Below are 53,432 nucleotides of genomic sequence, written 5' to 3'. Positions count from 1 at the left end.
TCAGCGATGATGTTAAACCAGAAGAAATCCGCCAGGTATGGGAAAGGGTTGCCGCAGAGGCGATGCGCCTTGAGGTCATCCCGCCTGCCTTTGAGCAGTTACGCCGCAAAAAGCGCCGCCGCAAGCCGGTGCCTTATGAACTGATCCCACCATCGCTGGCGCGTATGCTGTGCGCGGACTGGTGGTATCGCAAACTGTGGCAGATGCGCTGCGAGTGGCGGGAGGAACAGCTGCGCGCCGTCTGTCTGGTCAACAAAAAAGCGTCCCCGTATGTCAGCTATGAAGCCGTGATCCACAAACGCGAGCAGCGTCGCAAATCGCTGGAGTTCTTCCGCTCGCATGAGCTGGTCAACGAAGACGGCGACACGCTGGACATGGAAGACGTGGTGAACGCCAGCAACAGCAACCCCGCACACCGCCGCAATGAAATGATGGCCTGTGTTAAGGGGCTGGAGCTGATCGCGGAAATGCGCGGAGACTGCGCGGTGTTTTATACCATCACCTGCCCGTCACGTTTCCACGCAACCCTCAACAACGGCAGACCTAATCCGAAGTGGACCAGTGCCACTGTCCGGCAGAGCAGTGACTATCTGGTTGATACGTTCGCCGCTTTCCGCAAGGCAATGCACAAGGCCGGGATGCGCTGGTATGGCGTCCGCGTTGCAGAGCCGCACCATGACGGCACCGTGCACTGGCATCTTCTGTGCTTCATGCGCAAAAAAGACCGCCGTTCCATCACCGCGCTGCTGCGCAAGTTTGCCATCCGTGAAGACCGCGAGGAGCTGGGCACCAATACAGGGCCGCGCTTCAAGTCTGAGCTTATCAACCCGCGCAAGGGCACGCCGACCAGCTATATCGCTAAATACATCAGCAAAAACATCGACGGACGCGGGCTGGCTAAAGAAATCAGCAAAGAAACAGGCAGATCACTGCGTGACAGCGCCGAACATGTCAGCGCCTGGGCGTCACTGCACCGTGTCCAGCAATTTCGCTTCTTTGGTATTCCGGGGCGTCAGGCATACCGCGAGCTGCGCTTGCTTGCTGGTCAGGCGGCGAGAGTGCAGGGCGAACGCAAAGCGGGTGCGCCGGTACTGGATAATCCGCGTCTGGATGCGGTACTGGCGGCGGCTGATGCGGGCTGCTTTGCCACCTACATCATGAAGCAGGGCGGCGTGCTGGTTCCCCGCAAACATCACCTTGTCCGCACGGCTTATGAGCTTAACGACGAACCGAGCGCCTACGGCGATCACGGTATCCGTATCTATGGCATCTGGTCCCCGATTGCAGAGGGCAAGATTTGCACGCACGCGGTGAAGTGGAAAAAGGTTCGTAAGGCCGTTGACGTTCAGGAGGCGGCAGCCGACCAGGGCGCTTGCGCCCCTTGGACTCGTGGCAATAACTGTCCCCCTGTTGAAAATCTGAACAAATCAGGGGGGGATTTACCCGATATTAAAACCATGGATGAGAAGGAGCTGCAGGAATATCTCCACAACATGGGCCAGAAGGAACGGCGGGAGCTGACAGCCAGGTTAAGGCTGGTAAAACCGAAGCGGAAAAAAGCATATAAAAAGAATATTTCGGATCAGCAGCGCCTGCAGCTTGTGGCAGAACTGAGTTCCAGAGGGTTCGATGGTAGCGAGTCAGAGATTGACCTGCTTCTGCGCGGCGGCAGTATTCCGTCAGGTGCCGGGCTGCGTATTTTTTACCGCAACAATCGTCTGCAGGAAGATGACAAATGGCGTCAGTGGTACTGATGCCGCAGCTTTAACAATTCTTGCTCTTATTGATCCGCATCAGAGCGATCTAATTGACAGATAAAAAACGGTTTACATTCGCAAACTCCTACTATACTGTAATTATAAACAGTGGATATATATACAGTTGTTGTGTATCCGAGGTAGTGATAGGAGGGAAAATGCAGGATTATCTTTTGGAGTCATTGAAGCTCCAGCGCATTGATTTTTTTATCAAGCTTGTAGCGGCTAGTGAGTGCAGCGACGAAGAAAAGCGGCTGGCTATCCAGTGGGTGTCCGAACTGACCGATGAGCTGATGGAAAAAATCAGAAATCATGAGTACAGCCGAGCTATGGGCGTTTCAAGTTAGAGGGGAATCTGTATGCGCATTGAAATAATGATCGATAAAGAGCAGAAGATTAGCCAGGCTACACTGGACGCCCTTGAATCCGAGCTTTACCGTAATTTGCGCCATCTGTATCCCAAAACAGCAATTCGTATCCGTAAGGGCAGCGCCAACGGCGTTGAGCTGAGCGGGTTAAAACTGGATGAAGATAAAAAGCGAGTGATGGAAATAATGCAGCAGGTCTGGGAGGACGACAGCTGGTTACATTAGCGAACGTTGCGGACGATAAAACTGGTTTTTACCGTCCGCAAGGTTGAACAACGAGCCACGCGAGGCGTTAGTGCTGTTGTGCATGACTATGCCGCATGAAATCGCATGATCGTTTGAGGATCGTTTTTGCTGAGGCCCGCCAGAACTGGCGGGCTTTTGCTTATGTCATGCAGGTGCATGAAAACCACTACACAAAGCGGGCAGGCGTGGCGGGGATACGAGCGCGCGCCGAAGCGATTATGTAAGAGTTTTGGCTATTGATGTCATAGTGAACTTAATGATGGAGAAAGTGTCAACCTATGTGTAAACTACAGTTAGTGAGATAGAGAGATATGAGATGAAACAACTTCAAGGAGGGCGGCATGAGTACTAACAGCGAACGTATGTCCAATGCGCCCGTTTACTACGCATTGGTGCAAGTAAAGTTTACTCCAGTAGCTGCAATGAGTAAGTATGTTCCAGACATACAAGATGCGCTAAGAGTTGAAGGATTTCCTTTATTTGAAGTTTCCAATACAACTCAGCTGAAATTTGAAATGAAAAACCCCAATGAGCCACCGGTACATTCATTTGAGCCTGTGACAAGTTGGTTGATGATTGATGCAGATAGAAGGTCTGGTTTTGTTTTAGGCAACGATTTCATTACGTTCCATACAACAGATTATGATAATCATGTACCTTTCATCTCGTCATTAATACTTGGTCTGAGCAAAGTTCTTGAATTTGCTAAGCCATCGTTGGTAAGCCGGATTGGGCTTCGATATTTGGATGCTGTGTTTCCTGAGAAAAGCGAAACAATTGAGCAGTATCTTGTAAAGGAACTTCATGGTGTTGATTTTGGATGGACGCCAATACAGTCCATACAAGAGTCTGTATATCAGACATGTGTTGAGCCATTGATCTCTAATGGATTTATGGTTTCACGCATACATAAGATGAATGGTCAACTAGGTTTTCCGCCAGATATGATTCCTAATGGTTTACTGCCGCTGCCGAGATTTAGTAACACAGAGCATCGTATGCACGCAATAATTGATACAGATCATTATGTTGAAGGCAACATGTCAACTGATTTGCAGTTAATTGAAAAACAGATTCTTTCGTTGCATAGTAAAGTTAAAGAAGCATTTGAAGGCATGGTTTCAGATTTTGCCCGTGCTAAATGGCACTGAAACAACGGAGGTGACTAAAATGTATGCAATTCCTACTGGAAGCATAGGCTCTGTAGATCGGTATACTCCAGATTCGCAGTCAAGCTCATGTGTATCAGGTGTTGTTGCTGTCGCCGCATCTTTACTATTAGTTGGTACGGGGGCTTCATACCCTGTAAATGCTTATAAGCAATGGCGTCAGTATGTTCAGCCAAGGGTTCAGTTTGCATTTGATTCCATAGAGTCAACGTACACGCCTGCAATTTCTCCTGAGGTTGATGTCAGGAATGTTGCCCAACATTTGGCTAATATTCGAGAAGTGCTGTCTCCATCAATGTCAGAACTGGCTAAGGATTTGGGGATAACTCGGCAGGCTCTCTATAAATGGTTGTCAGGGGAGAACCAGCCTGATGATGCTTCAAAAGTTCAATTCATTACCAACCTCAGTAATGTTGCTGACTCTTTTTCCAAAGCTGGACTCAATGATGCGAAGCTATTGGTGAAAATGAAAGCATTCAATGGTAGGTCATTGATGGACTTAGTAAAAGAAGGTGAGGATTGGAACAAGCCAGTTCAGGTACTGATTGATGAAGCTAAAGCGATGAATGCAGCTGCTGAATCGGCCAATTACTTAGCAAGCAAGGCGAAACCGACAGATGATTGGAAGTCATCTATTTCAATTCCTGGAACAGTAGAGGAATAAATCACATTTATGTTGGTACGAGGAACATCATGGCGTCAGGGGCATGTTCTTAAACATGATGATGCCGTTTCACTTGGACTTCTGAAGCCTGATGAAACGAACCATAAAGTTGTAGTTATAACGCATGATTGTGATTTACAGAGTAATTCTGAAAAAAACGTGGAACTGATGTTTGGCCCCTTGAAAAAGGGGTCAAGCAAGATGAAAAGAGCTAAGCATCCGAGAATCCTCGATCTATGCTTTGAAAACCCAGAAAGTGCTAAGAAGAACGCAGTAGAGCTTCGGCATGAAAGAAAAGTCATCATTTCTAAAGAAGCTTTCCGTTGTGAGGAAAACGATCCGGCATTCTCCATTAGCACAGAAGAGAAACAAGCTCTTAAGCAATGGTTAGCAGCTAAGTATGGTCGTCCAGCGTTTCCTAACTCGTTTGAAGAGCGCTTGCGGGCTTACGACGAGGATAAAAAGTTTATTTTCGAAAAAGAAGTTGCGGACATTATCGCCACAAACGCAGAGCATTTGATCGGAGTTTTTTTCGATTTGGGCGAAGAAAGATTTAACGATCTTGAGGAAGGCATACCATATGAGCTTTCTATCAATGTTGTTTATGATGCAACTGAAGGTGGCCCCGAGGCCAGAGGGGCGGCTGAACAAACCTGTTCTGATCTAAAGGCATTGTTTTATAAGTTTTATGGTGATCCAATCTTGGGACATTCAGAGCTTATAGAATTGAATACGTGCATTCCTGTTGCCGATACTCATTTCTCCCTGTATGCATTGAGGCGGATGGATCAATGGAGGGTGGAATACATCAGCCTTGAAGAAGATTCATATGGCGATTTCATTGGTGCCGGTGTTTAAACTGGCTGTTTCGACAGCCAGTTTAAACAGGCTTTAATCAAGCATCGCCTAATTTATATTCGTCAAAACGAATAATTTCGTCATTAAGCCATTCATTTAATTCCATTAATCTTTTTTGAAGTGGAATCAATTCATTACGAACGAATACTCGACTAGCTTTTTCCACGTCTCCAAACCCACCAACGTTGCTCGGCATAATTCCCATCATCTGCGGTGGCACGCGGTGCGCTGCCATCATGTCATCGCGGCTAACGTTCTTGATGTTAAGAAACTCATCCTTTGCCGCAACTTCCGACAACGGGATGATCTGGATGCCGTCTTTTTTACCATTGGGCGAGTACATAAACAGGTTGCGGAAGTTGCCTGGCCCTTTGGCGCTTTTCATTGCCTGGCGGATATTGTTAACGTCCTCCTGATTCTGTGCTGCATCGGTCATATACATGATGAAACCCGCATGGCTGCCGTTGATGTAATACTTCCGGCGGAACAGTGTTGCGGACTCGTTGAGCAGGGTTGACGGGATGGCGGAGAGATATCCGGGCAGCCCGTAAATCTCTTGATTAATATCCGGCTCCAGCAGATGAAAGATGTTGCCCTGCGTAAATTCATAGGGCTGCGTGGTCATGCCATACTGCACAAACCAGTAGGTGTCGAGGTCCACGCCGCGCCGTGTATACTTCGCCAGTGCTGGCTCCAGCGAGAGAACGCCTCCGAGCCGGTTGGTGCGCTTTTCCAGATAGGCGTTACCGAACACCAGATAGTCCTGGACGAAACGGGCAAAAGCCTGCTGGCTGAGCAGGCGGTGAGGAATGTAGGTACTGCTGAGAATGTCACGCTTAACGGCAATCGGTGAGCTGTGATGCACGGCGGCGCGATAGGTCCGCGCCAGTCCGTCAAAGCTCACCGGCGGCTCATACCAGCGGTCCATCTGCACGCATTCCACATAGTCCAGCAATTCCCGGCGGTCCAGCACGGGTATCGGGTCGCCAAAGCTGAAAGCTTCTGCAGACATGCCGCTGCTCTGTTGAACGCTCTGATTAGCTGCAGCGCGGTTCTTCTTACTCTTTCCCATCAGAAAATCTCCACAATATTGCTGGTATTGGCGGCTTCGCCCTGCAGCGGTTCGTTAAACAGTGCGTGCATCGTTGCCCAGGCCAAATCCGCGTGGCTGGCTTCTTCGCTGCGGCTGGCTTCATAGGTTGGGCGATTGCCGCTGGCGGTGGTGGTCCGGCGGATAGCCATAAAGGACTGCGCAATGTCGATATGCCCGGCGTCGAATTCCAGACGCCGGTGGCTGATAATGTCGTATGCCTTGAGCACCAGGGCGTTTTTGACGTTGGGGTTGTAGACAAACTCCCGCACGGCAGGAAAGAACGCTTTCACGTTCTCGTAGACACCGTGACCAACGCCGGTCGAGTCGATACCGATATAGGTCACGTTGTACTGCTGCGTCAGCTTTTTGATAGCGTCAGCCTGGGCGCGGAAATCCATCCCGCGCCACTGGTGCCGCTCAAGAATGCGGAACTTGCCTCCCGGCACGGTTGGCGGTGCCACCACCACGCACCCGGCGCTGTCACCGTTCTGCGTGCCTTTCGCCGGGTCGTATCCGATCCAGACTTCGCGCCAGCCAAACGGGCGCAGCGCCAGCGCCTGAAAATCTGCCCACACTTCCCAGCTGTCCACCATGCACGCCTGCAGCTCGCTGAGCGGGAATACTGACGCCAGATCGTCAATAAATTCGCACATCAGCAGGTTCTGGTATTCGTCCGGGCTGTACTCCATGCGCAGCTGGTCCAGGTCGAACAGGTTACAGCCGCCGCGCACCGCATCCTCCACGGTGACGATCTGGCGGTACTGCCCGTCAGGGCAGAGCAGGCCGCGCGCAAGGTTGTTGTGGGTCAGGTCAATATCCACCTTGTCCGCTTTGGCACGGCCCCGGTTAAACAGCGCGCCGGACCAGAACGGATAGGCGCTGTGGGTCAGGCTGGACGGCGTGGAGAAGTAGGTTTGTCGCCATTTCTTGTGAATGGCCATGCCGGAGGCAACCTTGCGCAGCTCCTGGAATTTCGGTATCCAGAAATATTCATCAAGATACAGGTTGCCGTGGTAGCTCTGCGCAGTGCGGGCGTTGGTGCCGAGGAAGTACAGGCACGCGCCGTTGCTGAGCGTCATAGGGTCGCCTTTCAGCTCAACATCCACCTCTTTTGCAAAGTCGATGATGTACTGCTTAAAGACGTGCGCCTGCGCCTTACTGGCTGAGAGGAAAATCTGGTTACGCCCGGTGGTGATGGCGTCAATCAGCGCCTCACGGGCAAAAAAGTATGTTGCCCCGATCTGGCGTGATTTAAGCAGGTTGCGAATGCGGTGTTTTACGCCCGCCTGCCACCAGTGGCGCTGATATTCAAACATGCCGTTGCGGAAAATTTCTTCCAGTTTTTCAGTCTGTTCATCAGTGAAAACATTCTTTTCGGGCTGGCGGCGTGGCCCTTTGTTACGGTTGGCAACTTTCGGGTTTAAGTCTGCTTCGTTGCCGCCATCGTTAAATTTACCGATCCGGGCGTGGCGCTCTGACTGGCGCGCCAGCAGGTCAATTTCCTTGAAGTCTTTCCCTTCTTTCTGCTCCTTCATGATGAGCTGGCAGTAACGTGCGGCGGTGGTGAGCTGCATCTGATCCAGCGGCCCATAGTCGCCCCATTTGTCGCGCTTCTTCCAGCTGTGAACGGTTGCAACTTTCTCGCCCAGCATTTCAGCAATGCGGGCTACGCGGTATCCCTGAAAGTACAGCAGCATGGCCTGCCGACGGGGATCGAGGTCTGCGGGGGTCAGTGTGGTGTTCATGGCACAAACATACGGCCTTGACAGGCGGCTTTCCCCGGCTGCGGTTTGTGTGGTTTACCGTACAAGTGCCGCGCGTTGTTTCACTCCCCCCATCACCGCAAACATAAGGCTCCAGTAAGTTTTTTCTAACGGAGCACGGCTCATGACAGTGAAAGCAAAGCGTTTCCGTATCGGGGTGGAAGGTGCCACCACTGACGGGCGCGAAATCCAGCGTGAATGGCTGGTACAGATGGCTGCCAGCTACAACCCGACGGTCTATACCGCGCTGATTAACCTTGAGCACATCAAGTCTTATCTGCCGGACAGCACATTTAACCGCTACGGCAGGGTGACGGGGCTGGTTGCAGAAGAAATCAAGGACGGGCCGCTGGCGGGCAAGATGGCGCTTTATGCCGATATCGAACCCACGGACGCCCTGGTGGAACTGGTGAAGAAAGGCCAGAAGCTTTTCACCTCCATGGAGGTCAGCACAAAGTTTGCCGACACCGGCAAAGCCTACCTTGTGGGGCTGGGTGCGACGGACGATCCGGCGAGCCTTGGCACCGAAATGCTGGCATTCAGCGCCAGCGCCACGCATAACCCGCTGGCGAACCGTAAGCAGAACCCTGAAAACCTGTTTTCGGAAGCGGTTGAAACGCTGATCGAACTGGAAGAAGCCCAGGACGAAAAGCCGTCCCTCTTTGCCCGCGTCACCGCGCTGTTCACCAAAAAAGAGCAGACCGATGAGGCGCGTTTCTCCGACGTGCATAAAGCCGTGGAACTGGTCGCCACCGAGCAGCAGAACCTGAGCGAGCGCACGGATAAATCCCTGTCCGAACAGGACAAGCGCCTTTCTGAGCTGGAGTCCTCCCTGCAGGAGCAGCTGGCCGCCTTTGCCGAGCTTGAGCAAAAGCTGAGCAGCGAAGACAGCCGTAAAGACTACCGCCAGCGCGCGCCGGGCGGTGACGCACCGGCAGGCACCCTGACCAATTGCTGATGGAGCATAAAACCCGATGAAAAAGAAAACCCGCTTTGCCTTTAACGCTTACCTGCAGCAGCTGGCGCGCCTGAACGGTGTGGAGATTGAAGAACTCTCCAGCAAGTTCACCGTGGAGCCGTCCGTGCAGCAGACGCTGGAAGACCAGATCCAGCAGTCCGCAGCTTTCCTGACGCTGATTAACATCACGCCGGTCACTGAGCAGTCCGGGCAGTTGCTGGGGCTGGGCGTTGGCAGCACCATTGCCGGAACCACCGATACCACCACCAAAGAGCGCGAGCCTACCGATCCGACGCTGATGGAAGACGTGGAATACAAATGCGAACAGACCAACTTTGACACGGTGCTGACCTACGCAAAACTGGACCTGTGGGCGAAGTTCCAGGACTTCCAGGTGCGTATCCGCAACGCCATCGTCAAGCGTCAGGCGCTGGACCGCATCATGATCGGCTTTAACGGCGTGAAGCGTGCCAAAACCTCCAACCGTGCTGAAAACCCGCTGCTGCAGGACGTCAATAAAGGCTGGCTGCAGAAAATCCGCGAAGACGCGCCGGATCACGTCATGGGCAGCACCACAAAAGACGGTGCAACGACTGCAGGCGCGGTCAAAGTGGGCAAGGGCGGCGACTATGCCAACCTGGACGCTGTGGTGATGGATGCCGTCAACGAGCTGATCGACGCGGTTTATCAGGATGATGACGATCTGGTTGTCGTCTGCGGACGTGAACTGCTGTCTGACAAGTATTTCCCGCTGGTCAACAAAGAGCAGGACAACAGCGAGAAAATTGCCGCTGATCTGATCATCAGCCAGAAACGTATGGGCGGCCTGCAGGCCGTGCGTGCGCCTTACTTCCCGGCAAATGCCCTGCTGATCACCCGTCTGGATAACCTGTCCATCTACTGGCAGGAAGATACCCGCCGCCGTTCTGTTATCGACAACCCGAAACGTGACCGGATCGAAAACTTTGAGTCCGTCAACGAGGCGTATGTGGTCGAGGACTACCGCTGCGCGGCGCTGGTTGAAAACATCGAAATCGGTGATTTCAGCGCGCCTGCGGCACCGGAAGGTGGGGAATAACGCATGAGCCTGAGTCCCGCACGGCAGCACCGCCTGCGCATTCAGGCCGAACAGGCCGCCCGTGAGGGCGGCAGTGTTCGCCATGCGTCGGGCTATGACCTGATGCTGCTGCAGCTGGCAGAAGACCGTCGCCGCCTCAAGGGCGTCCAGTCCACGGTGAAAAAGGCGGAAATCAAGGTGGAGCTGCTGCCGAAATATTCCGCATGGGCGGAGGGCGTGCTGGCTGCCGGAGGTGCGCAGCAGGATGACGTGCTGATGTACGTGATGCTGTGGCGTATCGACGCCGGTGATTATGCCGGTGCGCTGGAAATCGGGCGTCATGCACTGCGCCATGGCTGGGTGATGCCGCTGGGCAACCGTAACGTGCAAACCGTGCTGGCAGAAGAAATGGCAGACGCGGCGCAAAGCGCTCTGCTAGCCGCGGCCGGTTTTGATGCCGATCTGCTCTTGCAGACGCTGGACCTGACAACCGATCTGGATATGCCGGACCAGTCGCGGGCGCGCCTGCATAAAGCCATCGGCGCTGTACTGAGCGAAAGCAACCCGGCATCTGCCCTGAATCACCTTACCCATGCGCTGCAGCTCGATCCCCGCTGTGGCGTGAAAAAAGAAAAGCAGCAGCTGGAGCGCAGACTGCGCAATGACAGCCGCTAAAGAACGTGCCCCGCGCACGGGCGGCACGGGGTGGCGAAAGGCACTGCCACATCAAAACCCCGTCCACCGCCCACTTATTCAGGAGAAAGCCGCATGAAGTTTGTTGCGCCCGAACAGGCACCGGAACAGGCGGAGGTCATAAAAAATACGCCGTTCTGGCCTGATGTGGACCTGTCGGAATTTCGCAGTGTGATGCGCACTGATGGCACGGTGACGCAGCCGCGTTTAAAGCAGGTCGTGCTGACGGCGATCTCTGAGGTTAACGCTGAGCTGTACGACTTCCGCAACCGTCAGCAGATGCTGGGCTGGCGGACACTTGCTGAGGTTCCCGCAGAAATGCTGGACGGCAAAAGCGAGCGTATCCAGCACTACCACAACGCCGTTTTTTGCTGGGCGCGCGCCGTGCTCAATGAGCGTTATCAGGACTATGACGCCACGGCGTCAGGTGTGAAGCGAGGGGAGGAGCTGGCGGAGGCCAGCGGCGATCTGTGGCGTGATGCCCGCTGGGCTATCAGCCGGGTGCAGGATGCACCGCACTGTACGGTGGAGCTTATCTGATGAAAGTGCGTGCGCATCAGTATGACACGGTGGACGCGCTTTGCTGGCGTCATTACGGGCGCACGCAGGGTGTCATTGAGCAGGTTCTGCAGGCAAATCCGGGGCTGGCTGAGTACGGCCCATTTTTACCGCACGGGCTGCAGGTGGAGCTGCCGGACATTACGGCGTCAACCACGGCGCAGACCGTCCAGCTATGGGACTGAATTATGACGCTTGAACGAATCAGCGCCTTTATCACTTACTGCATCGCCGTGCTGCTGGCATGGCTGGGCGATCTGTCGCTCAAGGATGCGTCAACGGTTGGCGGCGTACTGATTGGTGTGCTGATGCTGGCTATCAACTGGTACTACAAACACCAGTCTTTCAAATTGTTACGTGGCGGCAAAATTTCGCGGGGGGAATATGAATCCTTCAATCGTTAAGCGCTGCCTTGTCGGGGCGGTGCTGGCTATCGCCGCCACGCTGCCCGGTTTCCAGTCGCTTCATACCTCCGTCGAGGGGCTGAAACTGATTGCCGATTACGAGGGATGCCGCCTGCAGCCTTATCAGTGCAGTGCGGGCGTATGGACTGACGGGATCGGCAATACGTCCGATGTGGTGCCGGGGAAAACCATCACGGAGCGGCAGGCGGCGCAGGGACTTATCACCAACGTGCTGCGCGTGGAGCGGGCGCTGGATAAATGTGTGGTGCAGCCGATGCCGCAAAAGGTCTATGACGCGGTGGTGTCGTTTGCTTTCAACGTGGGCACTGGCAACGCCTGCAGCTCCACGCTGGTTAAGTTGCTGAACCAGCGGCGCTGGGCGGATGCCTGCCATCAACTGCCGCGCTGGGTATATGTCAAAGGTGTGTTTAATCAGGGGCTGGACAACCGCCGCGCGCGGGAAATGGCCTGGTGCTTAAAAGGAGCATAACGGAATGAAAAAGAAAGTCATGAGCGTTTTTTTCCAGCTGGCATGGGCTGCGCTGTTGGTTATCAGCCTGCTGTATCCGCGCAGCGGTGCGCCGGTTCTGGTTGGTGCGTCTGTCTGGGTGTCATGCTTCCTCGCCTGGCTGCTTGCTGCGCTGTGCGCTGTCGGGTGGTTCGCCGGAGATCGGGCGCGCGATGAGGTCAGGGCGGCATTGCTGAAATTCAGGGCGCACGCCGTAAAACCCGTGCGTACATGGGTAATCAGGCTGCTTATTGTTCTGTGCCTGGCGTTTTCGGGATGGGTGATCACCCTGGTGTTTTACCTGCTGACGCTGGTTTTGTATCAGATTGCCCGCGCGCAGCTTCATGAGCCGATGGCGGCCTGATGCGTGCGCTGGCGGTAGTGCTGGCGCTGGCACTTGCGGCGCTGGGCTGGCAGTCATGGCGGCTTAACAATGCCAGCCACACCATCGAAACGCAGGGTGCGGCGCTGAAAAGCAAAACGCAGGAGCTGACGAAGAAAAACAGCCAACTGATCGGCCTGTCCATTCTGACCGAAACCAACAGCCGGGAGCAGACGCGGCTTTATGCGGCAGCGGAACAGACCACCGCACTGCTGCGCAGCCGCCAGCACCGGATCGAGGAACTGAAACGTGAAAACGAGGAATTGCGCCGCTGGGCTGACACTCCTTTGCCTGCTGACATTATCCGGCTGCGGGAGCGTCCGGCCCTCGCCGGAGGTGCAGCTTACCGTGAGTGGATGTCCCAGAGTGACGCAGTGCCGCCTGGAAAGGTCAGCACCGCGCAGTAACGGCGATCTGAATGCGGTGCTGGATGAAACCGAGGCCGCCTGGGCGGTCTGTGCTGACAAAGTGGACACGATTATTGCGTGTCAGGAGCGAGACAGTGAACAAACCGCAGTCCTTACGCAGCGCCATGAATAAAGCGGTTGCTTATGTCCGCGACAACCCGGACAAGCTGCACCTTTTCGTTGATAACGGCTCACTGGTGGCAACCGGTGCCAGCTCCATGTCATGGGAATACCGCTACACCCTGAACGTGGTGATCGAGGATTTCAGCGGCGACCAGAATCTGCTGATGGCTCCTGTGCTGCTGTGGCTAAGTGACAACCAGCCGGATGCTGTCAATAACCCGGAGCTGCGCGAAAAACTGTTCACCTTTGAAGTGGATATTCTGCGCAACGATGTGTGCGATATCAGCCTGAACCTGCAACTGACGGAGCGCGTGCTGGTCAGCACTAACGGCAGCGTGTCAAGCGTTGAAGCGGTGCCGGAGCCGGACGAACCCGAAGAAATGTGGACGGTGAAACGTGGATGAACTGCAGAGGGTGGATGACTGGCTGACGGCGCTACTGGCGAATCTGGAGCCTGCCGCGCGCAGCCGTATGATGCGGCAACTGGCGCAACAGTTGCGCCGGACGCAGCAGCAGAACATCAGGCTGCAGCGTAATCCTGACGGCAGCGGCTATGAGCCGCGCCGGGTGACAGCCCGCAGCAAGAAGGGACGCATCAAACGCCAGATGTTTGCAAAGCTTCGCACCACAAAATACCTGAAAACCACCGCCAGTGCGGACTCCGCCAGCGTGCAGTTTGATGGCAAGGTGCAGCGCATTGCCCGTGTTCACCATTACGGCCTGCGGGATCGCGTCAGTCGAAAAGGCCCGGAGGTCCGCTACGCAGAGCGCCGCCTGCTGGGCGTGAATGAAGAAGTGGAAACCGTCACCCGTGACACCATGCTGCGCTGGCTGGCGGGGTGATCTTTGTGCCACCGCTGGTACAAGCGCCCGAACTGCCTCCCTTTTCCCTCTGATGGCAACCTTTCGTTATGAATGCACAACTGACCGAAATTATGCGCCTTATCACCAATCTGATCCGCACCGGCACCGTGACCGAAGTGGACCGGGAAAACTGGCTGTGTCGGGTGAGAGTGGGCGAGCTTGAAACCAACTGGATTAACTGGCTGACGCTGCGTGCCGGTGGGGCCCGTACATGGTGGTGCCCGTCGCCGGATGAGCAGGTGGTTGTTCTGAGCATGGGCGGCAATCTGGAAACTGCTTTTGCGTTGCCTGCCATCTACTCCAATCAGTTTGCGCCGCCGTCGGATTCCGTGGACGGCTGCGTGACGGAGTACCCGGACGGGGGCTGGTTTGAGTATGAACCCGCCACCGGGCGGTGGCATGTCCGGGGTATCAAATCCATGGTGATCGAGGCGGCGGAAAATATCACCCTAAAAACCGGTGAGTTTGTGGTGGAGGCTGACTCCACGCGCATTAACAGCGAGGTGGTGATCAATGGCGGCGTCACCCAGGGCGGTGGTGCGATGAGTTCAAACGGGATCGTGGTGGATAAACACGGTCACACCGGCGTGAAGTCAGGCGGCGATACGTCAGGAGGTCCGGTATGACGCTGTATATCGGCATGAGCCAGGGCAACGGCAAGGCCATTACTGATACGGACCATCTCCGCCAGTCAGTGCGGGATATTCTACTGACTCCTCAGGGCAGCCGGATCGCCCGCCGGGAATATGGTTCCCTGCTGTCTGCCCTGATTGACCAGCCGCAGAACCCGGCGCTACGCCTGCAGGTCATGTCTGCGGTCTATGTGGCCCTGAGTCGCTGGGAGCCACGGCTTACGCTGGATTCCATCACCATCAGCAGCAGCTTTGACGGCTCCATGGTGGTAGAGCTTACCGGGCAGCGCAACAACGGCGCGCCGGTTTCCCTTTCGGTATCAACAGGAGCAGACAATGGCAGTGATTGACCTTTCCCAGTTGCCCGCGCCGCAGATAGTGGACGTGCCGGATTTTGAGACGCTGCTGGCTGAGCGCAAGGCCGCATTTGTGGCCCTTTATCCGGCGGTTGAGCAGGACGCGGTACGGCGCACGCTGGCACTGGAATCTGAACCCGTCACCAAGCTGCTGCAGGAAAGCACCTACCGCGAAATCCTGCTGCGCCAGCGTATTAACGAGGCCGCGCAGGCGGTTATGGTGGCGTATGCCATCGGCGGCGATCTCGATCAGCTGGCAGCCAGCTACAACGTGAAACGCCTGACGGTAACGCCTGCCGATAACGACGCGGTGCCGCCGGTTGCTGACGTCATGGAAAGCGATGAGGCGTTGCGCCTGCGTGTTCCGGCTGCGTTTGAGGGATTGTCCGTTGCGGGACCGACGGCGGCCTACGAGTTTCACGCTAAAAGCGCGGACGGGCGCGTGGCAGATGCCAGCGCAACCAGTCCGGCACCGGCAGAGGTGGTGCTTACCGTGCTGAGCCGCGAGGGTGACGGGACGGCAGGGGCTGACCTGCTGGCGGTGGTTGAGCAGGCGCTTAACAGTGAAAAGGTTCGCCCGGTGGCAGACCGCCTGACGGTGCGCAGCGCAGAAATTATTCCGTACAGCGTGGATGCAACGATCTTCCTTTATCCGGGGCCGGAGGCTGAGCCGGTGATGGCAGAAGCAAAAGCCAGTCTGCAGAAGTACATCGCCAGTCAGACGCGGCTGGGCCGTGATATCCGTCGCAGCGCGATTTATGCCGCGTTGCATGTAGAGGGCGTCCAGCGTGTGGAGCTGGCCTCCCCGCTGGATGATGTGGTGCTGGATAAGACGCAGGCGGCATCCTGTACGGAATGGAGCGTAACCAACGGGGGCACGGATGAATAGCCTGCTGCCGCCCGGTTCATCGCCGCTTGAACGCCGACTGGCGCAGACCTGCAGCGGGATTTCCGATCTGCAGGTGCCGCTGCGCGACTTGTGGAATCCGGCAACGTGTCCGGTCAGCTTTCTGCCATATCTTGCGTGGGCGTTTTCCGTTGATCGCTGGGACGAAAGTTGGGTGGAAAACGTCAAGCGCCGGGTGGTGCAGGATGCTTTCTACATCCATCAGCACAAGGGGACAACCAGCGCTGTGCGGCGCGTGGTGGAGCCGTTCGGCTTCCTGATCCGCATCATTGAGTGGTGGCAGACTGGCGAAACACCAGGGACGTTCCGTCTGGATATTGGCGTGCAGGACCAGGGCATAACAGAAGAAACCTATCTGGAGCTGGAGCGTCTGATCGGTGATGCCAAACCGTGCAGCCGTCATCTGGTTGGCATGTCCATCAACCTGCAGACAGGCGGCCCGTATTTTGTGGGTGCAGCCACTTATACCGGCGAAGAAATCACGATCTACCCGTATATAAACGAAACCATTATTTCCGGCGGCACCGCTTATGAGGGCGGCGCGGTCCATGTTATTGACACGATGAGAGTGAACCCATGAGCGCAAAATTTTATACCCTGCTGACGGATATCGGCGCGGCGAAACTGGCAAGCGCCGCCGCGCTCGGTGTCCCACTAAAAATTACCCATATGGCGGTGGGCAGTGGTGGCGGTGTGCTGCCCACACCCAACGCGCAACAGACCGCGTTAGTTGCTGAGGAACGCCGCGCAGCGCTGAATATGCTGTATATCGACCCACGGAACAGCAGCCAGATTATTGCTGAGCAGGTGATCCCGGAAAATGAGGGCGGGTGGTGGATCCGTGAAGTCGGCCTGTTTGATGAAACAGGTGCGCTGATTGCTGTGGGAAACTGCCCGGAGAGCTACAAGCCGAAACTGGCGGAGGGCAGCGGACGCACGCAGACCGTGCGTATGGTACTGATTACCAGCAGCACCGATAACATCACCCTGAAAATTGACCCAGCTGTGGTTCTGGCAACCCGTAAATATGTGGATGATAAGGTGCTGGAGCTTAAGGTGTATGTGGATGACCTGATGGCAAAGCATCTTGCTGCTGTTGATCCCCATTCGCAGTATGCACCAAAAGACAGTCCGACACTCACCGGCACGCCAAAAGCGCCGACGGCGGCGGCAGGCAATAATTCCGTGCAGATTGCAAACACGGCCTTTGTGCAGGCTGCTATTCTTGCCCTGATTGGTGGCGCACCGGCAACGCTGGATACGCTGAAAGAAATTGCAGCAGCTATCAATAATGATCCGAATTTTAGTACCACCATTAATAATGCGCTGGCACTGAAAGCACCGCTGGCAAGCCCGGCCCTGACCGGAACGCCAACGGCTCCGACTGCGGCGCAGACTGTGAACAATACGCAGATTGCCACTACCGCGTTTGTGAAATCTGCTGTTGCGGGGCTGGTTGGTTCGTCGCCGGAGGCGCTGGACACACTGAATGAACTGGCGGCTGCGTTGGGGAATGATCCTAACTTTGCGACAACAGTGATGAACGCGCTGGCGGGAAAACAGCCACTTGATGCCACGCTGACGAATCTCAGCGGGAAAAGCATTTCGGGGCTTCTCGAATACCTTGGTTTTTCAGAATATATAAAAGGCTTGATTGGTAAGGGGGATCAGTGGTCTGCCTGGCAATACCTCGGCTTAGTTGATGCGCTTAATGGTAAACAACAGGCGGATGCCACATTGACGGCACTTGCCGGGTTAGTTAATGGCGCAGATAAGCTCCCGTATTTTTCGGGAGTTGACCAGATGGCGGCTACTGACCTGACAGCTTTCGCACGAGGACTTTTGGGGAAAGCAGATGCTGCGACAGCCAAGGGGCACCTTGGCGTGGGGAGTGCAGGTGGCAGAAATGTCGGGGTTGGTTTTAGCGCCGGTGGAAGTGAAATTCCTGACATGACGTTTTTTGCGGGGTTGAAAGGCTCTGCGGGATATCAGTATTTTCCAAACGGCATGCTTCTGCAGTGGGGAACCGTCGTTCTGAAGTCTGCACCGTCAGGAGTCTCGATCGGGACATTCCCTGTCGCATTTCCTGGGGCCGGGCAGCAGATATTTGTTACCCATGATAATCCTCTCGCCAACGTGATGGCATTTGGTGCAGCCAGTATTGTCGATCCGACACAATTTAGAGTTAATGCCATTGCAATCAATGCTGACACATTCACTATGGCACCGGGATACAGCCTCACCCTGCGCTGGTTCGCTATTGGGAGTTAATAATGACAATTAAATTTAGTGTGAATAAACAGGCATTCTATGATGAAAATACAGATGTTATACCCGATGATGCAGTAGTTATTACCAATGAGCAGCATCTATCGCTGATTAGTGGTATGAACGATGGTGAGAGACGTGTTTACATCGGCAAAAATGGTGAGCTAACACTGTCAGACAGCAAGCCATCTCAATGGCATACCTGGGATAGTGATACCGGTGAGTGGAGCATTTCGGCGGATGCGCAAATTAAATTAGCCAACGTCGAGAAATCCCGCTTAATCCAGGAGGCAAACGACTACATAAGCAGTAAACAGTGGCCGGGAAAAGCAGTTATGGGGCGGCTGAAGGATTCTGAAAAGGTGCAATACAATGCATGGCTTGATCATCTTGAGGCATTGGCGGTTGTAGATACCTCCTGTCCGGATGACATTCACTGGCCTGAAGCTCCCGAAGATTAACCCCGTCCCCGCAGTTGCGGGGATTTTTTTTACTCCTTCCATTGTGCCATTACCCATACATAGCCCGGCGCGTGCGCCGCGCGCATATCAACCAGAACATAGGCACACCCCCTGTAAACCGGAGAGACTGCCTTATGGCTCAGGATTACCACCACGGGGTGCGCGTTGTTGAAGTCAACGAGGGCACCCGACCTATCACCACGGTGAGCACCGCCATCGTGGGCATGGTCTGCACCGGCGATGATGCTGATGCGTCCATGTTTCCCCTTAATAAGCCGGTATTGCTGACCGACGTGCTGACCGCCAGCGGTAAAGCGGGCGAGTCCGGCACGCTGGCCCGTTCACTGGATGCGATTGCAGACCAGGCGAAACCCGTGACTGTCGTTGTACGTGTGGCGCAGGGCGAAACCGAAGCGGAAACCACCTCCAACATTATCGGCGGCGTGACTGCTGACGGTAAAAAAACGGGCATGAAAGCGCTGCTTTCAGCTCAGTCGCAGCTGGGTGTCAAGCCGCGCATCCTTGGCGTGCCGGGGCACGACACGCAGGCGGTTGCCACTGAGCTGCTGAGCGTGGCGCAGAGTCTGCGCGGGTTCGCCTACCTGTCCGCCTACGGCTGCAAAACGGTGGAAGAAGCGATTGCCTACCGTGACAATTTCAGCCAGCGCGAGGGGATGCTGATCTGGCCTGACTTCATCAACTTTGACACCGTGCTGAATGCAGATGCGACGGCTTACGCCTCCGCCCGCGCGCTAGGCCTGCGCGCCAAAATTGACGAGCAGACCGGCTGGCACAAAACCCTGTCCAACGTGGGCGTGAACGGCGTCACCGGCATTTCCGCTGATGTGTTCTGGGATCTGCAGGACCCGGCAACCGATGCGGGACTGCTGAACCAGAACGATGTCACCACGCTTATCCGCAAAGATGGCTTCCGCTTCTGGGGTTCACGCTGCCTCAGTGACGATCCGCTGTTTGCCTTTGAGAACTACACCCGCACGGCGCAGGTGCTGGCTGACACCATCGCAGAAGCGCACATGTGGGCGGTGGATGGCGTGCTTAACCCGTCGCTGGCCCGTGACATTATCGAAGGTATCCGCGCCAAGCTGCGCAGCCTGAAAACGCAGGGCTACATTATCGGCGCAGACTGCTGGCTGGATGAATCGGTGAACGATAAAGACTCCCTGAAAGCCGGGAAACTCACTATCGACTACGACTACACGCCGGTGCCGCCGCTTGAAAACCTGATGCTGCGCCAGCGCATCACCGATCAGTACCTGCTGGATTTCTCCAGCAAGGTCAGAGCGTAAGGGGACACCATGGCTTTACCACGCAAGTTAAAACACCTGAACCTGTTCAACGACGGGAACAACTGGCAGGGGATCGTTGAGTCTCTGACCCTGCCGAAATTCACCCGCAAGTTTGAGAAGTATCGCGGCGGCGGTATGCCGGGCGCGGTGGACGTGGATATGGGGCTGGATGACGGCGCACTGGACACGGAATTTTCAATCGGCGGCACCGAACTGCTGTTATTCAAGCAGATGGGCAAGGCAACCGTTGACGGCATCCAGCTGCGTTTCACCGGCTCCATTCAGCGTGACGATACCGGCGAAGTGCAGGCCGTTGAGCTGGTTGTGCGCGGGCGTCATAAAGAAGTGGATTCCGGCGAGTGGAAAACCGGCGAGAGCAGCACCACCAAGGTCAGCAGCACCAACAGCTACGCGAAGCTGACCATTAACGGTGAGGTGCTCTATGAGGTCGATCTGGTCAACATGGTTGAAATCGTTGACGGCGTGGACCTGATGGAAGAACACCGTAATGCCCTCGGCCTCTGATTAACCCTAAAGGCGCGGGCAGCCGCGCCAGTATTTCATTAACAGGAAACGAACATGAGCGATAAGCTGACTGAAAAGACCGTAAAACTGGATACTCCCATCATGCGCGGTAAAGCTGAAATTACCGAAATTGTGCTGCGTAAGCCGCAGTCCGGCGCACTGCGTGGCACCCGTCTGCAGGCCATTATGGATATGGATGTGGGTGCGATGATGACCGTGATCCCGCGAATCTCCACCCCGACGCTGACCGCGCAGGAAATGGCAGAGCTGGACCCCGCCGATCTGACAGCAATGGCTGTAGAGGTGGTTACTTTTTTGTTGCCGAAGTCGGTGCTTGCCGATTTGCCGACAACCTGACGGTTGATGATCTGGTGGCAGACATTGCCACCATCTTTCACTGGTCGCCGTCCATCACTGACGTTATGCCGCTGACTGATGTGCTGGAGTGGCGGCATAAGGCAATTCAGCGAAGCGGGGCCAGCGATGAGTGATAATAACCTGCGACTGCAGGTAGTTCTGGGGGCGGTGGATAAGTTAACCCGCCCATTTAAAAATGCACAGGCTGGCTCTAAGGAGCTGGCATCAGCTATTCGACAAACCCGCGATCAGATTAAAAAGCTGAGTGATGCTGGAGGTCAGCTTAAATCTTTCGATCAGCTAACTCAAAGTGTTAGCCGTACTGGTGCCGAACTGGATCAGGCGAGGCTACGCGCTCAAATGATGACGCGCGAAATGTCTTCTTTGGAATCCCCGACAAAAAAACAAACGCAGGCGCTTGAAGCTCAGTGGCGTGCTGTTTCACGTCTTGAACAAAAACAGCAACAGGAAACTCGCCAGATGGCGGCAGCCAGGGCTGAGCTTTATCGGCTGGGGTTATCTGCTGGGGGCGGAGCGCGTGAGACGGCACGGATTGCACGAGAAACTGAGCGGTATAACCGACAGTTGGCTGAGCAGGAGCGCAGGCTGCGTGAAGTTGGCGAGCGTCAGCGAAAGCTCAACGCCATCAAAGCCAGGGCTGAAAAGACCCGCGAGTTAAGGAACTCTCTGGCAGGTAATGGTGCAGGGGCGATGGCGGCTGGGGTGACTACTGGCATGACGTTGCTGGCTCCAGTAAAAGCCTATTCAGAATCAGAAAATGCAGCGAATCAGCTCGCCGGTACAATGATGGGGCCGGGCGGAAAGGTAGCGCCTGAATTTGAAAAAATTAACCGGCTTGCAGTTGCTTTGGGCGATAAGCTGCCGGGAACAACAGCCGACTTTCAGAACATGATGACTATGCTACGCCGTCAGGGTATGTCGGCGCAGGTCATCCTGGGCGGCTTGGGAGAGTCAGCAGCTTATCTTGGCGTGCAGTTACAGATGGCTCCCACTGCAGCAGCTGAGTTTGCGGCTAAGTTACAAGATGCTACTCAGACCTCCGAAAAAGACATGATGAATCTGATGGACGTGATCCAGAAAGGATTCTACGCAGGGGTAGATTCAGGAAATATGCTGCAGGGGTTCTCAAAAATCAGCAGCGCGATGGATATTATTCATAAAAAGGGATTGGACGCGGCTAAGACATTTGCTCCTCTATTAGTTATGGCTGATCAGGCTGGTATGGCTGGAGAGTCAGCTGGTAATGCCTACCGAAAAGTATTTCAGTCCGTCATGAATACGGAAAAAGTGAAGGATGCTAATGATGAACTAAAAGGCACTGGCGTTAAGTTCGATTTTACGGATGGCAAGGGGGAGTTTGGCGGGCTGGAGAAAATGTACACGCAGTTAGCTCAACTCCAAAAGCTTAATACTGAGAAAAGGTTAGCTACTCTAAAAGGTATTTTTGGGGATGATGCGGAAACGCTGCAGGTGCTAAATATTATGATTACCAAAGGCATCTCAGGCTATCGTGAAACGGCTTCAAAGTTACAAAATCAGGCTTCTCTACGCGAGCGTGTTGATGCCTCCTTGAATACTCTTGGTAATAAATGGGAAGCCGCTACAGGTTCCTTTACCAATGCTATGGCTAGTATCGGTGAAACAGTTGCCCCAGCATTAAAGAAGCTGGCTGACTGGTTGGGTGAACTGGCTTCGCGTCTGGATGGTTTTGTTAAACGACACCCACAATTGACCTCTGCGCTGTTTAAGCTGGCAGCTGGCTTTGCCATTGTTGCAACCGCCGCTGGGGTTGTTTCACTGGCGCTGGCGTCCGTGTTAGGGCCGATGGCAGTAGTGCGAATGAGCGCAGGGGTGATGGGGCTAAAATTTTCATCTGCATTTGGTCTTATTGGGAAAGCAATCAGTTCTGTTGGTAAGTCAGTTATATGGCTGGGCCGATTGATGTTTGCAAATCCTATACTGGCCGTCATTGGGCTGATCGCCGCTGGTGCAATTTATATCTGGCAGAACTGGGACACGCTTGGGCCAAAATTCAAGGCAATGTGGGATGCCGTATGTAATGCCACAAGTACGGCATGGGATTGGATTAAAGAGAAGGCCAGCGACGCATGGGAGGGGATTAAGTCACTGTTCTTTAATTATACCTTGCCGGGATTAATAGCTAAAAATTGGGATTCAATAAAATCTGGCGTTTCTGAAGCGTGGGCCAATATCAGACAATCTATTAGTGATAAATGGAATTCGATCCTGGCTGATGTTGCCGCGCTTCCTGCGAAGTTTCAGGACATGGGCAGCGCCATTATTGACAGCATTCTCGATGGAATTAATGCCAAATGGGAGGCACTCAAAAGCAAGCTTTCCTCAGTCACCGATTATCTGCCTGACTGGATGACCGGAAATAATAAAATACAAGACAAAGCACAGGTGCAGGTGGTTGGTGGAGCTGCAGCTGCTGCCGTTCCGTTTGCCGGGATGTATGACAGTGGTGGGATTATTCCGCGCGGTCAGTTCGGTATTGTTGGGGAGAACGGCCCTGAAATTGTGAACGGACCCGCAAATGTGACCAGCAGGCGGCGCACTGCCGCGCTGGCTTCCGTCGTTGCAGGTGTCATGGGCGTAGCGGCAGCGCCTGCAGAGGCTGCTCCACTACATCCTTACAGTCTGCCTACTGTAGCATATAAACAAAGCGAGCCTGCGAAATCTGCCAGCGCGCCGCCAGTGATGCACTTTGAAACTCACGCGCCGATCACTATCTATGCTCAGCCAGGGCAGAATGCGCAAGATATTGCCCGTGAAGTTGCCCGACAGCTTGACGAACGCGAGCGCAAGACCAGGGCTAAAGCACGCAGTAGTTTCAGTGATCAAGGGGGATATGAATCATGATGATGGTGCTGGGGTTATATGTCTTTATGCTGCGTACAGTGCCATATCAGGAGCTGCAATATCAGCGAAGCTGGCGACACGCCGCCAACAGTCGGGTGAACCGACGACCATCAACGCAGTTCATTGGCCCGGATAATGACTCGCTGACGTTATCTGGCGTACTGCTGCCGGAGGTCACCGGGGGCAGGCTGTCATTGCTCGCGCTGGAGCAAATGGCAGAGCTGGGCAAAGCATGGCCCCTGATTGAGGGAAGCGGGACCATTTACGGCATGTTTGTAATCGAGAGCCTGAGTCAGACAAAAACGGAATTTTTTGAAAGCGGAATGCCTCGCCGTATTGAGTTTACGCTGACCCTGAAAAGGGTTGATGAGTCGCTGTCTGATATGTTCGGCAGTCTCAGCGATCAGCTCAGTAACCTGCAGGACTCTGCAATGTCTGCGATAGGTAATATTAAAAATACTGTTGGAGGGTTGCTGCAGTGAATTTTAGCTCTGATCTTTTTGACCTGAACAGCAAAAGCCCGGCTTTCAGTATCACTATTGAAGGTAAGGACGTGACAACCGCGCTGGATGCGCGCCTGATGAGTCTGACGCTGACCGATAACCGGGGTTTTGAGGCTGACCAGCTTGATCTGGAGCTGGACGACGCCGACGGGCAGATCGTTCTGCCGCGACGTGGTGCTGTTATTCAGCTGGCGCTGGGGTGGAAAGGACAGCCGCTTTTCCCGAAAGGGGCGTTTACTGTCGATGAGATTGAGCACAGCGGTGCTCCTGATCGTCTGACTATCCGTGCCCGTAGCGCTGATTTCCGTGAAACCCTCAATACCCGGCGCGAAAAGTCATGGCACCAGACAACCGTTGGCGATGTGGTAAAGGAAATCGCAGCGCGGCATAACCTCAAAATGGCGCTGGGTAAAGACCTGACGGACAAGGCGCTGGATCACATGGACCAGACCAATGAAAGCGATGCCAGTTTCCTGATGAAGCTGGCGCGCCAGTATGGGGCGATTGCTTCCGTTAAGGATGGAAACCTGTTGTTTATCCGGCAGGGGCAGGGAAAAACGGCGAGCGGTAAGCCGCTGCCGGTTATCACCATTGAGCGTAAAGTCGGTGACGGTCATCGTTTTACCCTGGCTGATCGTGGTGCCTATACCGGCGTAATTGCCAGCTGGCTGCATACCCGCGAACCCAAGAAAAAAGAAACAATCAAGGTTAAGCGCCGTCGGAAGAAAACCACCGCGCCAAAAGAGCCAGAAGCAAAACAGGGTGATTATCTGGTGGGAACGGATGAAAACGTACTGGTTCTAAATCGTACTTACGCAAACCGCAGCAATGCTGAGCGTGCGGCAAAAATGCAATGGGAGCGCCTGCAGCGTGGGGTTGCGTCATTCTCGCTGCAGCTCGCAGAGGGCCGGGCAGATCTCTACACCGAAATGCCAGTAAAGGTGAGCGGCTTTAAACAGCCTATCGACGATGCCGAATGGACCATTACAACGTTGACCCATACGGTCAGCCCGGATAATGGTTTTACTACCAGTCTGGAGCTAGAAGTAAAGATTGATGATATAGAAATAGAATAAATGAGTTCTCAATACTGATTCTTTGTGTATCATTATTGAGAACTTAATGGCAGCGGAGAAACTCAAGATGATGAATTGTCCAAAGTGTGGACACTCAGCGCACACTAGGAGCAGCTTTCAGGTCACTGATAGCACAAAAGAACGTTACTGCCAGTGTCAGAATATCAATTGCGGTAGCACCTTTGTCACTCATGAAACAGTAGTGCGGTTTATCGTTACGCCAGCCCTAGTAAATAACGCTCATCCTCATCCAGCAGCAGGCGGACAAGGCCACATGAATTTTTGAAGAGTCTTTATCACCATTTGGCTTACAAATGGAGTGTCGTTAGAACTGAGTAGCGTTTTCGATGATATTGGCTTTATAGGCTTTCTCTTGTTCAAAAGTCATAGAGCCACTTTTCTTACACTCATTCCCGCCAGCATCAATTTTGTAACCTTGATCGCGTGTGACGTTCAGAAGCGTGACCCTTTTTATTGTCTCCGGCTTCCATTTATTCATGAAATAGTCATTACATATCCAGTCAAACATGGCGGTAGCCATATCCTGCGTCACTTTTGAACGGTCATATCTGACAGTGAGTTCACCATTTTTAAGACTGTGCTCACGAGCATTTGTGCCAGCAATGACATTCTCAATCGAAACCGGAATCTTGTCTGCATAGGAGCTGGCGCTGGTAATAAGTAATAAGGCAATTAGAGATTTTTTCACGTCGGTAGTCCCTTTAATGGATAAATGTCTGTCGCCATTTTGCCGCCACTACTAAATAAAAAGGGGCTACGTTTTCACGTAACCCCTTGTTTTGTTTGGTGGAGCTGGCGGGAGTTGAACCCGCGTCCGAAATTTCTACATCCTCGGTACTACATGCTTAGTTTGTCTTTACATTCGCACGCCAGCTGCGGACAGACACGCCACTAACGAACTAGCCTGATTAGTTTTAACGCTTCAACCCCAGGCAGGGCTTCCACGCGATCTCTTTTGGGTTTGACCTCTCTTTGATCCCCGTCTTAAGAGCGGAAGCTAGGGAGAGAGGGCTCAGAGCAGGTTATTAAGCTGCTAAAGCGTAGTTTTCGTCGTTTGCGACTATTTTTTTGCGGCTTTTAACGAGGCAAACCGCCCCTCGGCATGCACCTTGGGTTTCGCAAATCCCGTCGAATCCAGAATCAGCCCCAATAGTGTTGAACTGAGTATACCAGATTTCACTTCCTGGATACCAGCCCGGAACGCTAACTTATTGAATAGTACAATAAGTGTGCAGAATCAACGTCCTGCGTTTTTCATAATGCGCGCTTTGTCCAACTGCCATTCGCGCTCTTTCAGGTCAGTACGCTTGTCGTGCTGCTTTTTACCCTTCGCGACGCCAATTTTTACTTTGCACCAGGCGTTTTTCCAGTACAGCGACAGGGCGACCACGGTGAAACCTTCGCGGTTGATGCGTCCGTAGAGGGATTCCAGCTCACGCTTGTTCAGCAGCAATTTGCGCGTGCGCGTTGGATCACACACGTAGTGTGAAGAGGCGACGGTCAGCGGCGTAAAGTTCGCGCCGAACAGGAAGGCTTCGCCATCTTTCAGGATCACGTAACTATCGCCGATGTTGGCTTTCCCGGCGCGCAGCGATTTTACTTCCCAGCCCTGCAACGCAAGGCCAGCTTCGAATTCTTCTTCAATGAAATACTCGTGGCGAGCACGCTTGTTGAGCGCAATGGTCGCCGAGCCTGGTTTATGTGCTTTTTTCTTCGTCATAAGTGTCGTAAAGCCGTCGGTAATCTGATTTCAAAAAGTCACCTCATTGCGTCCTGTGAGGTCTAACGCGCTATCTTAGCACGAGATGAGGCTTAGCGTTTTTTTAACAGGTGATAAATGTTATTATTTGTCCGTTGTGTGACCATGGGAAATGCTATGCCTCAGATTAGCCGTACTGCGCTTGTGCCTTACAGCGCGGAACAAATGTATCAGTTAGTGAACGATGTTCAGTCTTATCCAGAATTTATTCCGGGATGCACCGGGAGCCGCGTTCTGGAATCCGGCCCGACGCAGATGACCGCGGCGGTGGATGTCTCCAAAGCGGGGATCAGCAAGACGTTCACCACCCGTAATACGCTGACAAACAATCAGAGTATTTTGATGCATCTGGTGGATGGTCCGTTCAAAACCCTGATGGGAGGCTGGAAGTTTACGCCGCTGAGCGCTGACGCCTGCCGCATTGAGTTCCATTTGGACTTCGAGTTTACCAATAAGCTGATTGAGCTGGCGTTTGGCCGCATCTTTAAAGAGCTGGCATCGAATATGGTTCAGGCGTTCACCACCCGCGCCAAAGAGGTATACAGTGTCGCATAAGATTGCTGTAGAAGTGGTTTATGCGTTGCCGGAGAAGCAGTATCTGCAGCGCGTGACGCTGGAAGAGGGGGCGACCGTTGAGGAGGCCATCCGTGCTTCCGGCATCCTTGAGCTTCGCAGCGATATCGACCTGGCGAAGAACAAGGTCGGGATTTACAGCCGTCCGGTGAAGCTGGGCGATGTGCTGAAAGAGGGCGACCGGGTGGAGATTTATCGTCCGCTGATTGCCGACCCGAAAGAGCTGCGTCGTCAGCGCGCGGAGAAGGCCAGTAAGTAGCGCTTTCTTCTCCGGTGGCGCTGCGCTTACCGGGGCTACGATTCTTCGTAAGAACTCAGATACAAAAAAGGTGCTCAATGAGCACCTTTTTGCATTTCTGACACCGGATTATTTAGTCAGGGCAGGCTTGTTGTCGATGTTGGTCAACACACCGGCGCTGCTGAAGGTCAGCGTCAGGGTCTGCTGGGTCGCATCTTCATGGCCCGGCTTCTGGCGGAATACATAGAACCAGGTGTTAGTGCCGAACGGATCGGACATCATCGGGGTTCCCAGTGCATAAGCGACCTGCTGTTGTGTCATCCCCACGCGGATTTTGGACACATCGTTAGGGGTAAGGTAGTTCCCCTGGTTGATGTCAGGACGGTAAACCACTTTCTCCAGAGTGGAACAGCCTGCGGTCAACATCAGAAGAACCGCTGCGGCAGCGGTCAGCATTTTACAACGCATAGTGATTTGATTCCTTTTCGGGCCCGAGCAGAACGCGGCTCATATGTAATATGCCGATGATAATAGACCTTGCCCCACTTTGAAACCGGTCTGGCGGCGTTTTTGTTGTTCTGTATGACCCTGAGATCCCGAAAAAGTTTATGCCGCCAGCAGTTCTTTCGCGTTCGCGAGTGTGTTACGCGTGACTTCGCTGCCGCCGAGCAGGCGTGCCAGCTCCTGCAGACGCGCACGTTTATCCAGCGGCTTCATGTGCGTTTCGGTCATTTCTCCGTCGGTTTCTTTGCTGACAATAAAGTGATGATGGCCACAGCCCGCGACCTGCGGCAGGTGGGTGACACACATCACCTGCGTGGATTCGCCGAGCTGGCGCAGCAGTTTACCCACCACCGCCGCCGTCGGACCGCTGATGCCGACATCCACTTCATCGAAAATCAGCGCCGGGGTGTCCATTTTGCGCGCGGTGATCACCTGAATCGCCAGCGCAATACGCGACAGTTCACCGCCTGAGGCCACTTTGGAGATCGCCTGCAGCGGCTGCCCCGGGTTGGTGGTAACGCGGAATTCGATACGATCTGCACCTTCCGCCGTCAGGTGGTTCTCTTCAAAGCGAACGTCAATGGTGAAGACGCCGTGCGGCATCGCCAGCGTGTGCATGCTGTCGGTAATGTGCTGGCTTAACTCCTGAGCATAGTGCTGACGAATTTCATGCAGCTTTTGCGCTGTCGCCAGCGCCTGTTCATGGTGCAGGTTCACCGCCAGAGAGAGAGTTTCCTGCGAGTCAGCCTGATCGTCAAGCTGCTGCTGCTCGTCCAGCAGAGACTGATAGTAGCCCGGCAGCTCTTCCGGCGTAACGTGGTGCTTGCGCGCCAGCGAGATCTGACGGGAGATACGCTGCTCCAGCTCAAAAAGACGGTTCGGGTCGAGATCCAGACGCTCACAGTAGTGGCGAAGTTCGTCACCGGCTTCAGAGATCTGAATGGCCGCCTCTTCCAGCATATCCAGGACGCCAGACAGTTTGCTGTCCATGCCGACCAGTTCGGTAAGCAGCTGACGGACGTTATACAGCTGGCTCTGAAGGTTCACGTCTTCGCCATCCGCCAGCAGGTTGAGCGCATTCTGGCTGGTTGAGAGCAAGTGACCGCTGTTCGCCAGGCGCTTGTACTCTTCGTCGATTTGCTCAAACTCACCCGGCTGCGGGTTGAATTCGTTCAGCTCTTTGAGCTGGTATTCCAGCAGCTCCGCACGGGCGGCGCGCTCCTGGCTTTGCTGCTGGTGTTGCGCGAGCTCGCGGCAGCTCTGATGCCACTGGCGATAGTGCTCTGCCATAAGCTGAGTAAGCGCGTACTCACCTGCATAGCCATCCAGCAGCGCTTTCTGCTGTTCGGGTTTAACGAGTTGCTGATGCGCGTGCTGACCGTGGATTTGGATAAGCAGCTGGCCGAGTTCACGGAGCTGGGAGAGCGGGACCGCTGTGCCGTTGATAAAGCCGCGTGAGCGACCGTCGCTGCTAATAACGCGGCGAAGTAAACACTCACGTCCATCTTCAAGCTGGTTCTGTTCCAGCCAGCGCTGGGCGGCAGGGGTGTCTTTCAGGGAGAAGCGGGCGCACAGGTCGGCACGGTTTGCGCCCATGCGCACCATGTCGCCCTCGGCGCGGCCGCCAAGGCACAAGCCGAGGGCATCAATGGCAATGGATTTACCCGCACCGGTTTCCCCGGTGATCGCCGTCATGCCGCTGTGGAAATCGATCTCAAGCTCACGAACAATGGCAAAGTTGCTGATGGTCAGTTGTGCCAGCATAATTGTTTTCCTGTATGAAAAACCATAACTGTGTTTTCATACAGTATAAACTGGTTTTTTATACAGTAAAGTACTGGATGCAAAATCAGAACAATTTTTTTGACCAGCCAAGCTTCGAGCTTAATGTATTGAAATAGCTGTAATCTTTTGGATGTATCAAATTCAGGTGGTAATCACACCGGCGAATAAGCACATCTTCACCTTCCTGGATAGGCAGCGCTATCTGGCTGTCGCAGCTGATCTCCAGGTCGTTACGGCGGTGCGAGAAGCGCAGACGGATCGTGCTGTCGCCGTTGATCACCAGCGGGCGGGCGGAGAGCGTGTGCGGGAACATCGGTACCAGGGTAATGGCATCCAATGAGGGCGTCAGGATCGGGCCGCCGGCAGAAAGCGAGTAGGCGGTTGAGCCGGTCGGGGTGGAGATAATCAGCCCGTCAGAACGCTGGGAGAAGGCAAAGATCTCGTCGATATAAACTTCGAACTCAATCATGTGCGCCACTTTTCCGGGGTGAAGAACAACCTCGTTAATGGCGGTGCTGATGCGCTTCTGGCAGTCCTGCTGGCACACCTGCGCTTCCAGTAAAAAGCGTTTTTCACTGATATAGTGGCCTTCCAGCACGTCGGCCAACTGCTGCTGCGCATTGTCCGGGTCGAGGTCGGTTAAAAAACCGAGATTGCCACGGTTGATGCCGATGACCTTGATGTCATAACGCGCCAGCGTGCGGGCCGCGCCGAGCATGTTGCCGTCGCCGCCCACCACCACGGCGAGATCGGCCTGTTGGCCAATTTCCGCCAGCGTGCCGGTTTTGACGCTCTTCAGCTGCAGTTCCTGGGCAATCTGCTGCTCGACCATCACTTCATAGCCTTTGCTACACAACCAGCGATACAACATTTCATGTGTCGTTAGTGCGGTAGGGTGACGCGGATGCCCGACGATCCCAATACACCTGAAATGATTATTCATTTTCTGGAGGTCCTTGTGCCTGATGAATGATGACAATCTGTCTTGTTCCCTTGAATCCCGGAAACTGATCCCCATAATAAGCGAAGTTAGCGAGATGAATGCAGAAAAACGCGGAGAAATTCATGAGTAGTAAAGAACAGAAAACGCCTGAGGGGCAAGCCCCTGAAGAAATTATCACGGAACAGCACGATGAAGTTGAGGCTGTAGAGCCAGACGCATCTGCTGAGCAGGTGGACCCGCGCGATGAAAAAATTGCGAATCTGGAAGCCCAGCTGGTAGAAGCACAGAATCGCGAACGCGACAGTGTTCTGCGCATCAAGGCGGAAATGGAAAACCTGCGTCGTCGTACCGAGCAGGACGTCGAAAAGGCGCACAAGTTCGCGCTGGAGAAATTCGTCAACGAACTGCTGCCGGTGATCGATAGCCTCGATCGCGCGCTGGAAGTGGCTGACAAAGCGAATCCGGACAACGCGGCGATGATCGAAGGCATCGAACTGACGCTGAAATCCATGCTCGACGTGGTGCGTAAGTTTGGCGTGGAAGTGATTGCCGATACCGACGTTCCGCTGGATCCAAACGTTCATCAGGCCATTGCGATGGTTGAATCTGAAGAGATTGAAGCCGGTAAAGTGCTGGGCGTAATGCAGAAAGGTTACACCCTGAACGGCCGTACCATTCGCGCGGCGATGGTGACCGTGGCGAAAGCGAAAGCGTAATTCGCTATCCGTAGTGCCGGGTAGCGGCGTTCGCCTTACCCGGCCTACAACCTTACTCCGCGATACTTTCGCGCAGGGGTTTAACGGGCAGGACTTTCACCTGCTTAATCATATTGTCCTGCACGTCCAGGATATCAATATCGTACTGCTCAATGCGCACCCGCGTGCCCGCCGCCGGGATCTCTTCCAGCGCTTCCAGAATCATCCCGTTAATGGTGCGAGCCTCATCTTCCGGCAAATGCCAGTTAAAGGCTTTGTTGAGTTCACGAATGTTCGCGCTTCCGTCAATCAGCACCGAACCGTCGTTTTGCGGGGTGACCTCTTCCGCGAGGGAAGGCGACATTGAGGTGGTAAAGTCCCCGACAATCTCTTCCAGAATATCTTCGACCGTCACCAGCCCCTGGATATCGCCGTACTCGTTGACCACCAGGCCGACCTTCTTCTTGTTGCGCTGGAATTTCACCAGCTGCGTGCTGAGCGGTGTTCCTTCCGGCACGTAATAAATTTCGTCGGCGGCGCGCAGCATCACCTCTTTGGTGAACTCTTTTTTCTCGGTCATCAGACGGTAGGCTTCGCGCACGCGCAGCATGCTGATGGCGTCATCCAGCGAGTCGCGGTACAGCACAATGCGCCCGTGCGGGGAGTGCGTCAGCTGGCGAACGATGGCTTTCCAGTCGTCATTGATGTCGATACCGACGATTTCGTTACGCGGCACCATGATGTCGTTCACGCTCACCTTTTCCAGATCGAGCACCGACAGGAGCATGTCCTGATTGCGCCGGGAGATCTGCGAGCGGGATTCATTCACGATAGTGCGCAGCTCCTCTTTGCTGAGCGCGCTGCTGATGGTGACGTCGGCTTTGATTCCCACCATCCGCATCAGGACGCGCGTCACCATGTTCAGCAGCCAGACCAGCGGCATCATCAGGATCTGCAGCGGTGCCAGCAGGAAGCTGCTCGGATAGGCGACCTTTTCAGGGTAAAGCGCGGCGATGGTTTTTGGCAGCACTTCGGCAAACACCAGCACCACGAACGTCAGCACGCCGGTGGCAATTGCGACCCCGGCGTTGCCGTACAGGCGCATCCCGACGATGGTGCCGAGCGCAGAGGCCAGAATGTTGACGAGGTTGTTGCCGATGAGCACCAGGCTAATCAGGCGATCCGGCTTGCGGAGCAGTTTTTCAACGCGACGGGCGGCGCGGTTACCCTGTTTAGCACGATGACGTAACCGGTAGCGGTTCAGGGTCATCATGCCGGTTTCCGAGCCGGAGAAATAGGCGGAGATGACCACCATGACGATCAGGATAACGATCAGCGTGGTGGTTGAGATGTGTTCCAGGGGGAACTCCTTTGTTTCTTAGCCAGCAAATTGCTGTATGAAGCGGCTGCCAAAATAGGCAAGGGTGAGAATGCCCGCACCCGCGACGTTGAACCAGACCACGCGACGACCGCGCCAGCCTTCATGATAATGGCCCCATAACAGGACAATATAGACAAACCACGCGATGATGGAGAGCACCGCTTTATCGATATTCTCCACGCTGAACAGGTTCTTCATGTAAAACAGGCCCGTGCAGAGCGTGAGCGTCAGCAGCACCACGCCCACCTGGGTGATGTGGAACATCTTACGCTCAATCACCATCAGCGGCGGCATTTCATGGTTAAACGCCAGTTTTTTGTTTTTCAGCTGGTAGTCAATCCAGGCGAGCTGCATGGCATAAAGCGCGGCGATGATCAGCGTCGCGTAGGCAAAGAGCGACAGGCCGATATGCACCAGCATCCCCGGTGTCGCCTCCAGATGCGTAATGAACTCATTAGGCATAAAGGTGGCGAGGGCCAGATTGATCAGCGCGAAGGTGTAGACAATCGGCAGCAGCAGCCAGCCGCGATTTTTAGACGCGACGATGGTCATTACCGTACAGATCATCAGGCTGACCAGCGAGCCGACGTTCAGCACGCTCAGGTTTTGCACGCTGCCGTCGCCGGGGATAATGCGTGATTCCAGCGCAAAGGCGTGGCTAATCAGTGCGATCACCGCCGAAAGAATAGCCATGCGCCGCCAGCCGCTGTTTTTTTGCAGCAGTCCGGGAATAATCAGCGCGAGGCTGACAGAGTAGGCAACAAGGGCGATCAGTGCGAAAACAGGCATATAGGCATCGACAGTTGTCTTAATAAGAAAGAGAAGCAGTATAACGTTACGTGACGCCTGCTCCAACCGTTGCATAACAACAAAGGCGCCTTCATGTTATACTCCGGCAAAATTCTGTGTATGTGTCGCTCATGGCGGCCCAACGTTTCTACTCAGGCGAGAGACAATGTTTGATAATTTAACCGATCGTTTGTCGCGCACGCTGCGCAACATCAGCGGCCGCGGACGCCTTACTGAAGAGAACATCAAGGAAACGCTGCGCGAAGTGCGCATGGCGCTGCTGGAAGCAGACGTCGCGTTGCCGGTTGTTCGTGATTTTATCAACCGCGTGAAAGAGAAGGCGGTTGGTCATGAAGTTAACAAGAGCCTGACCCCGGGTCAGGAGTTCGTCAAAATCGTTCGTAACGAACTGGTTTCGGCGATGGGCGAAGAGAACCAGGTGCTTAACCTGGCCGCTCAGCCACCGGCCGTGGTGCTGATGGCGGGCCTGCAGGGTGCGGGTAAAACCACCAGCGTCGGTAAGCTGGGTAAATTCCTGCGCGAAAAGCACAAGAAGAAAGTGCTGGTGGTCTCTGCGGACGTCTATCGCCCGGCGGCGATCAAGCAGTTGGAAACCCTGGCAGAGCAGGTCGGCGTGGATTTCTTCCCGTCCGACGTGGCGCAGAAGCCTGTCGACATCGTTAACGCCGCGCTGAAAGAGGCGAAGCTGAAATTCTACGACGTGCTGCTGGTGGATACCGCCGGTCGTCTGCACGTTGACGAAGCGATGATGGACGAGATCAAGCAGGTGCATGCCTCTATCAACCCGGTAGAGACCCTGTTTGTCGTCGACGCCATGACCGGTCAGGATGCGGCGAATACCGCGAAAGCGTTTAATGAAGCGCTGCCGTTAACCGGCGTGGTGCTGACCAAAGTGGACGGTGACGCCCGCGGCGGTGCGGCCCTCTCCATTCGTCACATCACCGGTAAGCCGATCAAATTCCTCGGCGTGGGTGAGAAAACCGAAGCGCTGGAGCCGTTCCACCCGGATCGTATTGCCTCCCGTATTCTCGGCATGGGCGACGTGCTGTCGCTGATCGAAGATATCGAGAGCAAGGTTGACCGCGCGCAGGCCGAGAAGCTGGCCAGCAAGCTGAAAAAAGGCGACGGTTTCGATCTGACTGACTTCCTTGAGCAGCTGCGTCAGATGAAAAACATGGGCGGCATGGCTAGCCTGATGGGCAAACTGCCGGGCATGGGCCAGATCCCTGACAACGTGAAAGCGCAGATGGATGACAAGGTGCTGGTGCGTATGGAGGCGATCATCAACTCGATGACGCTGAAAGAGCGCGCTAACCCTGACATCATCAAAGGTTCCCGTAAACGCCGTATCGCAGCCGGTTGCGGCATGCAGGTGCAGGACGTTAACCGCCTTCTGAAACAGTTCGACGACATGCAGCGCATGATGAAGAAAATGAAGAAAGGCGGCATGGCGAAGATGATGCGCGGCATGAAAGGGATGATGCCTCCCGGTTTTCCAGGGCGTTAATCGCTTTTGAGATTGCTTTTTGCCCGAAAATGAGTAAAATTTTCGGGCTTTTAATATGACACCCGGGCTCCGTTCCTCGATGGGGCCCGGTTGTTTTATTCACACAAGAGGATGTTATGGTAACTATTCGTTTAGCACGTCACGGCGCTAAAAAGCGTCCGTTCTACCAGGTTGTTGTGACTGACAGCCGTAATGCACGCAACGGTCGCTTCATCGAGCGCGTTGGTTTCTTCAACCCACTGGCCGCTGGCGCAGAAGAAGAAACTCGTCTGGATCTGGATCGTATCGCTCACTGGGTTGGCCAGGGCGCTACTGTTTCCGATCGCGTTGCTACGCTGATCAAAGCAGCAAACAAAGCAGCTTAATCTGTCACGGTGGTCATGATGAGCAATAAAGCACCTGTTGAACCGATCGTATTGGGAAAAATGGGTTCTTGCTACGGTATCCGTGGTTGGCTCAGAGTGTTTTCCTCCACTGAAGACGCTGATAGCATTTTTAATTACCAGCCCTGGTTTATCCAGAAAGGCGGTAAGTGGGAAGAGGTCGAGCTGGAAAGCTGGCGTCACCACAATCAGGACATCATCATCAAGCTGAAAGGCGTTGACGATCGTGATGCCGCGAATGCGCTGACTAATTGTGAAATTGTCGTGGATTCGTCGCAGTTGCCACAGCTGGAAGAGGGCGACTACTACTGGAAAGACCTTATGGGTTGCCAGGTAGTCACTACTGAAGGCTACAGCCTGGGGAAAGTCATCGATATGATGGAAACCGGGTCAAATGACGTTCTCGTCATTAAGGCAAACCTGAAAGATGCATTTGGCATCAAGGAGCGGTTGGTTCCGTTCCTCGATGGACAGGTTATCAAGAAAGTCGATCTCACTACTCAAACCATTGAAGTAGATTGGGATCCTGGTTTTTAAATTCTCCGGATAAACGGTAAAAGACGGCGCTATGTGGATTGGCATAATTAGCCTGTTTCCTGAAATGTTCCGCGCGATTACCGATTACGGGGTAACTGGCCGGGCAGTAAAGAATGGCCTGCTGAGCATCCAGAGCTGGAGTCCGCGTGACTTTACTCATGACCGGCACCGTACCGTGGACGATCGTCCTTACGGCGGCGGACCGGGGATGCTAATGATGGTGCAACCCTTACGGGACGCCATTCACACAGCAAAAGCCGCGGCAGGTGAAGGCGCAAAGGTGATTTATCTGTCACCTCAGGGACGCAAGCTTGATCAAGCGGGCGTCAGCGAACTGGCGACGAATCAAAAGCTGATTCTGGTCTGTGGTCGCTACGAAGGGATAGATGAGCGTGTAATTCAAACCGAGATTGACGAAGAATGGTCTATCGGCGATTACGTTCTCAGCGGTGGTGAGTTACCCGCAATGACGCTGATTGACTCCGTCGCCCGGTTCATTCCGGGAGTACTGGGCCATGAAGCTTCGGCAACGGAAGATTCCTTTGCCGATGGGTTGCTGGACTGTCCACACTATACCCGTCCTGAAGTGTTAGAAGGGATGGAAGTCCCGGCAGTGTTACTGTCAGGAAACCATGCCGAGATACGTCGCTGGCGTTTGAAGCAGTCGCTGGGCCGAACCTGGCTTAGAAGACCTGAACTTCTGGAAAACCTGGCTCTGACTGAAGAGCAAGCAAAGTTGCTGGCCGAGTTCAAAACTGAACACGCGCAACAGCAGCATGAACATGATGGGAATGCGTAATACGCTCCCGAATATCAGTTTACCCAGGATAAGAGATTAAATTATGAGCAACATTATTAAGCAACTTGAACAAGAGCAGATGAAGCAGGACGTACCTTCCTTCCGTCCAGGTGACACCGTGGAAGTGAAAGTATGGGTTGTTGAAGGTTCCAAAAAACGTCTGCAGGCATTCGAGGGCGTGGTTATCGCTATTCGTAACCGCGGTCTGCACTCTGCATTCACTGTTCGTAAAATTTCCAACGGCGAAGGCGTTGAGCGTGTCTTCCAGACTCACTCTCCGGTAGTTGACAGCATTGCTGTTAAACGTCGTGGTGCTGTACGTAAAGCTAAACTGTACTACCTGCGTGAGCGTACTGGTAAGTCTGCTCGTATTAAAGAGCGTCTGAACTAAGATTCGCTTAAGCGACATCCTGTTAGAAAGGGCTGGCCGAAAGGCTGGCCCTTTTTTTATCCCATCGCACCTCTCGCGTTAACCCTTTTGTCATAAATCATTTACAATGCTTGCCTCTTGTATGGAGGGGAAGTGGATAACATACTGCATCAGAATAGCTGGAAACGCGCAGCGGCATTGACCGCGCTGTTTGCGATCCTGCTGATCGTGGTAGCACCCCTGATCTCCGTCTCATTGCAGAAAGATCCCATGAGCGCCATGCCGGGCATGCATCATGACATGAGCATGATGTCGATGGACGAGCATCACGGCGATATGCCACACACGATGCCCGTCGACCATGCGGAAGCGTGCGGCTACTGCGTGCTGTTAGCGCATGTCCCTGGCGTGATGCTGGCGCTCATCGTCCTGCTCAGCGTGGTGCTGCAGAGGCTTCGCGTTAAGCCGCCGCGTCAGGCGGTCAAGCACTGGCACTTTTTCCCCTGGCTTTACCCTGATACCCGCGCGCCGCCGCGGCAGTCTGCTTTTTCCCTTTAAAAATATCGATAACTTTTTGCCTTAAAAAGGAAAAGTATGACTACCTGCACCTCGCGCGCGGCATGGGGAAACCTGCTGCGTCGCCTTCATTTCTACGTTGGGCTGTTTGTCGGCCCGTTTATCTTCTTCGCCGCGCTAACCGGGACGCTGTATGTGGCGACCCCACAGCTGGAAAACGCACTCTACCGGCACGCGCTCCACACGGATTCTATAGGCGAGCCACTGCCTCTGGCGGAACAAATCGCCGTGGCGGAAAAAACCGTTGGATCAGATTTACGTTTGCACGCCGTTCGTCCGGGGCTGGTTGAGGGCGAAACCACCCGCGTGATGTTCGCTGACCCGAAACTTGGGCCATCGGAGAACCGGGCTATCTTTATCGATCCGGTAAGCCTGACGGTGCTGGGAGATCTGACGGTATACGGCACCAGCGGGATTTTACCCCTGCGTCAGACCATTGATTACCTGCATACTTCCCTGATGCTGGGCGACGTTGGGCGCCTCTACAGCGAGCTTGCGGCCTCGTGGATGTGGGTTGCCGCGCTGGGCGGTATTGCCCTGTGGTGTTATACCCGACCCAAACGACGGATCAACAATCGCTTCCAGAACCGGCGTCGGGTGCACGTGACGCTGGGCTGGGTTCTGCTGGGAGGAATGCTGCTGTTCTCCGCAACCGGCCTGACCTGGTCCCAGTGGGCTGGCGGGAACGTGGATAAGCTGCGTGCAGAGATGAATTGGCTCACCCCGCAGGTGAACACGACGCTATCCGGCCAACATGAGATCATGGATGAACATGCCGAACACCGCGGTCATCACGGTGGAATGGTGATGCCCGATATGGCGATGGATTTGACGCAGTTTGACGGCGTGTTAAGCGCGGCGCGTAACGCGGGTATTGATGCCAGCAGGCTGGAGATCCGCCCGGCGAAAACGAGGGATCGCGCCTGGACCGTGACGGAAATCGATCGCAGCTGGCCAACTCAGGTGGACGCCGTGGCGGTTGATCCTCATACGATGCAGGTACTGGACAGGACCCGATTCGAGGATTTTCCGCTAATGGCAAAACTGACCCGCTGGGGCGTGGATTTCCATATGGGGATCTTATTCGGCCTCGCAAATCAGCTGCTGCTGGTTGCGTTCGGCCTCGCCCTTTGCGTGCTCATTATCTGGGGATACCGGATGTGGTGGATGCGTCGTCCGGCGCAATCGGCAGTGAGTCCGGTACAGACGCTTTGCCAGAGCTGGCTTGCCTTGTCAGTGTGGGGAAGAGGCGGTACGGTGTTAATCAGCGTACTGTTGGGACTGGCATTGCCAGTCATGGGCGTGAGTCTGGCGCTGTTTGTTCTGGTGGACTGGCTGCGCTGGCGAGCGGCAACCAGGGTGACGCTCGCCGAATCATCCGCTAAATAGCCTTATGGCGTGCTGATTACCACTGCGACGCGGCGGTTTTCAGCGCGCCCTTGTGAGGTACTGTTGCTCGCAACCGGGTATTTTTGACCTAATCCCCGCGTGGTGAGATTGCTGCGCGGGATGTTTGCCCCCTTCGCCCAGGCATCGGCCACGGCGTTGGCGCGTTTTAACGAGAGCGCTTCGTTGTAGCTCTCTTCCCCGTAGTTATCCGTGTGACCGTCCATTCGCGCGTGGGTCAGGCCGGTTTCCGCCAGGCGAGAGGCCATGGACTGGATCTGCGTTTCACTCTCCGATCGCAGCCTGGCGTCATTTTTATCAAACAGGATGGTGTCCGACATCCCAAGCGACCAGTCACCGTTCAGTTCGTTAAAACCGTAAGACTTCATCGCCGCAATTTGCTCAGGAGTGAATTTACCTTCCGGCAGCGACTGGCAGCCTGCCAGAACCAGTGAGGCCAGTACTAGGGGCGCGAAGTAACGTTTTAACATAGTGTATCCTTTCTAACTTATTGTTTTCGTAAGCTGGTTTTTAACCTGGTACATGTTGCGGTCAGCCCTCTCCAGTAATGCTTCCACGGAAGTATTTTCCCACGCCAGAGCAAAGCCAATGCTGAGTGACATCGATGCTTTTTGTCCGTTATGAAGATCAAACGGACGGATAAACTGCTGCGAAAGCGCAGCACAAATATGTTGAACCTCAAGTTCAGAGTGCACGCCGTACAGCACCATGGCAAATTCGTCACCGCCAAGGCGGTAGGACTGATGACGTTTGTCGCCAAACTCCATCATTCTGCTGGCGACTTCGATCAGCACGCAGTCTCCTGCCGCGTGTCCCCAGGTGTCGTTAATAAACTTAAAATTATCACCGTCGAGGAAGAGCAGGGCCGAGTTGGTTCTGGCTGAAGGGTCATTCATTAATGCCGCAATGCTGTTACGAAACGCCGCGCGGTTGGCAAGACCGGTAAGCGGGTCGTGCATGGCGGTCCGCAACAGCTGGGCATTTTTCGCCTGAAGCTTCAGCTGCCACTCTTCCATTTCATCCAGAAGACTATTGAAGTCTTCGCCAAACTGGTGAAATTCTTCGATACGGCCGTCTTTCACCCGGCGGGAGAAATTTCGGTTCGTGCGCACGTCATGCACGACGTCGGTAATGTTCTGCAGCGCCGTGACCATTCCACGATGCAAAGACTGGGTAATGATGAGCGCGACGACGGCGGCAAAGAGAATGCAGCCAGTCAGTACGGCAAACGACGTCCAGATGAAATGGCTGATCAAACTGTCACGCGCGGTAAGGCGGATTTCGCCGATCGTTAAGCCGTTGTGCATGATGGGCTGCGCAACCGGTACGGGGAAAAGCCAGCGACTGACCAGCGCGCCCAGCGTGTCGTTGTTATCTTCCGGGTTCCAGGACCAGTAGGCGAACCGCTTTTTATGCGCGTTAATCACCTCCGCCGCGGCAAATTGCCCCTGTTTGCCCAGGGCGGCAAGCGTTTCGTTGGCCGCCAGCGAGTCGTTGAAAACCAGCGAGGCTTCCAGGCTGTGGCTCATTGTGGCGCCGGTTAATTCGAGATTCTTTTGCGCGTATTGTTTTAACGTCACAACGGAAGCAAAACAGAGCAACAGCCATATTAACGTCATCGTGATAATGACGCTTATCATGCTGTTTCGCCTCAACGTTCTTTTAAACGTCGGACGTGGCGTTGAAGTGAAATCTTTATCCATGCTGCTTATTCCGTGCCAGCATTAATACATCCGGATTGACTCTTACGCCACTGCGCGTCAATGCATCCAGGTTGACGGAGAACCGGACCTGGCCACGATCGATCATCAGGCAAAAGGCACTGCCAATTACACATTCCGGATTTTGCTCTGAGATTAATAGCAATGCTCTGCCCTGATATTGGCTTATTAATTCAAGTTGTTTTGTCGGTGATTCAGACCCGAAATAAATCGCATCGCACGTCGCGGCCAGGGCTTCCCGATCGTTATGTACAATAGCGGGAGTATAGGGTAACTCGTTGTGCACTTCGTCGCCGCTAAGCGCGTGCGTATAGTGAGAAGTGGCATAGATGCAGAGTTTAGGTTGCCCGGATAGTGACGGCCATCGCGTATAGCTCACAATGCCTGAGACTATCGAGCGTACCGATTTATCCGTTTCCGTGAGCGTGCCTGCCGTCGCTGGGCCCACCATAATGAACAGCATTAACACCAGAGTGAGTCGGAAAAAAGAGATCAAGAATAAATTTCTCACCAGAATCCGCCACATCGCTCTGAAAATAGATGTCCTTAAGAGTTGCGGGCAGAATACCATTGTTTGTCAGAGCCGTCATTATGTCAGAAATAGCCTCAGGTCAACCTAAGCTAAATCCTACTGTTGTTTATTTTCCGGTGATTAAAAACAGACTTAATTGAGTCTGCTGGAGCGCATACTTTCATCCATCCCTTTTTGCCATGACGCACACAGTTTTGCCGCGTTTTCAGCAGTATCGCAACTGGCAGGGAAAGATTTGCCCGCTAATCCCCAGGCGTGAATAAACCCTTCTTCGCAGACTCTCTTCTGACCATCGGCATAGCCGCGAAGATATTCACTACGATCAACGTGGGTGTCGTTAAAACTATCGGCCAGGGTCTGGTTATCTTTAACCGGCAGGCCATTCATGGCGTCTTCTTTACCGGCATCAAACCAGGATGGACTAGTCCAGTCGGGCTGGAAGGTATAAGGATTGATCTGACAGCCCGTTAAAAACAGCGACAACAGCGTGAGAGCAATTGAACGCATAGCCATTCTCCTTTTTACTTCAGCATAGCCTGGCTTAAGAAAGTATGTCTGTAATTTAAACTTTACGTTTTTGACGGCTGATTTTTGCAATAAATTGGCCGCTGTAAATTAATGTGTACGTATTTTGGATTGAAATGTTTACTTTTTATGGTATCGTGGTTTCACCTCATTGAGGAAAACAACTATCGCAAACGAGCTTTACAGGATCGCCATCATGCAAAAAGACGCGCTGAACAACGTACATATCACTGACGAACAGGTTTTAATTACTCCGGATCAGCTGAAAGCAGAATTTCCGCTGAGCGTCGCGCAGGAGGCTCAGATTGAGCACTCGCGCCAGACCATTTCTGACATCATCGCCGGCCGCGATCCGCGCCTGCTGGTGGTGTGTGGTCCTTGCTCTATTCACGATCCTGAAACCGCCATTGAGTACGCTCGTCGATTTAAAGCATTAGCGGAGGAGGTCAGCGATAGCCTCTACCTGGTGATGCGCGTCTATTTTGAGAAGCCACGTACTACCGTTGGCTGGAAAGGGTTGATTAACGATCCGCACATGGATGGCTCGTTTGATGTGGAAGCAGGCCTGAAGATTGCGCGTCGCCTGCTGGTGGAGCTGGTCAGCATGGGGCTGCCGCTGGCAACCGAAGCGCTGGATCCGAACAGCCCGCAATACCTTGGCGATCTGTTCAGCTGGTCCGCGATTGGCGCGCGTACCACGGAATCGCAAACCCACCGCGAGATGGCGTCTGGCCTGTCGATGCCGGTTGGTTTTAAAAACGGTACCGATGGCAGCCTGGCGACGGCGATCAACGCCATGCGCGCGGCCGCCATGCCGCACCGTTTCGTCGGTATCAACCAGGCGGGCCAGGTCTGCCTCCTGCAAACGCAGGGTAACCCGGACGGGCACGTGATCCTGCGCGGCGGGAAAGCCCCGAACTACAGTCCGGCGGACGTGGCGCAGTGTGAAAAAGAGATGGAGCAGGCGGGACTGCGCCCGGCACTGATGGTAGATTGCAGTCATGGTAATTCGAATAAAGATTACCGTCGTCAGCCTGCGGTTGCGGAATCCGTGGTCGCCCAGATCAAAGATGGCAACCGTTCGATTATCGGTCTGATGATTGAGAGCAATATTCATGAAGGCAATCAATCATCTGAACAACCGCGCAGCGCCATGAAGCACGGCGTCTCCGTGACGGATGCCTGCATCAGCTGGGAGACCACCGATGCACTGCTGCGTGAGATCCATAAAGATTTAAGCGGCCAGCTGGCGACGCGTCTGGCTTAAGAGGGTAGTTATGGTTGCTGAATTGACCGCACTGCGCGATCAAATTGATGAAGTGGATAAGGCGCTGCTGGATCTGCTGGCGCGCCGCATGGCGCTGGTTGCCGAAGTCGGTGAGGTGAAAAGCAAATACGGCCTGCCGATTTACGTCCCGGAGCGCGAGGCCTCCATGCTCGCTTCCCGTCGCAAAGAGGCGCAGGCGCTGGGCGTTTCGCCGGACTTGATTGAAGACGTCCTGCGTCGCGTGATGCGGGAATCCTATTCCAGCGAAAACGACAAGGGCTTCAAAACCCTTTGCCCGACCCTGCGGCCGGTGGTGATTGTCGGCGGGGCAGGACAGATGGGGCGTCTGTTTGAAAAAATGCTGACGCTTTCTGGCTATCAGGTGCGCATTCTGGAAAAAGAGGACTGGGCGCAGGCGCCGGAGCTCATGAAAGATGCCGGGATGGTTATCGTCAGCGTGCCGATCCACGTGACGGAGCAGATCGTCGGGAAGCTTCCTCCTTTACCGAAAGACTGTATCCTGGTGGATCTGGCCTCCGTCAAAAATGGTCCGCTGCAGGCAATGCTGGCTGCGCATACCGGGCCGGTGCTGGGTCTGCACCCGATGTTTGGACCGGACAGCGGCAGCCTGGCTAAGCAGGTGGTGGTTTACTGCGACGGTCGTCAGCCGGAAGCCTATCAGTGGTTCCTGGAACAAATTCAGGTATGGGGCGCGCGACTGCACCGCATCAGCGCGGTTGAGCACGACCAGAACATGGCGTTCATTCAGGCGCTGCGCCACTTTGCGACGTTTGCCTACGGCCTGCATCTGGCGGAAGAGAACGTGCAGCTTGAACAGCTGCTGGCGCTCTCTTCACCTATCTATCGTCTGGAGCTGGCGATGGTCGGGCGTCTGTTCGCGCAGGATCCGCAGCTGTACGCGGACATCATTATGTCTTCCGAAAACAACCTGGCTCTGATCAAGCGCTACTATCAGCGCTTTGGAGAAGCCATTACGCTGCTTGAGCACGGAGACAAGCAGGCGTTTATCGACAGCTTCCGCAAGGTCGAGCACTGGTTTGGCGATTATGCGCAGCGTTTCCAGAATGAGAGCCGGACGTTGTTGCGCCAGGCAAATGACAGTCGCCAGTAATGCGATGATGTATATACTGAAAGCCAGCAATGCTGGCTTTTTTCATTTTGGGGAACTGTCATGGCTGAACCGCAGCTGCTGTTGAATTACACCGGGCATTTGCCTGAATGCCCGACATGGAGCGTCGAAGAGCAGGCGCTCTACTGGGCCGATATTCTGGAAGGCGAGATCCACCGCTACCATCTGCCGACGGCGGAACACACCGTACTCTCTTTCCACGAGGAGGTGGGGTGTTTCGCGCTGCGTGAGCAGGGTGGTTTTATCGTTGCGATGCGAACGGGTATCTGGCTGACCGATAAACACGGCCTGCTGCGCCGCAAGGTGTGTGATAACCCCTCTAACCCGCAGCTGGCGCGTTTTAACGATGGAGGCACCGACCATCTGGGCCGGTTCTATGCGGGCACGTTCTGGGGGCCGGGAGATTACAACGGCGCCCTGCTGATGCGCATCGACAACGACCTGACGCCGAAGGTGATCCAGTGCGATATCCACGGGCATAATGGCTTAGCGTTTAGCCCGGATAAGCAGTGGATGTTTACCTCAGACACGCCAAACGGTGTGATCTATCGTACGTCGCTTGATGAGCAAGGCGAACCCGGCAGGCGCGAGGTGTTTCGTCAGTTTAAAGAGGGCGAAGGGATACCCGACGGCGCGGCGATGGATGTGGAAGGCTGCTACTGGAGCGCGCTGTTTGACGGCTGGCGCATCGCGCGTTTTTCACCGCTAGGGGAGCAGCTGGAAGAGTATCGCATGCCGGTACGTTGCCCGACGATGGTCTGCTTTGGCGGCGATGATATGAAAACGCTGTTTATTACCACCACGCGGGAAAATATGGATGCGGAGGAGGTGGCGAAATATCCGCTCTCCGGGGCCATCTTCACCCTGCCGGTGAGCGTGGCAGGGATGAAGAAAAGCCGTTTTATCGAACGTTAGATTGGATCGACCGGGACGACGTTTTCGCTCGGGTAACAGCCCAGCACCTTCATGGAACGCGTGATCTCGCCCAGCTCGCGCAGGGCTTTCTGCATGGAAGCAGACTCCAGGTTGGCCTGGATATCGAGGTAGAACATCTCTTCCCACGGGTTACCGTGGATTGGGCGTGATTCCAGCCGGGTCATGATCAGATTGTGATTACGCAGCACCAGAAGGGCTTCAACCAGCGCACCGGCCTGTTGGCCGGTGGCCATCAGCAGCGTAGTCTTGGCCGGTACCTGGTCAGACACATTGATTGCCTTGCGGGCCAGCACCACGAAGCGGGTAATATTTTGCGTCTGGTTCGCCAGGTTGCGTTCCAGCACCTGTAAACCATACAGCGCGCCGCCCGCTTCGCTGCCGAGCGCCGCGACGGTGGGAGAGTTCGCCTGGGCGACTTTTTCCATCGCCGCCGAGGTGCTTTCGGTGTACTCAATTTTCCAGTTCGGATAGCGGTTCAGGAACTGGCTGCACTGCTGGAACGGCTGCGGGTGGCTGTAGACCGTTTCGATCGTGTTCAGGTCCGTTGAACCGGAGACCAGCACGCAGTGATCGATAGGGATCGTCAGCTCGCCGACCAGCGACAGGCTGGTGTGCTGCAGCAAATCGTAGACGTCGTTGATGGCGCCGGAGCTGGTGTTTTCAATCGGCACCACGGCGTAATCCGCCTGGCCGGTCTCGACCTGGTTAAAAATGTCGGCAAACTTCGCGCAGCCGCTTTCAATAAATTCTTCGAAATGGCGAGCGGCGTACTGACGTGCGGCCAGGTGAGAATAGGAGCCCTTTGGCCCGAGGAAAGCGATACGCGCAGAGTGCGGATTGGTTTTATTGAGGTGCTGCTGGAGTAGCGCTTGCTGGGTCAGAACGGAGTCTTCGATGATGAGCTGGAACAGCCGGGTGATGTAGTGGGCATCGAGATGATGCGCTTTGCCGAGCTGAATGAGACGTTCCAGCAGATCCCGCTCGCGGTCGATATCACGGACCGGACGATGGGAGTCCAGCTTGGCTTTACCCACTTCAACGGCAAGGGCGCGGCGTTCGGCCAGCAGCGCCAGCAGTTTCTCATCCAGCGCGCTGATTTTTACGCGCAGATCCAGTAACGGGTTTTCCGGTGTCATAGTGTTGCCTGTCTCATCTTATCGTTATCAATAAAAAAGGCCCCCCGGTGTGGGAGGCCTTGTTGTTCGTCTTCGCATTCTTTATCACACGACGAAACGCCTCCCGTTCAGGGGAAGGTAAAAAAGAATGCGAAGAAGAACGGCGTAGGTTTCATAAAGTCATCCTGTGAGTGATACCGTTAAAGTACCCGTACTGTTTTCACCCTGTCAATAAAAAACAAAAAACGCGCCCGAAGGCGCGTTGGCGGTACACTCAATTTAAAGGATTACTCTTCTTCAACTTCTTCCGCGAAGCTGGCGTCTTTCACCGACGTTGTGGCGCGACGGGCTTCACCTTTGTGTTGCACTTTATTGAGCTGCCGTTCCAGCTTGTTGATCAAATCGTTAATTGCGGTGTACATATCCTCATGTTTTGCGCTGGCGACCAGGTGGCCGTTTGGAGTATTGATAGTTGCGTCAGCGATGAAACCCTGCGGCTCCTTGGACAGGATGATATGTGGATTAATCAAATGTGTTTGCCATTTATCCAGTTTGGCGAGACGGTCTGCGACGTGCTGGCGAATTGCCGGAGTAATTTCCATTTGTTTACTGGTAATGTTCATTGTCATAAATTTTACCTCTTGTCTTTCCGTCTTGGTGATTCCAGCATACCCGACCTAATGTCAAAATGTGTGATTTAGATCACGTTATTTTGTCGGTTTTTGTCAGGGAATCTTTTTTGTGAGGCAGGGCAGGAAGAGGTGAGATTTACCTTGTAGAAGGCAAAAATTGAGGCCATAGTTGACTGGATGTGTTGAGGCTAACGCGCTTCAGCGACGCTCAGAAACGAATAAAAAAACGGCAGCCTTCGGGCTGCCGTTTTGCATTGAGGCAAAATCAGGTGTTGCTGCTGTTCGCGGCGATGATTTTCGCCACTTTTTCAGCCTGAGCGGTCATCTGCATCTGACGGTAAGCATTTTCCATCAGCTTCAGGCCGTCGCGCGTTGCCTGAGTATCCGGGTAATCACGCAGCATACCTTCTACGCGGTTAACCACGGCAACCCATGCGCCACGGCGGGTATAGTAGTCCGCCACGGAGTATTCATATTTCGCCAGACGATCTTTCAGGAACACCAGACGCTTGGTGGCGTCGGTCACGTACTGGCTGTTTGGATAGCCGCGCACCAGTTTAGAGAAGTCATTGAAGGCATCACGCGCATGCTGCGGGTCACGGTCGGAACGATCCACGCCGAAGAAGCCCTGCAGCGCACTGTCGTCCAGCGCCATGTTGGTGAGCCCGCGCATGTACATCACGTAGTCGATGTTAGGATGAGTCGGGTTCAGACGCATGAAACGATCGATGGTTGCCTGAGCCAGCGGCAGATCGGCATTTTTATAGTATGCGTAGATGAGATCTAACTGTACCTGCTGCGAATACGGACCAAATGGATAGCGATTATCCAACGCTTCCAGTTGCGTTATCGCCTGTTTCCAGTTACCGTCCTGCAACTTTTGTTGTGCAGTCGCATAGATTTCATTCGGCGGATTGTCAGGGACCTGTTCATTTGAACCGGAGCAGCCCACCAAAGCCAGGCTCAACGTGGCCGCTGCCACCAGATATTTCATGCGCGTCATGACGTTTTGACTTTCCTCAAATGTTTGTCCGGGAGAAACTCTGTTCCTGCTCCCGATTAAGACCAGCTACAATAGCACACTATATTAAACGGCAAAGCCGTAAAACCCAACGTTAAACGAAGAAGCAGTTTATGGCACAACGAGTAGAACTCACCGCAACAGTCTCCGAAAATCAGCTCGGTCAACGCTTAGATCAGGCTTTGGCCGAATTGTTCCCTGATTATTCGCGTTCACGCATAAAAGAATGGATCCTTGACCAGCGCGTGATGGTAAACGGCAAGATCTGGGACAAACCAAAAGAGAAAGTGTTAGGTGGGGAAGCTGTCGCCATCAATGCTGAAATCGAAGAGGAAATCCGCTTCGAGCCGCAGGATATCCCACTGGACATCGTCTATGAAGATGATGACATTCTGGTGATCAACAAGCCGCGCGACCTGGTTGTTCATCCGGGCGCGGGAAACCCTGACGGTACGGTACTTAACGCACTTCTCCATTACTATCCGCCGATCGCGGATGTTCCGCGCGCGGGCATCGTGCACCGTCTGGATAAAGACACTACCGGTCTGATGGTGGTGGCGAAGACCGTTCCTGCTCAGACCCGTCTGGTGGAGTCGCTGCAGCTGCGCGAAATCACCCGTGAGTATGAAGCGGTAGCCATTGGGCATATGACTTCTGGCGGGACGGTGGAAGAGCCCATTAGCCGTCACCCGACCAAGCGTACCCATATGTCGGTGCATCCGATGGGTAAACCGGCGGTGACGCATTACCGCATTATGGAGCACTTCCGTATTCATACGCGCCTGCGTCTGCGTCTGGAGACCGGACGTACTCACCAGATCCGCGTGCATATGGCCCACATTACCCATCCGCTGGTGGGGGATCAGGTCTACGGTGGTCGTCCTCGCCCGCCTAAAGGCGCATCGGATGAGTTCATCAGCGTATTGCGTAAATTCGACCGTCAGGCGCTGCACGCGACCATGCTGCGTCTTTACCATCCTATCACCGGCATTCAGATGGAGTGGCATGCGCCTATCCCGCAGGATATGGTGGACCTTATTGACGCCATGCGTGCTGATTTCGAAGAACATAAGGATCAAGTGGACTGGTTATGACCAAACTTATTGTCCCGGAGTGGCCACTGCCTGTCGGCGTGGCTGCCTGCAGTTCAACCCGCACTGGCGGTGTGAGCCAGGGCGCGTGGGCGTCGTTGAACCTCGGTGCACACTGTGGCGATAACCTGGAACACGTGGAAGAGAACCGCAGGTGTCTGTTTGCTGCGGGGAACCTGCCTTCAAATCCGGTCTGGCTGGAACAGGTTCATGGCAAGGCGGTGCTGAAGTTGACGGGAGAACCCTATGCTTCCAAACGCGCTGATGCCTCTTACAGCAATACGCCGGGAACCGTTTGTGCCGTAATGACCGCCGATTGTTTGCCGGTGCTTTTTTGTAACCGTTCAGGCACCGAGGTGGCAGCAGCGCACGCGGGCTGGCGTGGACTGTGTGAAGGCGTGCTGGAAGAAACCGTCGCCTGCTTTAAGGATGAGCCCGCCAATATTATGGCCTGGCTTGGCCCGGCCATTGGTCCTCGCGCTTTTGAAGTGGGGCCGGAGGTTCGCGAAGCCTTTATGGAAAAAGATCCGCAAGCGGTGGACGCCTTCCTGCCTTCGGGGGATAAATATCTGGCCGATATTTACCAGCTCGCCCGCCAGCGCCTGAACCGCGTCGGCGTGACGCAGATCTTCGGCGGCGATCGCTGCACCTTCACCGAAAAGGGTGATTTTTTCTCTTATCGCCGCGACAAGACGACGGGCCGTATGGCAAGTTTCATTTGGCTGATATAACCTAAAGAATCAAGACGATCCGGCACGTGCCGTTTTCTTTTCACATAATTCAGGTCATTAACCTTGAATAATTGAGGGATGACCTCATTTAATCTCCAGTAGCAAATTTGACCTGTTATGGGAGGAGTTATGCGTCTGGATCGTCTTACTAATAAATTCCAGCTTGCTCTCGCCGATGCCCAGTCCCTCGCACTGGGGCACGACAACCAATTTATCGAACCTCTTCATTTAATGAGCGCCTTGTTGAATCAGGAAGGGGGATCGGTACGTCCTTTATTAACGTCCGCTGGCATTAATGCTGGCCAGTTACGCACCGCTATCGATCAGGCGCTGAGCCGTTTACCGCAGGTCGAAGGGACCGGCGGCGACGTTCAGCCGTCGCAGGATCTGGTGCGCGTCCTGAACCTTTGCGACAAGCTGGCGCAAAAACGTGGGGACAATTTTATTTCGTCAGAGCTGTTTGTTCTGGCGGCGCTTGAATCACGCGGTACCTTGACCGACCTGCTGAAATCCGCCGGTGCGACCACCGCCAATGTGACTCAGGCGATTGAGAACATGCGCGGAGGTGAAAGCGTGAACGATCAGGGAGCCGAAGACCAACGTCAGGCTTTGAAGAAATTTACGGTCGATCTGACCGAGCGTGCTGAACAGGGCAAACTTGACCCGGTGATCGGCCGTGATGAAGAAATCCGCCGTACCATTCAGGTACTGCAGCGTCGTACCAAGAACAACCCGGTACTGATAGGTGAACCGGGGGTCGGTAAAACCGCCATCGTTGAAGGGCTGGCGCAGCGTATTGTGAACGGTGAAGTGCCGGAAGGTCTGAAGGGCCGCCGCGTACTGGCGCTGGACATGGGCGCGCTGGTGGCCGGTGCGAAATACCGCGGTGAGTTTGAAGAGCGTTTGAAAGGCGTGCTGAACGATCTGGCGAAACAGGAAGGTAACGTCATCCTGTTTATCGACGAGCTGCACACCATGGTCGGTGCCGGTAAGGCAGACGGCGCAATGGATGCCGGGAACATGCTGAAACCTGCACTGGCGCGCGGTGAACTTCACTGCGTCGGTGCCACCACGCTGGATGAGTACCGTCAGTACATTGAGAAAGATGCTGCGCTGGAACGTCGTTTCCAGAAAGTGTTTGTTGCCGAGCCAAGCGTTGAAGATACCATCGCCATCCTGCGTGGTCTGAAAGAGCGCTATGAACTGCACCACCATGTGCAGATCACTGACCCGGCCATCGTTGCGGCGGCGACGCTTTCGCATCGTTATATTGCTGACCGTCAGCTGCCGGATAAAGCCATCGACCTGATTGATGAAGCGGCGTCGAGCATTCGTATGCAGATTGACTCGAAGCCGGAAGAGCTGGACCGACTCGACCGACGCATCATTCAGCTCAAGCTGGAACAGCAGGCGCTGAAGAAAGAGTCTGATGAAGCCAGTAAGAAACGTCTCGATATGCTCAATGAAGAACTGGACGATAAAGAGCGCCAGTATTCTGAGCTGGAAGAAGAGTGGAAAGCCGAGAAAGCCTCCCTTTCTGGTACGCAGACCATTAAAGCTGAACTCGAACAGGCAAAAATTGCCATTGAGCAGGCGCGACGCGTGGGCGACCTGGCGCGAATGTCAGAGCTGCAGTACGGCAAAATTCCTGAGCTGGAAAAACAGCTTGAAATAGCGACGCAGTCAGAAGGTAAAACGATGCGTCTGTTGCGTAATAAAGTGACGGATGCCGAGATTGCGGAAGTCCTGGCGCGCTGGACCGGTATTCCCGTGGCGCGCATGCTGGAAGGTGAGCGTGAAAAACTGCTGCGCATGGAGAACGATCTCCACAATCGTGTGATTGGTCAAAATGAAGCGGTTGAAGCGGTATCGAATGCTATTCGTCGTAGCCGTGCAGGGCTGTCCGATCCGAACCGCCCGATTGGTTCGTTCCTGTTCCTGGGGCCGACCGGTGTCGGTAAAACCGAGCTGTGCAAAGCGCTGGCTAACTTTATGTTCGACAGCGATGATGCGATGGTGCGTATCGACATGTCAGAGTTTATGGAGAAACACTCCGTCTCGCGTCTGGTCGGGGCGCCTCCAGGATATGTGGGTTATGAAGAAGGTGGGTACCTGACAGAAGCGGTGCGTCGTCGTCCTTATTCCGTCATCCTGCTGGATGAGGTGGAAAAAGCGCATCCGGATGTGTTCAACATCCTGCTTCAGGTGCTGGACGATGGGCGTCTGACCGACGGGCAGGGGAGAACGGTCGACTTCCGTAATACGGTTGTCATTATGACGTCGAACCTGGGTTCCGATTTGATTCAGGAACGTTTCGGTGAACTGGACTACAGCCACATGAAGGATCTGGTGCTGGGTGTGGTAAGCCATAACTTCCGTCCGGAGTTCATTAACCGTATTGATGAAGTGGTGGTATTCCATCCTCTGGGTGAGAAACACATCGCGTCGATTGCGCAGATTCAGCTGCAGCGTCTGTACAAACGTCTGGAAGAGCGTGGATACGAAATTCACATCTCCGACGATGCGCTGAAACTGCTGAGTAAGAATGGTTACGATCCGGTGTACGGTGCGCGTCCATTGAAACGTGCTATCCAGCAGCAGATCGAAAACCCGCTGGCGCAGCAGATCCTCTCCGGGGAACTGGTTCCTGGTAAAATTATCCGTCTGGAAGCCAACGACGATCGCATTGTGGCAGTGCAGTAAGTCACAAAACGCAAAAACGAGCCGCTTGCGGCTCGTTTTTGTTTAAAAACCAGGCGAAAATTGAGGTCTGGAGTGAGGTTTGCCTGGAAAGTGAGCAGTCAGTAAATAATTTTCACTTTATCCTTGCAGGTTCGGAATTACTCCCTATAATGCGCCTCCACTGACACGGAACAACGGCACACACGCCGCCGGGTCAGCAGAGAATAGCGAAAATAAACGCTTGACTCTGAAGCGGGAAAGCGTAATATGCACACCCCGCGCCGCAGCGAAAACGAAGCGGCACTGCTCTTTAACAATTTATCAGACAATCTGTGTGGGCACTCAAAGTGACATGGATTCTTAACGTCCTCGGACGAAAAATGAATACCAAGTCTCTGAGTGAACATGCGTAATTCATTACGAAGTTTAATTCACGAGCATCAAACTTAAATTGAAGAGTTTGATCATGGCTCAGATTGAACGCTGGCGGCAGGCCTAACACATGCAAGTCGAGCGGCAGCGGAAAGTAGCTTGCTACTTTGCCGGCGAGCGGCGGACGGGTGAGTAATGTCT

At 54.3% G+C, this 53,432-nt stretch carries 66 protein-coding genes, 1 rRNA gene, 1 other RNA gene and 1 other annotated feature (1 of these 69 running past the window's edge); of the genes, 50 read left to right on the top strand and 18 right to left on the bottom strand.

What is annotated here, in order from left to right; translation table 11 throughout:
* The 7 genes from ACHH0Z_RS08815 to ACHH0Z_RS08785 form a co-directional block, all read left to right on the top strand.
* Positions 1-1,754, top strand: the 3' portion of a protein-coding gene (locus ACHH0Z_RS08815; protein ID WP_179154403.1) for a replication endonuclease. Its footprint begins 655 nt before the window's first position; the window shows 1,754 of its 2,409 coding nt (coding positions 656-2,409); the start codon falls outside the window, past its left edge; its stop codon occupies positions 1,752-1,754.
* Positions 1,755-1,915: 161 nt separating this feature from the next.
* A complete protein-coding gene (locus tag ACHH0Z_RS08810; protein ID WP_032610566.1) occupies positions 1,916-2,104 on the top strand; it encodes a hypothetical protein in 189 nt (62 codons plus the stop codon).
* A gap of 12 nt (positions 2,105-2,116) precedes the next feature.
* Positions 2,117-2,350 (top strand): DinI family protein, encoded by a 234-nt coding sequence (locus ACHH0Z_RS08805; protein ID WP_073511651.1) that lies wholly within the window; start codon positions 2,117-2,119, stop codon positions 2,348-2,350.
* A 95-nt stretch (positions 2,351-2,445) separates the two neighbouring features.
* Positions 2,446-2,595 carry a hypothetical protein gene (locus tag ACHH0Z_RS08800; protein WP_199862054.1) on the top strand — a complete coding sequence of 50 codons (150 nt, stop codon included), beginning with the start codon at positions 2,446-2,448 and terminating at the stop codon, positions 2,593-2,595.
* A gap of 117 nt (positions 2,596-2,712) precedes the next feature.
* On the top strand, positions 2,713-3,522 hold the full coding sequence (locus ACHH0Z_RS08795) for a TIGR04255 family protein (protein WP_044593269.1): 810 nt from the start codon (positions 2,713-2,715) through the stop codon (positions 3,520-3,522).
* Between the two features lie 19 nt (positions 3,523-3,541).
* Positions 3,542-4,204 carry a hypothetical protein gene (locus ACHH0Z_RS08790; RefSeq protein WP_096079987.1) on the top strand — a complete coding sequence of 221 codons (663 nt, stop codon included), beginning with the start codon at positions 3,542-3,544 and terminating at the stop codon, positions 4,202-4,204.
* Between the two features lie 9 nt (positions 4,205-4,213).
* Positions 4,214-5,062, top strand: coding sequence for a hypothetical protein (locus tag ACHH0Z_RS08785; protein WP_248250305.1), 849 nt, complete (start codon positions 4,214-4,216; stop codon positions 5,060-5,062).
* A gap of 37 nt (positions 5,063-5,099) precedes the next feature.
* Here the strand turns inward: ACHH0Z_RS08785 and ACHH0Z_RS08780 are convergent, their stop codons facing one another.
* Both ACHH0Z_RS08780 and ACHH0Z_RS08775 read right to left on the bottom strand, forming a co-directional pair.
* Positions 5,100-6,134 (bottom strand): phage portal protein, encoded by a 1,035-nt coding sequence (locus tag ACHH0Z_RS08780; protein WP_013098798.1) that lies wholly within the window; start codon positions 6,132-6,134, stop codon positions 5,100-5,102.
* On the bottom strand, positions 6,134-7,900 hold the full coding sequence (locus ACHH0Z_RS08775; protein WP_395149522.1) for a terminase ATPase subunit family protein: 1,767 nt from the start codon (positions 7,898-7,900) through the stop codon (positions 6,134-6,136). The genes ACHH0Z_RS08780 and ACHH0Z_RS08775 overlap by 1 nt, the downstream gene beginning before the upstream one ends.
* Before the next feature lie 142 nt (positions 7,901-8,042).
* On the opposite strand from ACHH0Z_RS08775, the gene ACHH0Z_RS08770 reads away from it, so the two are divergent.
* From ACHH0Z_RS08770 to ACHH0Z_RS08645, 26 genes are all read left to right on the top strand, one after another.
* Positions 8,043-8,876, top strand: a complete 834-nt coding sequence (locus tag ACHH0Z_RS08770) for a GPO family capsid scaffolding protein (protein WP_179154399.1) — start codon at positions 8,043-8,045, stop codon at positions 8,874-8,876.
* Positions 8,877-8,892: 16 nt separating this feature from the next.
* Positions 8,893-9,954, top strand: coding sequence for a phage major capsid protein, P2 family (locus tag ACHH0Z_RS08765; protein ID WP_013098795.1), 1,062 nt, complete (start codon positions 8,893-8,895; stop codon positions 9,952-9,954).
* A gap of 3 nt (positions 9,955-9,957) precedes the next feature.
* Positions 9,958-10,608 (top strand): phage terminase small subunit, encoded by a 651-nt coding sequence (gene gpM, locus ACHH0Z_RS08760; RefSeq protein ID WP_024552863.1) that lies wholly within the window; start codon positions 9,958-9,960, stop codon positions 10,606-10,608.
* A 93-nt stretch (positions 10,609-10,701) separates the two neighbouring features.
* Positions 10,702-11,166 carry a head completion/stabilization protein gene (locus ACHH0Z_RS08755; RefSeq protein ID WP_025711939.1) on the top strand — a complete coding sequence of 155 codons (465 nt, stop codon included), beginning with the start codon at positions 10,702-10,704 and terminating at the stop codon, positions 11,164-11,166.
* Positions 11,166-11,369, top strand: coding sequence for a tail protein X (locus tag ACHH0Z_RS08750; protein ID WP_179154397.1), 204 nt, complete (start codon positions 11,166-11,168; stop codon positions 11,367-11,369). Before ACHH0Z_RS08755 ends, ACHH0Z_RS08750 begins: the two co-directional genes overlap by 1 nt.
* Positions 11,370-11,372: 3 nt before the next feature.
* Positions 11,373-11,588: an HP1 family phage holin gene (locus tag ACHH0Z_RS08745; RefSeq protein ID WP_000171565.1), complete on the top strand. Its 216-nt coding sequence runs from the start codon at positions 11,373-11,375 to the stop codon at positions 11,586-11,588.
* Entirely contained in the window at positions 11,569-12,078 is a 510-nt protein-coding gene (locus tag ACHH0Z_RS08740; protein ID WP_001069918.1) for a lysozyme, read from the top strand. The genes ACHH0Z_RS08745 and ACHH0Z_RS08740 overlap by 20 nt, the downstream gene beginning before the upstream one ends.
* Before the next feature lie 4 nt (positions 12,079-12,082).
* Positions 12,083-12,460, top strand: a complete 378-nt coding sequence (locus ACHH0Z_RS08735) for a DNZ54_00345 family protein (protein ID WP_395149521.1) — start codon at positions 12,083-12,085, stop codon at positions 12,458-12,460.
* Positions 12,457-12,885 carry an Rz-like lysis system protein LysB gene (lysB, locus tag ACHH0Z_RS08730; protein WP_196214633.1) on the top strand — a complete coding sequence of 143 codons (429 nt, stop codon included), beginning with the start codon at positions 12,457-12,459 and terminating at the stop codon, positions 12,883-12,885. Before ACHH0Z_RS08735 ends, lysB begins: the two co-directional genes overlap by 4 nt.
* Positions 12,770-13,018, top strand: coding sequence for an Rz1-like lysis system protein LysC (lysC, locus tag ACHH0Z_RS08725; RefSeq protein ID WP_378142141.1), 249 nt, complete (start codon positions 12,770-12,772; stop codon positions 13,016-13,018). The genes lysB and lysC overlap by 116 nt, the downstream gene beginning before the upstream one ends.
* Entirely contained in the window at positions 12,981-13,412 is a 432-nt protein-coding gene (locus tag ACHH0Z_RS08720; RefSeq protein ID WP_395149520.1) for a phage tail protein, read from the top strand. The genes lysC and ACHH0Z_RS08720 overlap by 38 nt, the downstream gene beginning before the upstream one ends.
* Positions 13,405-13,851, top strand: a complete 447-nt coding sequence (locus ACHH0Z_RS08715; protein WP_046669932.1) for a phage virion morphogenesis protein — start codon at positions 13,405-13,407, stop codon at positions 13,849-13,851. Before ACHH0Z_RS08720 ends, ACHH0Z_RS08715 begins: the two co-directional genes overlap by 8 nt.
* 68 nt (positions 13,852-13,919) lie before the next feature.
* Positions 13,920-14,498, top strand: a complete 579-nt coding sequence (locus ACHH0Z_RS08710) for a phage baseplate assembly protein V (protein WP_179154394.1) — start codon at positions 13,920-13,922, stop codon at positions 14,496-14,498.
* A complete protein-coding gene (locus tag ACHH0Z_RS08705) occupies positions 14,495-14,854 on the top strand; it encodes a GPW/gp25 family protein (protein ID WP_032266124.1) in 360 nt (119 codons plus the stop codon). Before ACHH0Z_RS08710 ends, ACHH0Z_RS08705 begins: the two co-directional genes overlap by 4 nt.
* Entirely contained in the window at positions 14,841-15,749 is a 909-nt protein-coding gene (locus tag ACHH0Z_RS08700) for a baseplate assembly protein (RefSeq protein WP_395149519.1), read from the top strand. The genes ACHH0Z_RS08705 and ACHH0Z_RS08700 overlap by 14 nt, the downstream gene beginning before the upstream one ends.
* A complete protein-coding gene (locus tag ACHH0Z_RS08695) occupies positions 15,742-16,347 on the top strand; it encodes a phage tail protein I (RefSeq protein ID WP_395149518.1) in 606 nt (201 codons plus the stop codon). Before ACHH0Z_RS08700 ends, ACHH0Z_RS08695 begins: the two co-directional genes overlap by 8 nt.
* Complete coding sequence (locus tag ACHH0Z_RS08690; protein ID WP_395149517.1) at positions 16,344-18,038, top strand: phage tail protein; 1,695 nt, start codon at positions 16,344-16,346, stop codon at positions 18,036-18,038. Before ACHH0Z_RS08695 ends, ACHH0Z_RS08690 begins: the two co-directional genes overlap by 4 nt.
* Before the next feature lie 2 nt (positions 18,039-18,040).
* Positions 18,041-18,496 (top strand): tail fiber assembly protein, encoded by a 456-nt coding sequence (locus ACHH0Z_RS08685; protein ID WP_226804234.1) that lies wholly within the window; start codon positions 18,041-18,043, stop codon positions 18,494-18,496.
* 134 nt (positions 18,497-18,630) lie between these two features.
* On the top strand, positions 18,631-19,803 hold the full coding sequence (locus tag ACHH0Z_RS08680; protein ID WP_395149516.1) for a phage tail sheath protein: 1,173 nt from the start codon (positions 18,631-18,633) through the stop codon (positions 19,801-19,803).
* Between the two features lie 9 nt (positions 19,804-19,812).
* Positions 19,813-20,328, top strand: a complete 516-nt coding sequence (locus tag ACHH0Z_RS08675) for a phage major tail tube protein (protein ID WP_024552851.1) — start codon at positions 19,813-19,815, stop codon at positions 20,326-20,328.
* A 54-nt stretch (positions 20,329-20,382) separates the two neighbouring features.
* Complete coding sequence (locus tag ACHH0Z_RS08670) at positions 20,383-20,685, top strand: phage tail assembly protein (protein WP_001528658.1); 303 nt, start codon at positions 20,383-20,385, stop codon at positions 20,683-20,685.
* A gap of 14 nt (positions 20,686-20,699) precedes the next feature.
* Entirely contained in the window at positions 20,700-20,819 is a 120-nt protein-coding gene (locus tag ACHH0Z_RS08665) for a GpE family phage tail protein (protein WP_000763315.1), read from the top strand.
* Complete coding sequence (locus tag ACHH0Z_RS08660; protein WP_395149515.1) at positions 20,812-23,589, top strand: phage tail tape measure protein; 2,778 nt, start codon at positions 20,812-20,814, stop codon at positions 23,587-23,589. Before ACHH0Z_RS08665 ends, ACHH0Z_RS08660 begins: the two co-directional genes overlap by 8 nt.
* Positions 23,586-24,071 carry a phage tail protein gene (locus ACHH0Z_RS08655; RefSeq protein WP_395149514.1) on the top strand — a complete coding sequence of 162 codons (486 nt, stop codon included), beginning with the start codon at positions 23,586-23,588 and terminating at the stop codon, positions 24,069-24,071. The genes ACHH0Z_RS08660 and ACHH0Z_RS08655 overlap by 4 nt, the downstream gene beginning before the upstream one ends.
* Positions 24,068-25,168: a phage late control D family protein gene (locus ACHH0Z_RS08650; protein ID WP_275371189.1), complete on the top strand. Its 1,101-nt coding sequence runs from the start codon at positions 24,068-24,070 to the stop codon at positions 25,166-25,168. Before ACHH0Z_RS08655 ends, ACHH0Z_RS08650 begins: the two co-directional genes overlap by 4 nt.
* Positions 25,169-25,235: 67 nt before the next feature.
* Positions 25,236-25,454 (top strand): ogr/Delta-like zinc finger family protein, encoded by a 219-nt coding sequence (locus ACHH0Z_RS08645; protein WP_395149532.1) that lies wholly within the window; start codon positions 25,236-25,238, stop codon positions 25,452-25,454.
* Between the two features lie 39 nt (positions 25,455-25,493).
* Here ACHH0Z_RS08645 and ACHH0Z_RS08640 read toward each other — a convergent pair whose 3' ends face one another.
* The 3 genes from ACHH0Z_RS08640 to smpB all read right to left on the bottom strand — a co-directional run bounded on the left by ACHH0Z_RS08640 (position 25,494) and on the right by smpB (position 26,909).
* A complete protein-coding gene (locus tag ACHH0Z_RS08640; protein WP_025711956.1) occupies positions 25,494-25,877 on the bottom strand; it encodes a hypothetical protein in 384 nt (127 codons plus the stop codon).
* Between the two features lie 96 nt (positions 25,878-25,973).
* Positions 25,974-26,337, bottom strand: a transfer-messenger RNA (tmRNA) gene (gene ssrA / locus ACHH0Z_RS08635).
* 89 nt (positions 26,338-26,426) lie between these two features.
* Complete coding sequence (smpB, locus tag ACHH0Z_RS08630; RefSeq protein ID WP_024908331.1) at positions 26,427-26,909, bottom strand: SsrA-binding protein SmpB; 483 nt, start codon at positions 26,907-26,909, stop codon at positions 26,427-26,429.
* Positions 26,910-27,065: 156 nt separating this feature from the next.
* On the opposite strand from smpB, the gene ACHH0Z_RS08625 reads away from it, so the two are divergent.
* Together ACHH0Z_RS08625 and ACHH0Z_RS08620 are read left to right on the top strand one after the other, a co-directional pair.
* Positions 27,066-27,503 (top strand): type II toxin-antitoxin system RatA family toxin, encoded by a 438-nt coding sequence (locus tag ACHH0Z_RS08625; protein WP_008502504.1) that lies wholly within the window; start codon positions 27,066-27,068, stop codon positions 27,501-27,503.
* The gene (locus ACHH0Z_RS08620) at positions 27,493-27,780 is read left to right on the top strand and encodes an RnfH family protein (RefSeq protein ID WP_023325903.1); all 288 of its coding nucleotides are present in this window, start codon (positions 27,493-27,495) and stop codon (positions 27,778-27,780) included. Before ACHH0Z_RS08625 ends, ACHH0Z_RS08620 begins: the two co-directional genes overlap by 11 nt.
* A 108-nt stretch (positions 27,781-27,888) precedes the next feature.
* Here ACHH0Z_RS08620 and bamE read toward each other — a convergent pair whose 3' ends face one another.
* From bamE to nadK, 3 genes are all read right to left on the bottom strand, one after another.
* Complete coding sequence (gene bamE, locus ACHH0Z_RS08615) at positions 27,889-28,227, bottom strand: outer membrane protein assembly factor BamE (protein ID WP_008502502.1); 339 nt, start codon at positions 28,225-28,227, stop codon at positions 27,889-27,891.
* A gap of 138 nt (positions 28,228-28,365) precedes the next feature.
* Positions 28,366-30,027 carry a DNA repair protein RecN gene (gene recN / locus ACHH0Z_RS08610; RefSeq protein WP_044597776.1) on the bottom strand — a complete coding sequence of 554 codons (1,662 nt, stop codon included), beginning with the start codon at positions 30,025-30,027 and terminating at the stop codon, positions 28,366-28,368.
* An 85-nt stretch (positions 30,028-30,112) separates the two neighbouring features.
* Positions 30,113-30,991, bottom strand: coding sequence for an NAD(+) kinase (nadK, locus tag ACHH0Z_RS08605; RefSeq protein ID WP_008502500.1), 879 nt, complete (start codon positions 30,989-30,991; stop codon positions 30,113-30,115).
* Between the two features lie 122 nt (positions 30,992-31,113).
* On the opposite strand from nadK, the gene grpE reads away from it, so the two are divergent.
* A complete protein-coding gene (gene grpE / locus ACHH0Z_RS08600) occupies positions 31,114-31,707 on the top strand; it encodes a nucleotide exchange factor GrpE (protein WP_008502499.1) in 594 nt (197 codons plus the stop codon).
* 52 nt (positions 31,708-31,759) lie between these two features.
* On the opposite strand, the gene ACHH0Z_RS08595 is transcribed toward grpE, so the two are convergent.
* Both ACHH0Z_RS08595 and ACHH0Z_RS08590 read right to left on the bottom strand, forming a co-directional pair.
* On the bottom strand, positions 31,760-33,046 hold the full coding sequence (locus tag ACHH0Z_RS08595; protein WP_025759264.1) for an HlyC/CorC family transporter: 1,287 nt from the start codon (positions 33,044-33,046) through the stop codon (positions 31,760-31,762).
* An 18-nt stretch (positions 33,047-33,064) separates the two neighbouring features.
* A complete protein-coding gene (locus ACHH0Z_RS08590; RefSeq protein WP_032623031.1) occupies positions 33,065-33,856 on the bottom strand; it encodes an inner membrane protein YpjD in 792 nt (263 codons plus the stop codon).
* Positions 33,857-34,022: 166 nt separating this feature from the next.
* Here ACHH0Z_RS08590 and ffh point away from each other — a divergent pair, with 166 nt between their 5' ends.
* The 7 genes from ffh to ACHH0Z_RS08555 all read left to right on the top strand — a co-directional run bounded on the left by ffh (position 34,023) and on the right by ACHH0Z_RS08555 (position 39,438).
* Positions 34,023-35,384, top strand: a complete 1,362-nt coding sequence (gene ffh, locus ACHH0Z_RS08585) for a signal recognition particle protein (protein ID WP_014884878.1) — start codon at positions 34,023-34,025, stop codon at positions 35,382-35,384.
* 116 nt (positions 35,385-35,500) lie between these two features.
* The gene (gene rpsP / locus ACHH0Z_RS08580) at positions 35,501-35,749 is read left to right on the top strand and encodes a 30S ribosomal protein S16 (RefSeq protein ID WP_003863133.1); all 249 of its coding nucleotides are present in this window, start codon (positions 35,501-35,503) and stop codon (positions 35,747-35,749) included.
* Between the two features lie 15 nt (positions 35,750-35,764).
* The gene (rimM, locus tag ACHH0Z_RS08575) at positions 35,765-36,304 is read left to right on the top strand and encodes a ribosome maturation factor RimM (protein ID WP_021241995.1); all 540 of its coding nucleotides are present in this window, start codon (positions 35,765-35,767) and stop codon (positions 36,302-36,304) included.
* A 31-nt stretch (positions 36,305-36,335) separates the two neighbouring features.
* The gene (trmD, locus tag ACHH0Z_RS08570) at positions 36,336-37,103 is read left to right on the top strand and encodes a tRNA (guanosine(37)-N1)-methyltransferase TrmD (RefSeq protein ID WP_008502493.1); all 768 of its coding nucleotides are present in this window, start codon (positions 36,336-36,338) and stop codon (positions 37,101-37,103) included.
* A gap of 43 nt (positions 37,104-37,146) precedes the next feature.
* A complete protein-coding gene (gene rplS, locus ACHH0Z_RS08565; protein ID WP_002914145.1) occupies positions 37,147-37,494 on the top strand; it encodes a 50S ribosomal protein L19 in 348 nt (115 codons plus the stop codon).
* Positions 37,495-37,626: 132 nt separating this feature from the next.
* Complete coding sequence (locus ACHH0Z_RS08560) at positions 37,627-38,031, top strand: DUF2946 domain-containing protein (RefSeq protein WP_039025344.1); 405 nt, start codon at positions 37,627-37,629, stop codon at positions 38,029-38,031.
* 36 nt (positions 38,032-38,067) lie between these two features.
* Positions 38,068-39,438 (top strand): PepSY domain-containing protein, encoded by a 1,371-nt coding sequence (locus tag ACHH0Z_RS08555; RefSeq protein ID WP_045408804.1) that lies wholly within the window; start codon positions 38,068-38,070, stop codon positions 39,436-39,438.
* A gap of 2 nt (positions 39,439-39,440) precedes the next feature.
* Here the strand turns inward: ACHH0Z_RS08555 and ACHH0Z_RS08550 are convergent, their stop codons facing one another.
* The 4 genes from ACHH0Z_RS08550 to ACHH0Z_RS08535 all read right to left on the bottom strand — a co-directional run bounded on the left by ACHH0Z_RS08550 (position 39,441) and on the right by ACHH0Z_RS08535 (position 42,216).
* Positions 39,441-39,926 carry an OmpA family protein gene (locus tag ACHH0Z_RS08550; RefSeq protein WP_045408806.1) on the bottom strand — a complete coding sequence of 162 codons (486 nt, stop codon included), beginning with the start codon at positions 39,924-39,926 and terminating at the stop codon, positions 39,441-39,443.
* A 12-nt stretch (positions 39,927-39,938) separates the two neighbouring features.
* Positions 39,939-41,159: a diguanylate cyclase DgcN gene (gene dgcN / locus ACHH0Z_RS08545; RefSeq protein WP_045408809.1), complete on the bottom strand. Its 1,221-nt coding sequence runs from the start codon at positions 41,157-41,159 to the stop codon at positions 39,939-39,941.
* Complete coding sequence (locus ACHH0Z_RS08540; protein WP_391524568.1) at positions 41,152-41,703, bottom strand: YfiR family protein; 552 nt, start codon at positions 41,701-41,703, stop codon at positions 41,152-41,154. Before ACHH0Z_RS08540 ends, dgcN begins: the two co-directional genes overlap by 8 nt.
* A 138-nt stretch (positions 41,704-41,841) precedes the next feature.
* Entirely contained in the window at positions 41,842-42,216 is a 375-nt protein-coding gene (locus ACHH0Z_RS08535; protein WP_045408815.1) for a DUF2799 domain-containing protein, read from the bottom strand.
* A gap of 214 nt (positions 42,217-42,430) precedes the next feature.
* On the opposite strand from ACHH0Z_RS08535, the gene aroF reads away from it, so the two are divergent.
* The 3 genes from aroF to ACHH0Z_RS08520 are packed head-to-tail and all read left to right on the top strand — an operon-like array spanning position 42,431 to position 45,566.
* A complete protein-coding gene (gene aroF / locus ACHH0Z_RS08530) occupies positions 42,431-43,501 on the top strand; it encodes a 3-deoxy-7-phosphoheptulonate synthase AroF (protein ID WP_008502474.1) in 1,071 nt (356 codons plus the stop codon).
* 10 nt (positions 43,502-43,511) lie between these two features.
* Positions 43,512-44,633, top strand: coding sequence for a bifunctional chorismate mutase/prephenate dehydrogenase (tyrA, locus tag ACHH0Z_RS08525; RefSeq protein ID WP_008502473.1), 1,122 nt, complete (start codon positions 43,512-43,514; stop codon positions 44,631-44,633).
* 60 nt (positions 44,634-44,693) lie between these two features.
* A complete protein-coding gene (locus ACHH0Z_RS08520; protein WP_045408818.1) occupies positions 44,694-45,566 on the top strand; it encodes an SMP-30/gluconolactonase/LRE family protein in 873 nt (290 codons plus the stop codon).
* Here ACHH0Z_RS08520 and pheA read toward each other — a convergent pair.
* The 4 genes from pheA to bamD all read right to left on the bottom strand — a co-directional run bounded on the left by pheA (position 45,563) and on the right by bamD (position 48,337).
* Complete coding sequence (gene pheA, locus ACHH0Z_RS08515; protein ID WP_021242003.1) at positions 45,563-46,723, bottom strand: bifunctional chorismate mutase/prephenate dehydratase; 1,161 nt, start codon at positions 46,721-46,723, stop codon at positions 45,563-45,565. The two genes, ACHH0Z_RS08520 and pheA, sit on opposite strands and share 4 nt — an antisense overlap.
* 30 nt (positions 46,724-46,753) lie before the next feature.
* Positions 46,754-46,879: a sequence feature (Phe leader region), on the bottom strand.
* On the bottom strand, positions 46,831-46,878 hold the full coding sequence (gene pheL / locus ACHH0Z_RS08510; protein ID WP_102000890.1) for a pheA operon leader peptide PheL: 48 nt from the start codon (positions 46,876-46,878) through the stop codon (positions 46,831-46,833). It overlaps the preceding feature by 48 nt.
* Before the next feature lie 110 nt (positions 46,880-46,989).
* The gene (raiA, locus tag ACHH0Z_RS08505; RefSeq protein WP_008502470.1) at positions 46,990-47,331 is read right to left on the bottom strand and encodes a ribosome-associated translation inhibitor RaiA; all 342 of its coding nucleotides are present in this window, start codon (positions 47,329-47,331) and stop codon (positions 46,990-46,992) included.
* 268 nt (positions 47,332-47,599) lie between these two features.
* The gene (gene bamD / locus ACHH0Z_RS08500; RefSeq protein ID WP_008502469.1) at positions 47,600-48,337 is read right to left on the bottom strand and encodes an outer membrane protein assembly factor BamD; all 738 of its coding nucleotides are present in this window, start codon (positions 48,335-48,337) and stop codon (positions 47,600-47,602) included.
* 131 nt (positions 48,338-48,468) lie between these two features.
* Between bamD and rluD the strand changes: the two genes are divergently transcribed.
* The 4 genes from rluD to ACHH0Z_RS08480 form a co-directional block, all read left to right on the top strand.
* A complete protein-coding gene (gene rluD, locus ACHH0Z_RS08495) occupies positions 48,469-49,449 on the top strand; it encodes a 23S rRNA pseudouridine(1911/1915/1917) synthase RluD (RefSeq protein ID WP_008502468.1) in 981 nt (326 codons plus the stop codon).
* Positions 49,446-50,177: a purine nucleoside phosphorylase YfiH gene (yfiH, locus tag ACHH0Z_RS08490; protein ID WP_045408822.1), complete on the top strand. Its 732-nt coding sequence runs from the start codon at positions 49,446-49,448 to the stop codon at positions 50,175-50,177. The genes rluD and yfiH overlap by 4 nt, the downstream gene beginning before the upstream one ends.
* Positions 50,178-50,306: 129 nt before the next feature.
* Entirely contained in the window at positions 50,307-52,880 is a 2,574-nt protein-coding gene (gene clpB, locus ACHH0Z_RS08485) for an ATP-dependent chaperone ClpB (protein WP_008502466.1), read from the top strand.
* Between the two features lie 427 nt (positions 52,881-53,307).
* A 16S ribosomal RNA gene (locus ACHH0Z_RS08480) occupies positions 53,308-53,432 on the top strand; the annotation flags it as partial.

Origin of the sequence: Enterobacter cloacae complex sp. 2024EL-00227, from assembly GCF_043945315.1 — a bacterium.
Classification (GTDB): domain Bacteria; phylum Pseudomonadota; class Gammaproteobacteria; order Enterobacterales; family Enterobacteriaceae; genus Enterobacter; species Enterobacter roggenkampii.
The sequence above is the reverse complement of the archived record's forward strand: the minus strand, read 5'-3'. Positions and strand labels throughout refer to the sequence as shown.

Excerpts from the sequence above, each read along its gene's own strand:
- ACHH0Z_RS08800 (WP_199862054.1), top strand. The coding sequence starts at position 2,446 with ATGAAATCGCATGATCGTTTGAGGATCGTTTTTGCTGAGGCCCGCCAG.
- ACHH0Z_RS08755 (WP_025711939.1), top strand. The coding sequence starts at position 10,702 with ATGAAGTTTGTTGCGCCCGAACAGGCACCGGAACAGGCGGAGGTCATA.
- ACHH0Z_RS08780 (WP_013098798.1), bottom strand. The coding sequence starts at position 6,134 with ATGGGAAAGAGTAAGAAGAACCGCGCTGCAGCTAATCAGAGCGTTCAA.
- grpE (WP_008502499.1), top strand. The coding sequence starts at position 31,114 with ATGAGTAGTAAAGAACAGAAAACGCCTGAGGGGCAAGCCCCTGAAGAA.
- dgcN (WP_045408809.1), bottom strand. The coding sequence starts at position 41,159 with ATGGATAAAGATTTCACTTCAACGCCACGTCCGACGTTTAAAAGAACG.
- rluD (WP_008502468.1), top strand. The coding sequence starts at position 48,469 with ATGGCACAACGAGTAGAACTCACCGCAACAGTCTCCGAAAATCAGCTC.
- ACHH0Z_RS08555 (WP_045408804.1), top strand. The coding sequence starts at position 38,068 with ATGACTACCTGCACCTCGCGCGCGGCATGGGGAAACCTGCTGCGTCGC.
- ACHH0Z_RS08660 (WP_395149515.1), top strand. The coding sequence starts at position 20,812 with ATGAGTGATAATAACCTGCGACTGCAGGTAGTTCTGGGGGCGGTGGAT.
- ACHH0Z_RS08775 (WP_395149522.1), bottom strand. The coding sequence starts at position 7,900 with ATGAACACCACACTGACCCCCGCAGACCTCGATCCCCGTCGGCAGGCC.
- ACHH0Z_RS08705 (WP_032266124.1), top strand. The coding sequence starts at position 14,495 with ATGACGCTGTATATCGGCATGAGCCAGGGCAACGGCAAGGCCATTACT.
- ACHH0Z_RS08740 (WP_001069918.1), top strand. The coding sequence starts at position 11,569 with ATGAATCCTTCAATCGTTAAGCGCTGCCTTGTCGGGGCGGTGCTGGCT.
- ACHH0Z_RS08680 (WP_395149516.1), top strand. The coding sequence starts at position 18,631 with ATGGCTCAGGATTACCACCACGGGGTGCGCGTTGTTGAAGTCAACGAG.
- ACHH0Z_RS08765 (WP_013098795.1), top strand. The coding sequence starts at position 8,893 with ATGAAAAAGAAAACCCGCTTTGCCTTTAACGCTTACCTGCAGCAGCTG.
- ACHH0Z_RS08770 (WP_179154399.1), top strand. The coding sequence starts at position 8,043 with ATGACAGTGAAAGCAAAGCGTTTCCGTATCGGGGTGGAAGGTGCCACC.
- raiA (WP_008502470.1), bottom strand. The coding sequence starts at position 47,331 with ATGACAATGAACATTACCAGTAAACAAATGGAAATTACTCCGGCAATT.
- ACHH0Z_RS08540 (WP_391524568.1), bottom strand. The coding sequence starts at position 41,703 with ATGTGGCGGATTCTGGTGAGAAATTTATTCTTGATCTCTTTTTTCCGA.
- yfiH (WP_045408822.1), top strand. The coding sequence starts at position 49,446 with ATGACCAAACTTATTGTCCCGGAGTGGCCACTGCCTGTCGGCGTGGCT.
- ACHH0Z_RS08695 (WP_395149518.1), top strand. The coding sequence starts at position 15,742 with ATGAATAGCCTGCTGCCGCCCGGTTCATCGCCGCTTGAACGCCGACTG.
- ACHH0Z_RS08675 (WP_024552851.1), top strand. The coding sequence starts at position 19,813 with ATGGCTTTACCACGCAAGTTAAAACACCTGAACCTGTTCAACGACGGG.
- trmD (WP_008502493.1), top strand. The coding sequence starts at position 36,336 with ATGTGGATTGGCATAATTAGCCTGTTTCCTGAAATGTTCCGCGCGATT.
- ffh (WP_014884878.1), top strand. The coding sequence starts at position 34,023 with ATGTTTGATAATTTAACCGATCGTTTGTCGCGCACGCTGCGCAACATC.
- ACHH0Z_RS08655 (WP_395149514.1), top strand. The coding sequence starts at position 23,586 with ATGATGATGGTGCTGGGGTTATATGTCTTTATGCTGCGTACAGTGCCA.
- ACHH0Z_RS08690 (WP_395149517.1), top strand. The coding sequence starts at position 16,344 with ATGAGCGCAAAATTTTATACCCTGCTGACGGATATCGGCGCGGCGAAA.
- ACHH0Z_RS08735 (WP_395149521.1), top strand. The coding sequence starts at position 12,083 with ATGAAAAAGAAAGTCATGAGCGTTTTTTTCCAGCTGGCATGGGCTGCG.
- gpM (WP_024552863.1), top strand. The coding sequence starts at position 9,958 with ATGAGCCTGAGTCCCGCACGGCAGCACCGCCTGCGCATTCAGGCCGAA.
- ACHH0Z_RS08750 (WP_179154397.1), top strand. The coding sequence starts at position 11,166 with ATGAAAGTGCGTGCGCATCAGTATGACACGGTGGACGCGCTTTGCTGG.
- ACHH0Z_RS08795 (WP_044593269.1), top strand. The coding sequence starts at position 2,713 with ATGAGTACTAACAGCGAACGTATGTCCAATGCGCCCGTTTACTACGCA.
- ACHH0Z_RS08810 (WP_032610566.1), top strand. The coding sequence starts at position 1,916 with ATGCAGGATTATCTTTTGGAGTCATTGAAGCTCCAGCGCATTGATTTT.
- ACHH0Z_RS08745 (WP_000171565.1), top strand. The coding sequence starts at position 11,373 with ATGACGCTTGAACGAATCAGCGCCTTTATCACTTACTGCATCGCCGTG.
- ACHH0Z_RS08670 (WP_001528658.1), top strand. The coding sequence starts at position 20,383 with ATGAGCGATAAGCTGACTGAAAAGACCGTAAAACTGGATACTCCCATC.
- ACHH0Z_RS08590 (WP_032623031.1), bottom strand. The coding sequence starts at position 33,856 with ATGCCTGTTTTCGCACTGATCGCCCTTGTTGCCTACTCTGTCAGCCTC.
- ACHH0Z_RS08710 (WP_179154394.1), top strand. The coding sequence starts at position 13,920 with ATGAATGCACAACTGACCGAAATTATGCGCCTTATCACCAATCTGATC.
- smpB (WP_024908331.1), bottom strand. The coding sequence starts at position 26,909 with ATGACGAAGAAAAAAGCACATAAACCAGGCTCGGCGACCATTGCGCTC.
- tyrA (WP_008502473.1), top strand. The coding sequence starts at position 43,512 with ATGGTTGCTGAATTGACCGCACTGCGCGATCAAATTGATGAAGTGGAT.
- bamE (WP_008502502.1), bottom strand. The coding sequence starts at position 28,227 with ATGCGTTGTAAAATGCTGACCGCTGCCGCAGCGGTTCTTCTGATGTTG.
- ACHH0Z_RS08645 (WP_395149532.1), top strand. The coding sequence starts at position 25,236 with ATGATGAATTGTCCAAAGTGTGGACACTCAGCGCACACTAGGAGCAGC.
- ACHH0Z_RS08550 (WP_045408806.1), bottom strand. The coding sequence starts at position 39,926 with ATGTTAAAACGTTACTTCGCGCCCCTAGTACTGGCCTCACTGGTTCTG.
- recN (WP_044597776.1), bottom strand. The coding sequence starts at position 30,027 with ATGCTGGCACAACTGACCATCAGCAACTTTGCCATTGTTCGTGAGCTT.
- rimM (WP_021241995.1), top strand. The coding sequence starts at position 35,765 with ATGATGAGCAATAAAGCACCTGTTGAACCGATCGTATTGGGAAAAATG.
- ACHH0Z_RS08625 (WP_008502504.1), top strand. The coding sequence starts at position 27,066 with ATGCCTCAGATTAGCCGTACTGCGCTTGTGCCTTACAGCGCGGAACAA.
- ACHH0Z_RS08785 (WP_248250305.1), top strand. The coding sequence starts at position 4,214 with ATGTTGGTACGAGGAACATCATGGCGTCAGGGGCATGTTCTTAAACAT.
- ACHH0Z_RS08790 (WP_096079987.1), top strand. The coding sequence starts at position 3,542 with ATGTATGCAATTCCTACTGGAAGCATAGGCTCTGTAGATCGGTATACT.
- ACHH0Z_RS08520 (WP_045408818.1), top strand. The coding sequence starts at position 44,694 with ATGGCTGAACCGCAGCTGCTGTTGAATTACACCGGGCATTTGCCTGAA.
- pheA (WP_021242003.1), bottom strand. The coding sequence starts at position 46,723 with ATGACACCGGAAAACCCGTTACTGGATCTGCGCGTAAAAATCAGCGCG.
- bamD (WP_008502469.1), bottom strand. The coding sequence starts at position 48,337 with ATGACGCGCATGAAATATCTGGTGGCAGCGGCCACGTTGAGCCTGGCT.
- ACHH0Z_RS08535 (WP_045408815.1), bottom strand. The coding sequence starts at position 42,216 with ATGCGTTCAATTGCTCTCACGCTGTTGTCGCTGTTTTTAACGGGCTGT.
- nadK (WP_008502500.1), bottom strand. The coding sequence starts at position 30,991 with ATGAATAATCATTTCAGGTGTATTGGGATCGTCGGGCATCCGCGTCAC.
- ACHH0Z_RS08685 (WP_226804234.1), top strand. The coding sequence starts at position 18,041 with ATGACAATTAAATTTAGTGTGAATAAACAGGCATTCTATGATGAAAAT.
- rplS (WP_002914145.1), top strand. The coding sequence starts at position 37,147 with ATGAGCAACATTATTAAGCAACTTGAACAAGAGCAGATGAAGCAGGAC.
- aroF (WP_008502474.1), top strand. The coding sequence starts at position 42,431 with ATGCAAAAAGACGCGCTGAACAACGTACATATCACTGACGAACAGGTT.
- ACHH0Z_RS08700 (WP_395149519.1), top strand. The coding sequence starts at position 14,841 with ATGGCAGTGATTGACCTTTCCCAGTTGCCCGCGCCGCAGATAGTGGAC.
- clpB (WP_008502466.1), top strand. The coding sequence starts at position 50,307 with ATGCGTCTGGATCGTCTTACTAATAAATTCCAGCTTGCTCTCGCCGAT.
- rpsP (WP_003863133.1), top strand. The coding sequence starts at position 35,501 with ATGGTAACTATTCGTTTAGCACGTCACGGCGCTAAAAAGCGTCCGTTC.
- ACHH0Z_RS08805 (WP_073511651.1), top strand. The coding sequence starts at position 2,117 with ATGCGCATTGAAATAATGATCGATAAAGAGCAGAAGATTAGCCAGGCT.